Here is a 57,671-nt window from a genome sequence, read left to right on the forward strand (position 1 = left end):
TGCGACCTCTCCGGCTACCTGGGGTACCCACCCGATGGCCGGCCGCGAGCGCTCCGGGCCCCTGGCGGCCTCCGCCGACCTCTTCGAGGGCCGCCCCTGGGTGCTGACCCCGACCCGGGACACCGACACCGAGGTCCTCAACATCGCCCTCGAACTCGTCGCCCCTGTGCCGGGCGGTCCCCGTGGTGATGGACGCCGACGCCCACGACCGGGCCGTCGCCCTCGTCTCGCACACCCCCCAGCTGGTCTCCAGCATGGTCGCCGCCCGGCTGGAGGACGCCGACGAGACGGCCGTGCGCTGTGCGGACAGGGCATCCGCGACGTGACCCGGATCGCCGCGTCCGACCCGCGGATGTGGCTCGACATCCTCTCCGCCAACCCCGGCCCGGTCGCCGACGTCCTCGACGGCCTCGCCACCGACCTCGCCGCCACCGTGCGGGCCCTGCGCGACCTGGACGGCGCGGGCCCGGCCGAGGAGGCGGTCGACGGCCTGGAGGCGGTGCTGCGCCGCGGCAACGCGGGCCGTGCCCGCGTCCCCGGCAAGCACGGCGCGGCACCCGCGGCGTACGAGTCGGTCACCGTCCTCATCGGCGACCAGCCGGGCGAGCTGGCCCGGATCTTCGCGGATGCCGGCCGCGCGGGCGTCACATCGAGGACGTCCGCATCGAACACGCGACCGGCCAGCAGAGCGGCCTGATCCAGCTGATGGTCGAGCCGCAGGCCGCCGCGGTGGTCACCGCGCCCTGCGCGAGCGGGGCTGGGCCCTGCGCCAGTAGGGATCGCGGCGGCGCGATCCGCTCCGGCGAGCCAGTAACCTTGGGGGAAGCCTGAATACGTAGGGCTATTTCGACAAACGTGGCACGGAGGAAGGTGTCCGACACCGTGGAAACCGCGCCAGGACCGCGCCGGCAGCAGTCATCGTCGGCATCGACGGCCCCTCCGGTACACGGGCAAGTCCAGCACCTCCAAGGCCGTGGCCGCCAAGCTCGGGACTGCGCTACCTGGACACGGGCGCGCAGTACCGGGCGATCACCTGGTGGATGCTGACCAACGGCATCGACGTCCACGACGCCGCGGCCGTCGCCGCCGCGGCCGGCAAGCCCGAGATCGTCTCCGGTACGGACCCGTCCGCGCCCACGATCACGGTCGACGGTGCCGACGCCGCGGGCCCGATCCGTACCCAGGAGGTCACCTCCGCGGTCAGCGCCGTCAGCGCCGTCCCCGAGATCCGCACCCGGCTGACCGAGCTCCAGCGTTCGATCGCCGCCGCGGCCCCGCACGGCATCGTCGCGAGGGCCGGGACATCGGCACGACCGTGCTGCCGGACGCCGACCTCAAGATCTTCCTGACCGGCCTCCCCCGGAGGCCCGCGCGCGCCGCGCCGCAACGGCGAGCTGAAGGGCAAGGACACCGCGGACCTGGCCGCCACCCAGGCCGCCCTGGTCAAGCGGGGGACGCCGCCGACTCCGGCCGCAAGACCTCCCGCTCGCCAAGGCCGCGGACGCGGTCGAGGTGGACACCACCGAGCTCACGCTGAGCAGGTCATCGAGTGCGTGGTGACCCTCGTGGAGGAGCGGCGCAGCCGAGACGCAGCGCAGGTTGAGGGCTCCGACCGAGGAACGAGGGCGGAGCACTCGGCCGGAGCGGAGTCGAGGCGGTGAGCGCGACCGAAAGCACAGAGAAGCGGTCCGCGTGACACCCGCCGCCTCCGGTGCGGCCGTCGGCAGACGGATCGGCATCGGCCTGATGTACGGGCTGTGGAAGCCCCGCGTGCTGGGCGCCTGGCGGGTGCCCGCCGCGGGGCCCGGCCATCCTGGCCGTCAACCACTCCACAACATCGACGGCCCGATGCTGATGGGCACCGCGCCCGGCCCGTGCACTTCCTGATCAAGAGGAGGCGTTCGCCGGCCCGCTGGGTCCCTTCCTGCGCGGCATCGGCCAGCTGGAGGTGGACCGCTCGGGCGCCCGACCGCGGCGCCGTCCCCGGCGCGCTGGAGGTCCTGGAGCGGGGGCGGCGTCCTGGGGATCTTCCCCGAGGGCACCCGGGGCGAGGGCGACTTCGCCTGCGCTGCGGGCGGGCCTGGCCTACTTCGCCCTCCGCTCGGGGGCGCCGGTCGTCCCCGTCGCCGTGCTGGGCAGCACCGAGCGCAGGGGACGCCTCGTCCCCGGCCTGCCGCCGCTGCGCGGGCCGGGTCGACGTCGTCTTCGGCGACGCCTCGACGCCGGGGACGGCAGCGGGCGGCGCACCCGTACGGCGCTGGACGAGGCGACCGTACGCATCCAGCGGCGGCTGGGGCGCGCACCTGGCGGAAGCAAGCGCCTCACCGGGCGCTGAACGAGACTTAGTAGCGGACTGCCTGGTCCGCCGACCATACGAACGAGGAACGGACTCCATGAACGACCAGATCCACACCGGCGACGAGCACGGTGAGCTTGGCGACGCCGAGTACGCGGAGTTCATGGAGCTCGCGGCGCTGGAGGGCTTCGACGCCGAGGACGTCGAGAACGAGCTCGCCGCGGCGCGGCCACGGCCCGCTGCCCGTCCTCGCCGTCGTCGGCCGCCCAACGTCGGCAAGTCCACCCTGGTGAACCGCATCATCGCCGCCGCGAGGCGGTCGTCGAGGACCGGCCGGCGTCACCCGGACCGCGTCACCTACGAGGCCGAGTGGGCCGGCCGCCGCTTCAAGGTCGTCGACACCGGCGGCTGGGAGCAGGACGTCCTCGGCATCGACGCCTCCGTCGCCGCCCAGGCCGAGTTCGCCATCGAGGCGCCGACGCGGTCGTCTTCGTCGTGGACTCCTCCGTCGGCGCCACCGACACCGACGAGGCCGTCGTCAAGCTGCTGCGCCGGGCCAACAAGCCGGTCGTGCTGTGCGCCAACAAGGTGGACGGCCCCTCCGCCGAGGCGACGCCGCATGCTCTGGTCGCTGGGCCTGGCGAGCCCCACCCGGTCCTCCCGCCCTGCACGGCCGCGCACCGGCGACATGCTGGACGCGGTCCTGGAGGCGCTGCCCCGAGGGCCCCGGCCCAGACCTTCGGCACCGCCGTCGCGGCCCCGCCGCATCGCCCTCGTCGGCCGCCCGAACGTCGGCAAGTCCTCGCTGCTCAACCAGGTCGCGGGCGAGGAGCGGGTCGTCGTCAACGAGCTGGCCGGCACCACCCGGGACCCGGTCGACGAGCTGATCGAGCTGGGCGGCAGGACCTGGAAGTTCGTGGACACCGCCGGCATCCGCCGCCGCGTCCACCTCCAGGAGGGCGCCGACTACTACGCCTCGCTGCGCACCGCCGCCGCCGTCGAGAAGGCCGAGGTCACCGTCGTCCTCATCGACGCGAGCGAGAGCATCAGCGTCCAGGACCAGCGGATCATCACCATGGCCGTCGAGGGCCGGCCGGGCACTGGTGCTCGCGATCAACAAGTGGGACACCCTCGACGAGGAGCGCCGCTTCTACCTGGAGCGCGAGATCGAGACCGAGCTCGGCCAGATCGCCTGGGCGCCGCGGGTGAACGTGTCGGCGCGGACGGGCCGGCACATGGAGAAGCTCGCTCCCGGCGATCGAGACGGCCCTGGCCGGGTGGGAGACCCGCGTGCCCACGGCCGGCTCAACGCCTTCCTCTCGGCGAGCTCGTCGCGGCCCACCCGCACCCCATCCGGGCGGCAAGCAGCCCGCGCATCCTCTTCGCACGCAGGCGGGCACCAAGCCGCCGCGGTTCGTCCTCTTCGCCTCCGGCTTCCTGGAGGCCGGTTACCGCCGCTTCGTCGAGCGACGGCTGCGCGAGGAGTTCGGCTTCGAGGGGACGCCGATCCACATCTCGGTGCGCGTGCGGGAGAAGCGCGGCCGCAAGAAGTAGTCGGCGGGCGGCTCACGCGCGGCCGGGGGTACGGGGGTTGTCCCCGGGAGGTTGCCGCCGGCTTCGCGGGGACGCCGATCCACATCTCGGTGCGCGTGCCCGTGCGCGAGAAGCGGGCGGCTCACGCGCGGCGGAGCCGCGAGAAGGAGCGGACGGCAGCGCGGCTAGAAGCCGCCGCGCATGCGTCCGTCACGCGAACCGGGCGGCAGCGCGGGCAACTGCCCGCGCTGCCGCCCGTGCGACTGGTATGTGTCCCAGCTCCCCGACCAGCCCGTGTGCCCCGGGTACGGCGAGTGCCCGGTGAGCTGGCCGTAGTACCCCTGGCCCGTGCCCGCGCCCTGCTGCGGGAGGCCGAACCCCTTGAAGCCCAGCTCCTCCTCGCCGCCCGGTCGCCGGGCAGCGTGCGGAAGGAGCGGCGGTACTCGGAGCAGAGGGCGTCGAAGATCGGGGTCACCGAGGCGGGGCGGCTCTGGGCGGCGTCGCGGGGTGGGCGCATGCCGGGGATGTAGTTCTGGTACGAGGTCCGGGAAGCGGGTTCGTAAGAGTACACATCCCAGCCAACGACCCCGCGGGCCATCGGATGCGGCCCGGGGCACGAATCCTTCCCCGGGGCAGGGGGAAACAGGGGTGCGCCGGTTCACCCCGGGGCGCACGCCGTCGATCATGTGCCCGCGAGCGGCATCGCCGCGCCCACCAGCTTCCCCGCGGCCGCGGCCCGGTCCATCGCCTCCCGCAGCAGGTCCTCGCGCGGCTGCTGGCCGATCGTGCCGACCGGGGCCGCGAAGACGAGCACCTGTCCCGACTTGTTGACCTGGGACCGCCACTCGTCGGCCACCTGCATCGCCTGGTGCGCCTGCCACCAGGCCACCGGCGCGCCCCCGTTGGCGTTGGGCTGGAGCACCGCGTGCAGCTTGCCCATCACCAGCAGCACCGACCAGCCCGGGAGCCGCTCGGGCACCTGGTCGAGGGCGGTGATCGTGGGAGAAGCCCTGTTCGCCGAGGAGCTCCAGGAAGACGTCCACCGGGCCGGTCGTGCCCGGGCGGGCGATCGGCACGAGCGGCTCGACGACCAGCGCGGGCTGCACCTCGCCGCCCACCAGCAGCAGGCCGCTGGTGACGCCCAGCTCCGCCTGGAGCGGGAGGTCGGACTCCGGCTGCTGCCCGGCGCCGCCGGTGATGGACCGCACCGCGCCCTGGAGCTGCTCCTCGGAGACCGGGACCACCTGCGAGGGGATGCAGGAGGCGTGCGCGAAGGCGAGCACCGCCGTCTCCTCGCCGACGAACAGCACGGTGCTGGTGCGTTCCCGCTCGCTGTTGCCGGGGGTGCGGCACGAGGTGCAGTCGTAGGTGCCCGGGGCGTTGTCGCCCCCGAGCAGGCGGTCCGCTTCTTCGTCGCCGATCTCGGCGCGTACTTCGTCGCTGACGTCGAGCATGCGAGGCACGGGGGCTCCTCGTACTTCCGGTGCGTGGGCGGGGGCGTCCGGGCGGTTCCCGGCTCGTAACGAAGACAACGGAGGACCCACGGCCGGGGTCACGCCCTCGCGCCAGGGCGCTTCGCGGCATCCCGAACCTGGCGCGAACCCGCCGCCCCGCGTCATGGAATGCTCATCGTTCCGTGATCGAGTCGAGGACCGGGGCCAACCTCCTGATCGTCAGTACGGTCTAATCTTCTGGAGGCGCGCCACCGGGCACGCACACCGGCTGTGGGGACGAATGCACATCTCATTCCTGATTCACAATGCCTACGGCATCGGCGGCACCATCCGCACCACGTACAACTTGGCGAGCACGCTCGCCGAGCACCACGACGTGGAGGTCGTCTCCGTCTTCCGGCACAGGGACGAGCCCGTCCTCGCCCCGTCCGGCAAGGTGCGCCTGCGGCACCTGGTGGACCTGCGCAAGGGCAGCCCGGGGTACGAGGGCGACGACCCGGAGTACGAGCGCCCCGCCACCGTCTTCCCCGCCGCCGAGGGCCGCTACAAGCAGTACAGCGCGCTCACCGACCGGCGCATCGCCGACCACCTCCGGAGCCTGGAGTGCGACGTGGTCGTGGGCACCCGCCCCGGCCTCAACGTCCACATCGCCCAGCAGGCCCGGCGCGGCGTCGCCCGGGTCGGCCAGGAGCACCTGACGCTCAGCACCCACTCCTCCGCCCTGAAGCTGGCGCTGCGCACCCACTACCCCCGGCTCGACGCCGTCACCACCGTGACCGAGGCGGACGCGCGCACCTACCGCAAGCTGATGCGGCTGCCCGGCGTGCGCATCGAGGCCGTGCCCAACAGCGTGCCCGCGCCGGCCGTCGCCCCCGCCGACTCGTCCGGGAAGTGGGTGATCGCCGCCGGCCGGCTCGCCCCCGCCAAGCGCTACGACGTGCTCGTGAAGTCGTTCGCCAAGGTCGTGGCCGAACGGCCGGACTGGCGGCTGCGGATCTACGGCGCCGGCACCGAGAAGGCCAAGCTGCGCGCCCTCGTCGACAAGCTGGGTCTCTACAACCACGTCTTCCTCATGGGCCCCGCCAATCCGCTGGAGGCGGAGTGGGTCAAGGGCTCGATCGGCGCCGTCACCTCCAGCCTGGAGTCGTTCGGCATGACGATCGTCGAGGCGATGCGCTGCGGTCTGCCCGTGGTCTCCACGGACTGTCCGCACGGTCCCCGCGAGATCATCACCGACGGCACCGACGGCCTGCTGGTGCCGGTCGGCAAGACCGACGCCATCGCCGCCGGGCTGCTGAAGCTGATCGAGGACGACGAGCTGCGCCGGCGCATGGGCCGGGCGGCGCTGGAGAGCTCGGCCCGCTTCGACCCCGCCGAGATCGCCGGGCGCTACGAGCGGCTCTTCGGCGACCTCACCGGCCGCGGCGCCCTGCGCGACTCCCTGCACCGCACCCGCGGGGCCCTGCTCAGCGGTGCCCTGAAGACCAAGGATGCGAGCCGGTCCGCCCTGCGACGGGTGCGTGCCGCATGACGCCTTCCCCGACCCCCGCCGGGCCCGCCGACGCGGGCTCCACCGTTCCCGAGGAGTTCACCATCGTGTCTGCCGCGCCGCGCGCCGACTGCATCGCGGATTCCGCGGGCGGACTCACCTTCGACCTCGACGCCCCCGAGGGGGCCGACGCCTCCGGCCACTGGTCGGCGGCGCTGGTGCTGCTCCGCCGGGGCGGAAACGCCGTCGAGAACCCCGACGATGAGGTCCGCCTGCCGCTCACGCCCAACGGCGACGGCCGCCTGCGCGCCGTCCTGCCCAGCACCGTCCCGCTGCCCGAGGGCCGCTGGGACGTATACCTGGGCCGCGGCGACGCGGAGCCGACGCGGCTGCTGCCGGGCCTGGCCGACCTGCGCTCCCTGGTGGACCGGCGGCCCGGCCTCAGCACCTCGCCGCTCGCGGTGCGCATCCCCTACGCCACCAAGCACGGCAACCTCTCGCTGCGCAGCTGGCAGCGGGCCCCGCACGCCGAGGCCGGCGATCTGGGGATCGACGCCAAGGGCATCACCGTGGCCGGCACGCTGCACCGGGTGGGGAACCCGGAGGAGTGGCTCGCCGGTGCCGTCGCCGAGGCGCGCTGCCGCCGCGACGCGCAGCTGGTCCGTACGGCTCCGGTGACCGCGAGCGGGCCCACGACTTCTCGTTCACCTTCGCCCTCCAGGAGCTGTGCGAGTCCTGGGAGGGCGGCCCGGAGGTCTGGGACCTGTGGCTGCGCCCCGCGGACGGGTCGGCCGCGGCCCGCGTCGCCCGGCTGCTGGACGACGTGGCGGAGAAGGGCCAGGTCTTCGTCTACCCGGCCCAGCCGGTGGACGCCCCCTACGCGCCCGCCCAGGCCGGCCCGTACTACACCGCCGACAACGACCTGGCGATCCGCGTCGACGAGCGGCCGCCCGTCCGCTAGCGCGGGGCCGGGGCGCCCGTCGTCGTGGTGGCCTCCGGACCTCTCCGGGCTATCCGGAATTAAATATTCCACAGCCTGCGGGGAACGTTCCGGGGGCTCGTGGAATTCTTTCCGGGCACGACGGAAAAGGATCTCCGCACCGAATTCCGGTGGAACCCGGAAAGGGGTTTACGGGGCGGTGCGGTGGGCCGCGCGTATTCTCAACCGGAGTTCCCTGGGCCGGATAGCGGGGACGAAAGACGACCCGTGGGAGTGATGTGGGCCCCCGTAAACACGGCCGCGGATTTCTGTGACAGAAGTGTGACCCGTGGTGGGTCGGAGGCGGGCGGTGCGCGTCCCGCCGCGGGCTGCCGGGGGCGCTCCCCGGGGGCTACGGTGGCTGCCATGGTGCCCCTGCCGAACCTGCCGACGGACCCACGACCGACGACCCCGACGAGTACGTGGGTCTCGACGCCGAGGGCGCGGCCGCCCGGGCCCGCCGGCCCGGGGCTGGACGACCGTCCGCGCGCTGCCGCGGACACCGTGATCACCCTGGAGTACGTGATCGGACGGCTGAACCTCGAGGTGGCGGACGGCCTCGTGCGGCGCTGCTGGAAGGGCTGACGCCCGGCATGCGAAAGGGCCGCCACCTCGACGAGGTGGCGGCCCTTTCGCGATGCGGTCGCTCAGCCGATTGGCGCGTCCGCGGCCCGTCGCCGGGACCGCCGGCGCCGGTGCGCTGCGGCGGCCGGCGGCTGCCGCCGGGGGTGACCGGCGTCCCGCTCCGAACGGGGCGTGTGCGTCCGGGCCGCGGCCCGGGCCGGTTCTCGGCCTGCCGTACGGCCCGCGAGGCGGCGCCCACCGGCTCGCGCGCCGGGGCCGTGTCGTACGGCCGGGGCGCGCGGCCCCACAGCCCACGATCGGGGGCCGTCGCCACCGCCGGGGCCAGGACACGCGGCGCTCGCGCAGCCGGGCCCAGGACGGCCAGCAGCCAGGACTCGGCCCGCTCCATCAGCGTGTTCGAACCAGGCAGGGCCAGCAGCACCAGCAGGCCGGCGGTCCAGCCCAGCGTGACGTCGCTCATCCAGTGCGTACCGAGGTAGACCGTCGTCATGCCGACGCCCAGGGCCAGCAGGGCCGCGCTCACCGAGGCGATCCGGCGGGCCCGGGGCGTGGTGGCCAGGTAGGCGAGGACGCCCCAGGTGACCACCGCGTTCGCGGTGTGGCCGGAGGGGAATATGTCGCCCCCGGCGAACATCTCGTTGGAGCCGATCTCGGTCGCGTAGTGCGGACCCAATCGGCCCATCCCTATCTTCGCGGCGCCCACGGTAGCGTTGAGCAGCAGCAGTGAGGTGCCCAGCACCAGCAGGGGACGCAGCGTCTTCCGCTGGGTACGCGCACCAGCCCAGCCAGGCGGCGACCGCGACGGCCGTCGGGCCGCGCTGGCCCAGCACGACGAAGTAGTCGAGGAAGGTGTGGATCTCGGGCCACTGCTTGTACGGCCGGAAGAGCATGACCTGCCAGTCGAAACGCACGGGCCAGGACGTGGTCAGCACACCGACCACGATCGCCGCGTAGACCACGGAGGTCGCCACGAAGATCCCCAGGCGGGTCCGGGTCATCCGTGGTCGCGGGGGTTCGCTCGGGCGCTCCTCGGCGGGGGCGGGCTCGTCGTTGGTACGCACCCAATCGACGTTACATTGCGTGATGGGAGGGTCCGGCCGATCGCGCAGTTTTGTGATGACGATGTGATGTGGAATGCGTCTCAAACACGACTTTCGGCGCGTTTGATCCGGTGGCCCCGGAACGCGGTCCGGGGAAATAAGAAACGGCTAAAGAATCCCTGGCCGGGCGGCAGTCGAGCGCCCCGGTGCGTTCTTTCCCGCTTTTTTACGCGGACGTTTATCGGGGATTGGACGGGGTGTTCCGGACCGTTTCCCGCCGCCCGGGGGAGGGCGGGCCGGGGTCCCCGGAGAAAATGATCATGGTGGGCCGGAGCCGTTCAGCCAGAACGCTCCGTAACAGGCCGCGGCCAGCGCCACCGCCCCCGCCACCGGCACGGCCCGTGACGTGCGCAGTCGCGCCAACGCCACCGCGAGCGGCAGCAGCAGCGGGAAGGCCGGCAGCATCAGCCGCGGCTTCGAGCCGAAGTAGCCCTTCGCCGTCAGGGCCAGCAGCAGCACCGTCCCGGAGTAGACGAGCAGCGGCAGCGGCTGTCCCCGCCGCGCCCCCGCCACGTACAGCCACACCACCAGCGCCACTCCCGCCAGCAGCGCCAGCCCCGCCGGGAACGCCGGTCCCGCCAGCCGCTCCCCTATGAACGCGCCGAACGCCAGCCCGCCGTCGAAGCCGTTGCCCCAGCCGCCCTGGACGTCCAGATAGCCGGCCGGGCTCCCCGTCCGCACGCCGACCCACACCACGTACGCCAGCCAGCCCAGCGGGGCCAGCGCCACGCCCAGCAGCATCCGCCACCGCTCGCGGCGGCCGGGGCGGCGGCGGACGAGGACCACCACGGCGGATATCCACACGGCCGCCACCACGGCCGCCCCGACCGGGCGGGTCAGCCCGGCCAGCGCCGCCAGGACGCCGGCCGCCGGCCAGCGGCCGGTCAGCACCGCGTACAGGGACCACGCCGCCAGCGCCGTGAACAGCGACTCCGAATACGCCATCGACTGGACCACGCCCACCGGCAGGGCCGCCCACAGCACCACCAGGGCCACGCCGGCCCGCCGGCCGTGCAGCCGGTCGCCGATCGCGAAGATCCCCGCCGCCGCGAACAGCGAGGAGACCGCGCTCACCAGCAGCCCGGCGTCGGCCGCCGACAGCGGCAGGGCGGACGCCAGCAGCCGCTCCAGCCACGGCAGCAACGGGAAGAAGGCGAGATCGGAGTGGACCTTGCCGCCGCTCAGCGCCAGCGTGTAGCCGTAGCCGTCCTCCGCTATCCGCGCGTACCAGACCGAGTCCCAGCGCCCCGACAGCAGATGGTGCGCGTCCTTGCCCGTCGTCAGACCCCACAGCGCGAGGACCGCGATCCCCAGCGTCCGCACCGCCGCGTAGGCCAGCAGGGCCGGGGCGGCACGCCGCAGCGCTCCCGCCGCCGGGGCGGCGCGGTCCGCGCGTATGCCGGTGCGTATGCCGGAGGGCGAGGCGAGATCGGTCACCGGCCGATTGTCCAGCATCCGACGCCCCCCACCGCGAACGCCCATGGCGGGCTGGCGGCTGTGACCTGCCGCGACTCGCGTAACCTGTCGTATCGCCCGTCCCTCGGCGCCGCGGGCCGGGACCCGACACGGAGGTGCGCATGTCAGGAACGGCGACCGCCCGCACCGGCCGTTCCGTGCGGTCTTCCGCGGCAGCGGCGCGGCGGCCCGTGCCGCCGCGCGCGGCGGGGGGCGAACCGCTGGACGGTGCTCGTCGTCCTCTGCGTCAGCTTGCTCCTCGTCGCCGTCGACGCGACCGTCCTGCACGTCGCCGTCCCGGCCGTCACCGAGGACCTGCGGCCCTCGGCGATCCAGCTGCTCTGGATCGTGGACGTCTACCCGCTGGTCTGCGCCTCCCTGCTGATCCTCTTCGGGACGCTCGGCGACCGGGTCGGCCGGCGGCGCGTGCTGCTCCTCGGCTACGGGATCTTCGGGATCGCCTCGCTGCTCGCCTCGCTCGCCACGGAGCCGGAGGTGCTGATCGCGGCCCGCGCGCTGCTCGGCGCCGGCGGCGCGATGATCATGCCCGCGACGCTCTCCATCCTCCGGCAGGTCTTCCCCGACCGCCGGGAACGGGCCGTGGCCATCGGCGTCTGGAGCGCGGTGGCCGCGGTCGGCGCGGCCGCCGGGCCGCTGCTCGGCGGGCTCCTCCTCGAACACTTCTGGTGGGGCTCGGTCTTCCTCATCAACCTCCCGCTGATGGCCGTCAGCCTCCCCGTCGGCCGCTGGCTGCTGCCCGAGTCCACCGGCGACAAGGACGGGCCGTGGGACGTGCTCGGCGCGCTGATGGCGGCGTTCGGGCTGTTCGGCGTGGTGCTGGGGGGTCAAGCGGATCGGCGGCGCCGAGCCGTTGTCGCTGCTCACGGTGGTGCCGGCCGCGCTCGGGGCCGTCCTGCTCGTCCTGTTCGTCCGCCGGCAGCGGCGGCGCGCGCATCCGCTCGTCGACCTGACGCTGTTCGCCCGGCCGGCGTTCGGGGTCTCCGTCGGGTGCATCGTGCTGGCGATGCTCGCCCTCGTCGGGCTGGAACTGGTCGCCGCGCAGTACCTCCAGCTCGTGCTGGGCCTGAGCCCGCTGCAGACCGGGCTGCGGCTGCTGCCGCTCACCCTCGCCGCGATGGCCGCGGGGCTCGCGGGCTCCCGCGTCCTCGCCCGCTTCGGACCGCGCACCATGGTCTGCTCCGGCTTCGCGCTCACGGCCCTCGCGGTCGTCTCCCTGACCGTGATGGGCCGGGACGACCGGCCGGTCACGCTCGTCTGCTGCTTCGTCCTGCTCGGCCTCGGGCTGGAGACCACGCTCTTCGGGGGCGTACGAATCGATGCTCAGCGAGGCGCCCGAGCGGGAGGCCGGCGGGGCGGCGGCGATTGGCGAGACGTCCTACCAGCTGGGGGCGGGCATCGGCATCGCGCTGCTGGGCAGCGTCATGAACGCCGCCTACGCGCCCGGCGTCACCGGCACGCCCGGCGTGCCGAGCGCGGCGTCGGCCGCGGCGAGTCACTCGCTGGGCGAGGCGTACGAGGTGGGCGGAGCGGCTCGGGGGCGCGGCGGGGGAGGCGTTGCGGGCGGCGGCGCGGGATGCGTTTGTGCACGGTCTGCATGTGACGTTGATGGTGAGCGCGGGGTTGCTGGTGGTGGGGGCGGCGGGGGGCGGCGTTGCGGCTGCCTCGCTCGATGGATTGAGCCCTCCCCTCCGGGGGCGGGGCCGGGGCAAGATCCCCACCCCTGGACGGCCGCGGTTACCGAGCCGTAACGTCGGGGTGCACCCCGAGCCGAGCCCGCGCCCCCGGAGGACCCCATGGCACCCGCCCCGTCCCCGTTCGACCCCCACGACCCCCTCTCCCTCGACGAGCTCCTCGGCCCCGAGGACCGCGCCGTACGCGACACCGTCCGCCGGTGGGCGGCCGACCGCGTCCTGCCGTACGTCGCCGACTGGTACGAGCGCGGCGAGCTGCCGGGGATCCGGGAGCTCGCGCGCGAGCTCGGCGCCCTCGGCGCGCTCGGGATGTCGCTCGACGGCTACGGCTGCGCGGGCGCCACCGCCGTCCAGTACGGCCTGGCCTGCCTGGAGCTGGAGGCCGCCGACTCCGGCATCAGGTCGCTCGTCTCCGTGCAGGGCTCCCTCGCCATGTACGCGATCCACCGCTACGGCTCGGAGGAGCAGAAGCAGCGCTGGCTGCCGTCCATGGCCAAGGGCGAGACCATCGGCTGCTTCGCGCTGACCGAGCCCGACCACGGCTCGGACCCGGCCGGCATGCGGACGTACGCCAAGCGCGACGCCGGCGGCGACTGGCTGCTCACCGGCCGCAAGATGTGGATCACCAACGGATCCGTGGCCGGCGTCGCCGTCGTCTGGGCGGGCACGGAGGACGGCGTCCGCGGCTTCGTCGTCCCCACCGACAGCCCCGGCTTCTCGGCCCCCGAGATCAAGCACAAGTGGTCGCTGCGCGCCTCGGTCACCAGCGAGCTGGTCCTGGACGAGGTCCGGCTGCCCGCGGACGCCGTCCTGCCGGAGGTCACCGGGCTGCGCGGCCCGCTCAGTTGTCTGAGCCACGCCCGGTACGGGATCGTCTGGGGCGCGATGGGCGCCGCCCGCGCCAGCTTCGAGGCGGCCCTCGACTACGCGCGCACCCGCGAGCAGTTCGGCCGGCCCATCGGCGGCTTCCAGCTCACCCAGGCCAAAACTGGCCGACATGGCGGTGGAGCTGCACAAGGGGATCCTGCTCGCCCACCACCTGGGGCGGCGGATGGACGCGGGACGGCTGCGGCCGGAGCAGGTGAGCTTCGGCAAGCTCAACAACGTACGGGAGGCGATCGAGATCTGCCGCACCGCCCGGACGATCCTCGGCGCCAACGGGATCTCGCTGGAGTACCCGGTCATGCGGCACGCGACGAACCTGGAGTCGGTGCTCACCTACGAAGGCACCGTGGAGATGCACCAGTTGGTGCTGGGGAAGGCGCTCACCGGCATCGACGCGTTCCGGTGAACGCCCGCCGACGCCCGGTCGGCTCCGGTTGCCGTGCCGCGCCTGCCCGGGGGCAACAACCCCCCGGGCTCCCGGCCCGGCAACCCCTCGCTGCTCAGCTCTGGTTGCTGTGTCTCCCCGGGGGGCAACCCCCGGACCCCTGGCCCGGCAACCCCTCGCGGCTCAGCTCTGGTTGAAGAAGCCCCCGTTCACGCGCGCCCCGCCTCCCCGCTGACCACCTTGTAGTCGGCGGGCGTGAGGAGGAAGACGCGGTTGGCCCACGCGCTCGATCGAGCCGCGCAGCCCGAAGGTGAGGCCGGCCGCGAAGTCCACGACGCGCTTGGCGTCGCTGGGTTCCATCGCGGTGAGGTTGACGATCACCGGGACGCCCTCGCGGAAGAGTTCGCCGATGCCGCGGGCGTCCCGGAAGCCGTCCGGGGTGACCGTGGCGATACGGGTGCCCTGCTCCTGCGCGACCTCGTCGGCGACGCGCACTCTCGGGTTGGTCACCCAGGAGTCACCGGGCTCGGGCCCCTCGGCGTACTCGTCGTCGTAGTAGCGCTCGTCGTCGCTGTCGTCGACGAGGCCAAGCCAGGCACTCGCCTTACGCACCGAACCCATGGACGCCTCCTCTCACACGCGGTGTGTTCCGCCCGCCCCTCTATGGTCGTCCATGATGCGGATGGTGTGCCAAATGGATAGGGGCCAAGCGAGGATTTCGTGACGCATCTGGTGCAAAGCAGGTGGCGGTGCGTCAGTTGCCCGAAGCGAGCCCCCCGCGCTCGGCCGCGAACGGCCGGGACCGAGCCTATGGCTAGGATGCGCCAGTTGCTCGGCACCACACGGGGGCGGAATTGTTCGGAATCATCAGGCCATGTCAGCACCGCTTGTTCCACGAGCATGCGTGCGGAGTGGATGGCTCATCTGTGTGCGGCCTCTGCCTGGCGTTGAGGTCGGATCACGGGCAAATTGCCCGAATAGCCACGAACTATGATGGATTGGTGATATCCGTCCTTGTCGAGGGCGCAGACACGAGGGGCGGTCCGCGTCGGAGGACCGGCGCACGGCCGGTCCCTGCCGTTGCGGGGGATGCGCACGGCACCGTTGCACGACGGGGGAGGGGCGCGCGGCTGGCCGCGTCCGTCTCGCTCGTCCTCCGCCGTCGGCCAAGCTGCGCGACCACGCGGGCCGACGGCGACGGCATGCTGCCCGGCGTCCGGTGGCCGCCGCCGCCCGCAGGGTGTGGCCGGCGCCTGGGACCGCGGGCCGGTGCCCCGGACCGGCGCGGACCTGGGGTTCGACACCGCGTGCTGGCTGGTCGACGCGGTGGAGCGCGGCAGCCCGGGCCTGGAGGCCCTGGCCGCGTGCCCCGGCACCCGCTGACCGTGCTCACCGAACCCACCGAGACGGCGACCGCCGGCGGCCTTCGCCAGCCACCGCCGTCCTGGCCGGACGGCCGGAGAACCGGGCGCCCCTGGAGGAGGCGGGCCGGCTCTTCGGACGGCTCGCGCATCTGCTGGACGCCGTCGAGGACCTGGCGGACGACGCGGCGGCCGGCGCGTGGAACCCGATCGCCGCGACGGGCGCGGACCTCGCCGAGGTGCGGCGGCTGTGCGACGACGCCGTGCACGGGGTGCGCCTGGCGCTGGACGACGTCGCGTTCGCGAGCAAGGCCCAGGGGGCGCCTGGCGCATCTGCTGCTCGTCCACGAACTGCCGCGCGCGGTCGACCGCGCCTTCGCGACCGGCGGGTGCGCCGTACGCCACGAGCACGGGGCGCACGGGGAGCAGGGGAGCAAGGACGGGAAGGCGCACGGCGCGTTCGGGCTCCGCCGCCCGTGATGCCGCCGCCCGCGCCGCCGGAGCCGCCGCGGCGGGGCCGGCAGCGCGGACCGCTGCTGGGGTGTGCGGTGTGGACCGGGCTCCTGTGCACCTGTCAGTTGTGCTGCCGTGACCCCTTCTACGACCCCTGGTCCGGGGAGCCCAAGGAGGGGTGGTGCCACAAGTGCGACTGCGGTGACGGTGATTGCAGCAATTGTGATTTGCAGTGGTTGTTGTGACTGCTGCAACTGTTGCAGCAACTGCTGTGACGGTGGCTGCGATTGCGGATGTGACTGCTGAGGGGGAAGCCTGGCATGAGGGGAAGGGCCTGGCGCGGTGAAGCACGCGGACGAACGGGCGGGGTCAGCCCGAACAGGACGCCGACCAGACCCGGCAGAAGTCGATGTGGCCCCGTGTGACCAGCCGCTGCCCCAGGTGCATGGGCCAAGTGGAACAGCCGTCCGGTACGGCGTCAACTCCCGTCCGAGGCGCGGTGGGACGCCCTGCCCACAGTGTGGACAAGGTTGACAGCGGGCCGTGATCCCGGCCTAGCCTCGACGTCCGGCCGCGCTGAGGGGCGCGGTCCGGACGTGAAGGCATGTGGCAGTCCCGTGTTCGATCCCGCATCCACGGAGCCCCGACCATGCCCGCGCACCCCGATCTCCCTCCTGCGAACGCCCCGCCCCTGCCGCGCCACTTCGGGTCCGCCGGGAACCTCCCGGCCCGCCCCGCGCGCGCCGTGTGTGCGAGCGCACCGCCTCACCCACCTCAGGGGATCCCATGCCCGCACCCATCCGGCCGCGTGCACCTGGCCGTCGCCCTCGACCGGCCCCGGCACCCACGGGGCGGAGTCCTACGTCCGCGCCGCCCGCCTCGCCGAGCGCGGCAGATTCGACTTCGTCACCATCGGGGACGGCTTCGGGCCGCCGCCCGCAGCGGCAAGGGGCGGCCGGACGCGCTCGCCGTGCTCGCCCGCGTCGCCCCCGCCACCGAACGCATCGGCCTCGTGCCCCACCGTCACCACCACCCACACCGAGCCGTTCCACCTCTCCTGTGCCGTCGCCACCCTGGACTGGGTGAGCCGCGGCCGGGCCGGCTGGGCGGCGGAGGTCTCGGTCTCCGCCGCGGAGGCCCGCGCCTTCGGCCGCCGCGAGGCACCCGCCGAGGAGGAGGCGTGGCGCGAGGCGGACGCCGTCGCCGATGTCGTCGCCCGGCTCTGGGACAGCTGGGAGGACGGCGCCGAGATCCGCGACACGGCCGGCGGCCGCTTCGTCGACCGCGACAAGCTGCACCACGTCGACTTCACGGGCCCCGGCTTCACCGTCCGCGGCCCCTCCGTCGTCCCCCGGCCCCCGCAGGGCCACCCGGTCACCGTCGTCGACGCCACCGCGCCGGCCGCCCGCGACACCGCCGCCCGGCACGCCGACGTCGTCCTGCTGCGGGCCGAACGTGCCCACGACCCGGCCGTGTTCCGGGCCCGGGCCGACGACCTGCGCGAGGCCGCCCGGGCCCACGGCCACGGTCCGGGCCGGCGCCGGCCCGTGGTTCTGGCCTCCGTTCCCGTCGCCCTGCACACCGCCGCGGACGCCGTCGCCCTCGCCGACCAGATCACCCACTGGTACGCCACCGGCGCGGCCGACGGCTTCCACTTCCGGCCCGAGGACCCCGACCGGGACCTGTCCCTCCTGGCCGACGGCACCGCCGCCGTCCTCCAGCACCGCGGCCTGCTGCGCCCGCTTCTACCCGGGCGCCACCCTCCGGGAGCACCTCGTCCTGGCCCGCCCGGCCAACCGCTACGCACCCGCGAGGGGGACCGCGTGACCGCCCGTACCGCCCGCACCGGCCGGCGGACGATGCATCTCGCCGCGCACTTCCCCGGCGCCGGCGGCACCACGGTGTGGTCCGACCCGCGCTCCGGCAGCCGGACCGACTTCTCCTCCTTCGCGCACCTGGCGCGCACCACCGAACGCGGGCTGTTCGACTTCCTCCTCCTCGCCGAGGGGCTGCGGCTGGGCGAGCACAAGGGCCGCATCCACGACCTGGACGCCGTCGGCAGCCCGGACCCGGTCACCGTGCTCAGCGCCCTGGCCGCGGTCACCGAACGGCTCGGCCTCGCCGCCGCCGTCAGCGCCGGCTTCCACGAGCCGTACGAGCTCGCCCGCCGCCTCGCCTCCCTCGACCACCTCAGCGACGGGCGCGCGGCCTGGAACGTGGTCGCCGCCTCCGACGCCTTCGCCGGGGAGAACTTCCGGCGCGGCGGCCGCCCGGACGGCGGCCATGCCCGTGCCGTCGAATTCCTGCAACTGGCACGGGAGTTATGGCGCTCGCAGGGCCGCCCGTTCGCCCATGCCGGGCGGCACTTCGACGTCGCGGGGGCCCGTCGTCATCGGGACCGGGGGACTCCGACGAGGGCCGGGAGTTCGCCGCCTCCGCCGCCGACATCGTCCTCACCCGGTACGACACGGTGGACTCCGGCCGGGACTTCCGTACCGGCCTCGAACGGCGGTCGGCCGCTCACGGCCGGACGACCGGGCGGCCTAAGGTCATGCCGTACGTGACTTTCGTCCTCGGCGACACCGCGGCCGAGGCGCAGGAGCGCGCCGCGGAGGTCCGCCGGCAGCAGGTCTCGCCGCGGAGCGCCCTCGTCGCCCTGGAGCGGGTCTGGGGCCGGGACCTGTCCGGGTACGACCCCCGACGGCCCGCTGCCGGACCTCGATCCGGTCCCCGGTCCGGTCCCCGGTCCGGTCCCCGGTCCGGTCCCCGGTCCGGTCCCCGGTCCGGTCCCGGACGGGCAGTTCGGCGACCGGGTCGCCCTCGCCCGTTCCTGGGCGCGAGCTGGCCGCGGCGAAGGGGCTCTCCATCCGGCAGACGGTCGTCGAGGGCGGGCGGCCGGGCGTCGTTCGTCGGCACCCCGCGGGCGGTCGCCGAGGAGATGGCCGCGTTCCTCGCCGCGGACGCCGCCGACGGCTTCGTCCTCGTCCCCCATCTGGTCCCCGGAGGGCTGGACGAGTTCGTCGACCGGGTGGTGCCGCTGCTCCAGGAGCGCGGGCGCCTTCCGCACGGAGTACACCGGGCGGACCCTCCGCGACCACCTGGGGATCTAGGGTGACCGCCATGAGCACCACCACGACCTCCGGGGCATCCGGCGACGCACGGGATGCGCGACAGCTGTGGAAGGAGTGGCGCGAGCGGCGCCACGCGAAGGTTTCCGCCCCCTACGGGCCGCTCGCCCTGACCGGCACGCACTGGCTGGCCGACCATCCCGACGGCCGGCTCCCCGGGATCCCCGGCCACTGGACCGAGTCGCCCTCCGGCGGGGGCGTCCTCCTCACCGCCGTCGAGGAGGACGGCCTCCGCCTGGACGGCGAACCCCGGCCGCTGGCCGGGCGGGCCGTCCTCGGCGCGGACGGCACCCCCGCGACGGCCCGGGTCGCGCTCGGCGACCGGCGGCTGCTCGTCATGCGGCGCGAAGGGCTGTGGGCGGTCCGCGACTTCGACCCCCGTTCGGCGGGGCGGCGGGCGTTCGCCGGGATCGACGCCTTCGACTACGACGCGCGGTGGGTGCGGGAGGGGCGGTTCCGCCCGTACGACCGGGGGACGCGGACCGTGACCGTCGAGAACGCGGACGGGAGGGAGCGGGGGCTGAGCGTCGCCGGTGAACTCTCCTTCACGCTGGGCGGCGAGTCGCACGTGCTGCGGGCGGGGGCGGAGGGGGACGGGTCGTTGTGGGTCGTCTTCGCGGACGCGACGAGCGGGGTGTCGAGTTATCGGTTCCGGTTTCTGTATCCGGCGGCGCCGGATGCGGAGGGGAGGGTGGTGGTGGACTTCAACCGTGCGTCGCTGCCGCCGTGCGCGTTCGCGGACCACTTCATCTGTCCGTTTCCGCCGGCGGGGAACGGGTTGCCGGTGGGGGTGGAGGCGGGGGAGCGGTTTGCGCTGACGCGCTGAGTCCGCCCCCGGCCCGCCCTTTCACCGTTTCCCCGGGGCAAGTCCCCGGACCCGTACCGCGCTCCGCGCGGTGGGCGGGGGCTCCGCCCCCTGCACCCCGGCCGGGGCTCCGCCCCTGGACCCCGCTGGGCGCTTCGCCCCCTGGGCCCCGCAACCGCGCTCTGCCCCTGGGCCCCGCAGGGGGCTCCGCCCGTGAATCCCGGCCTGGGCTCCGCCCTGCACCCTGCCGGGGGCTGCGCCCTCTGGTCCCCGGCCTGGGCTCCGCTCCTGGACTCCGCCGGGGGCTTCGCCCCTTGGACCCCGCAACCGTGCTCCGCCCGTGGGCCCTGCGGAGGGCTCCGCCTCTGGGCCCCGGCCTGGGCTCCGCTCCCGGGCCCCGCTGGGGGCTTCGCCCCCTGCACCCCGCAGCCGTGCTCTGCCCCTGGGCCCCGCCGAGGGCTCCGCCCGTGAACCCCGGCCTGGGCTCCGCCCCGCACCCCGCCGGGGGCTGCGCCCTCTGGACCCCGGCCGGGGCTTCGCCCGTGAACCCCGCCGGGGGCTTCGCCCCGGACCCCCGCAACCGCGCTCCGCGCGGTTGTCCTCGAACGCCGGACCGGCTGTTCGTGCGCCCGCGCCGGAATGCGGCGCCGGGACGCCCCCTCGGAGCGGCTTGAGGGCGAACGCGGCGCAGCCGCATCGCGGGGCTCGGGGTGCAGTCCGGGCGGGCAGGCGCACAACTCCCCGGCTGAAAAAGGCCCTTGCGCCCCCACCGCCCACCCCCGAATACTCCCGGAAAACCGGAAAACGCTTGTCAGGGGCACGCCCAAAACGGAACGCGCGCCGCCCCTTCCCCCCACCACCCTCCGAGAGGACCTCGCGTGAGGATCAAGCGACGCACCCACCTCGCCGCCCTCGTCTCCACCCTCCTCGCCGCCACCGCCGCCCTCGGCACCGGGCAGGCCGCCCACGCCTCCGGCGGTTCCGCGAGCGCGGCGACGCTCGCCGCCGCGAGCACCGCCGTGGAGAACGCCGACGTCCCCGGCACGGCCTGGGTCGTGGACGAACGCGCCCACACCCTCGTCGTCACCGCCGACCGGACCGTCGACGCCGCCGGCATCGAGAAGATCAGACGCGTCGCCGGCGAGGACGCGGACGCGATACGCATCGAGCGCACCCCCGGCACCCTCCGCCCGCTCATCTCCGGCGGCGACGCGGTCTACGCCCCCAACTGGCGCTGCTCCGCGGGGTTCAACGTCCGCAAGGGCAACACCTACTACTTCGTGACCGCCGGCCACTGCACCCAGGGCAAGCCGCCGTACTACGCCAACTCCGGCCACACCACGTCCATCGGCCCCACCACGGGCACCAACTTCCCCGGCTCCGACTACGGCATCGTCCAGTACACCAACGGCTCGCTGCCCCACCCCAGCGCCGTCGACCTCTACAACGGCAGCTCCCAGCGCATCACCTCCGCGGGCACGCCCTCCGTCGGGCAGAGCGTCCAGCGCAGCGGCTCGACGACCAAGGTGCACGGCGGCAAGGTCACCGGCCTCAACGCCACGGTCAACTACGGCAGCGGCCAGATCGTCCGCGGGCTGATCCAGACCGACGTCTGCGCCGAGCCCGGTGACAGCGGGGGCGCGCTCTTCACCGGTTCCACGGCCCTCGGCCTCACCTCCGGCGGCAGCGGCAACTGCCGTACCGGCGGGACGACCTTCTTCCAGCCCGTCGTCCCGGCGCTCAAGGCGTACGGCGTCAGCGTCTTCTAGGTCTTCCGGAGGTCCTCCGGGACCCGGCAGAGGGCTCGACCCGGTGCCCGCGGAGGCATACCGTGGACATATCACCTGTCGTGGGACACAGGGGGCCGTGATGGTCGAAGACCTCGTGGTGGCGGCCGTGGCCGCGGCGTCCGCCGGTGCGATGTACCTGATGGCGGCGGCCCGGGTGGTCAAGCAGTACGAACGTGGCGTGGTGCTGCGGTTGGGACGACTGCGTCCCGAGGTGCGCCAGCCGGGATTCACCATGATCATTCCGGGCGTCGACCGGCTCCGCAAGGTGAACATGCAGATCGTCACCATGCCGGTGCCGGCGCAGGAAGGCATAACCCGCGACAACGTCACCGTGCGCGTGGACGCGGTCGTCTACTTCAAGGTCGTCAACGCACCCGAGGCGATCATCGCGGTCGAGGACTACCGCTTCGCGGTCTCGCAGATGGCCCAGACGTCGCTGCGTTCGATCATCGGCAAGAGTGATCTGGACGACCTGCTGTCCAACCGGGAGAAGCTCAACCAGGGCCTGGAGCTGATGCTCGACAGCCCGGCCATCGGGTGGGGCGTCCAGATCGACCGCGTCGAGATCAAGGACGTCTCGCTGCCGGAGACGATGAAGCGGTCGATGTCGCGACAGGCGGAGGCGGAGCGGGAGCGCCGGGCGCGGGTGATCAACGCGGATGCGGAGCTGCTGGCGTCGAAGAAGCTGGCGGAGGCGGCGGCGACGATGTCGGAGCAGCCGTCCGCGCTGCAACTGCGGCTGCTCCAGACGATTGTCGCCGTCGCGGCGGAGAAGAACTCGACGTTGGTGCTGCCGTTCCCGGTGGAGCTGTTGCGCTTCCTGGAGCGGGCGGAGGCGGGGCGGCCGCCGGAGCGGCCGTCGTCGGAGTGAGTTCGCCCCGGTCAGGGGGGGGCAGGGGCGGAGCCCCGCCTCACCGCGCGGAGCGCGGTGCCGGGCCCCGGGGCGGAGCCCCGGAAGAAATGGTGAAAGGGCGGGGCCGGGGCACAACCCCCACCTGACGGAGCGTCAGGCCACACGAACAACCCCCGCGCAAGCGGCCCGCGCACGCATGCCCATGCGCGCGACCGGAAGTCGCCCTTGTGCACTCCCTCCCCGGACAGGAACACTCGGAACTCACGGCTTGGCATGGACGCGACCCTCCCACAGGAGCGCGCGCCGGTGCCGGGTCCGTCCTCCGGACCCGGCCGGCCGTCTGCGGTCGGGGCCAACCCCCCACCTGGAGGTGCCGAGTTTGAAGACCTTCCGGTTGTCCCTCCGTGCGCTGCCGGCCCTCGCCGCGACCGCCGCGCTCGTGGCCGTGACGCTCCCCCCGCAACAGGCGGCGGGAGCCGCCTCCGGCGCGGCCCGCCTCGCCGTGGCGCGGCAGACGCTCGACGCCCGCGCCGCGATCCCGGGCACCGCCTGGGTGACGGATTCCAGAGCCGGCCGGGTCGTCGTCACCGCCGACCCCACCGTCACGGGGGCGCGGTTGACGCGGCTCACCGAGGTCGCCGACAGCCTGGGGGACGCGGTGGTGGTGCGGAGAACGACCGCGCGCCTCACCCGATTCGCCACGGCCGCCGGCGGCGACGGCGTCTGGGGCGGCGCGGCCCGCTGTTCGCTCGGCTTCAACGTCAGCCGCGGCGGCCGGCCGGCCTTCCTGACCGCCGGCCACTGCGGGAACGCCGCCCCCGAGTGGTCCGGGACCAGGGGCGGCCCCCGGATCGCGGTCACCGAGACGTCGGTCTTCCCCGGCCAGGACTACGCCCTCGCCCGGTACACCGACAGCGCCGCCCGCCCGAGCGCGGTCGACCTCCACGACGGCGGCTCCCGGACCATCACCCGCGCCGGCGAGGCCCACCCCGGCGAGCGGGTCCAGCGCAGCGGCTCCACCACCGGAGTGCGCAGCGGCACCGTGACGGGGGTCGACGCCACGGTCAACTACCAGGAGGGCCGGGTGGACGGGCTGATCGAGACGGACGTCTGCGCCGAGCCGGGGGACAGCGGCGGGCCGCTCTTCGACCGTGGCACCGCGCTGGGCATCACCTCCGGAGGCACGGGCAACTGCCGCACGGGCGGGAAGACTTACTACCAGCCGGTGCCCCAGGTGCTGCGGGCGCTGGGCGCGTCCATCGGCTGACGCCGGCCGGCACGGCTCCCGAGGGAGCACACAGGCCGCGGCCCCCGGACACACCTCCACGGTGTCCGGGGGCCGCTTCACGTGCCGGATCCCCACGGGTTCGCGACCCGGTCGGAACTCTCGGGGCTCTCAGAGCCTTCAGAACTCGAAGACGAGGCCCTTGCCCGCCTTCAGCTCACAGGTGTTGCCGAAGACGTGCTCGAACTTGACGCGCTGGCCTTCCCAGACCCCCTCCGCGGTGACGACGTAGGGGTTCCACTCCTTGGTGCAGGCCGTGCCGGCCTTCACCTTGGTGATGTCCTCGAACTTGCCGCCCACGGCGCGCAGTTCGTTGCAGGCACCGCGGGCGTCGGGGTGGGTACCGCTCGCCTTCGGCATGCAGGTGAGGGTCACGGCGCGCTGTACGCCGGAGTTGGTCGAGCTGTCGCCCTGGGCGACGGTCAGTACGAGCGCTGAGGGCGCGTACAGACTCTGCTGGGCAGCGGGTGCGGGCGCGGGGGCCGCGGTCGCACTCGTCCCGGCGCCCACCAGGCTGCCCAGGATCAACGCTGACCCTAGGGCGATCCCCCCAGTGATGTACCGCATTCCGAACACTCCCTTGTTCGTGGATTCCGATAACGAGCCGCAGTCTGGCCCAACCCGTGCACGAATGCACGTGGATCGATCACTTCCAGTCGTCATGTGAAAACAGTGGGTAGTGGCCGGATCCGACTGACCGCCGGAGCGGCTCCGGGGTTCCGTATGCGATCCGGGGCGCGGTGGACGCCCGGTCTGGGAGGGAAGGGGCGAATTGATGTTTCAGGAGTATTGACCTGCGGTGATTCCTTGCCATCGTTGACCGCGTCGTGTTCATGGCTGCGAAACACAGGATTAACGCCCGGAAAATCAAGGGATTGGGCGGTGGGCGGCCGCGGTCGGGTTGCGGGGGAGGCCCGGCCGAAAAGAGGGGCTCCAGGGGTCCGGGGAGGGATTCCGGACGCCCCGGGGGCGGCCCAGCAATGTCCGAAGAGCTGTCATCCCGACCGTCTGGTATGCCGGTTCAGGTCAACTCACGGGACTCTTCGGCCTCTTGCGCTCGCGGAACACCGCGCACCCCAGGGCCACCAACGCCCCGGCCACCGCCCACGCGGACAGCACCAGCAGCGGCCCGGTCAGCGCGTTCCCGTCGAAGTAGGCCAGGGAGCGGGCGGACCAGGTGCCCGCCCCGGGCGGGAGGGCCGGGCCGATCGCCCGCCAGAAGGGCGGCAGCAGGGGGTAGGGGTAGGCGCCGCCCGCGCTCGGATTGCCCAGGACGACGACGATCGCGATCGCCAGCCCGATGCCGACGACGCCGGCCAGCCCCTGGAGGGCGAGGGTCAGCGCCGCGACGGCGAAGACGACCAGCGTGCCCAGCCCCCACAGCGGGGCGATGCCGGCGGGCAGCGCGTCCAGGACCGGTCCGGTGATGACCGCGCCGAGCAGGCCCGCGGCGGCCGCGTAGACCGCGAGGGCGCCCAGCCGGATCACGGCCCGGCGGGGGTTCGCGGGCCGGGCGCCGGCGCTGATGGCGATGATCGCGGCGCACAGATAGCCGCCCACGCACCAGCCCACCACCAGGTAGAACGAGGTCAGCCCGCGGGCGTCCCCGGCGGCCGCGGGAGCGATGTCGCTGATCCGCACCTTCCGGTGCTCCGCTGCCTCGGCCCGGCCGACGACCGCCTCCGCGGCCTGGGCCAGGGAAGCGCCCGCGCCGCCCGCCACCAGCAGGGTGTCGGTGGTGCCGCGCGGATCGACCACCAGCGCCGCGTCGAGCTCGCGCGCGCGGATCCGGAGCGCGGCCCGTTCGGCGTCGTCCTCGGCGCTCGGGTCCAGCGGCCCGCCCGGCAGGGCGCCGAGCCGCTCCACCAGGCTCGCCCGGGCCTGCTGCGGCGCGACCACGCCCAGCCGGATGTCCGTCGGCTCGGGGTGGTGGAAGGCGCCGACGTAGGAGGCGATGAACGCGAGCTGGAGCAGCAGCACGCCGATGACCAGGAGGGCGGCATGGCCGGTCACCGCGGTGCGCACCTCCCGGGCGAACGATCTCATGTCCCGAGCCTGCGGGGTCCGGCGGGCCGGTGCAGGCGGGCCGGGCCGTTCGAGTGGCACACCCGCGCGTTCGTACGAATGTTCGATACGTGGTCTATGGTGGAGAACGAAGGGCGGAAATCAGCCAAGGGGGCGAGGACGGCAGCGACGGTACGGCGGCGAAGGAGGTGCGATGACCGGTCCCGTGTTTCCCGCGTTCACGCACCTGCGCGCCGCGTCGGGCTTCTCGGCGCGGTACGGCGCCTCGCACCCGGAACGGCTGGCCGAACGGGCCGCCGAACGCGGCATGGACGCGCTCGCCCTCACCGACCGCGACACCCTCGCCGGCGCCGTCCGGTTCGCCCGCGCGGCGGCCGCGGCCGGGGTGCGCCCGCTGTTCGGCGTCGACCTGGCGGTGGCGACCACCGACGCCGGAGAGGCCCCGGCCGCACGTCGGCGCACCCCCGCGCGCGGCGGCGCCTTCGTCGACGAGTCCGCGCCCCGCGCGGTCTTCCTCGCCCGCGACGGCGCGCTCGGCTGGGCCGCGCTGTGCGGGCTGGTCACCGCCGCCCATGCCCGCGCGGGCCGCTCTCCCGTCCTGCCCCGCCCGGACCTCGCGGCCGCCGCGGCCGGGCCGCGCCCCCCGGTGACCGTGCTGCTCGGCCCCGACTCCGAGGTCGGCCGCGCGCTCGCCGCCGGCCGCCCCGACCGGGCCGCGGAGCTGCTCGCGTCCTGGCGCGAACTGTTCGGTGACGCCCTGCGCCTGGAGGCCGTCTGGCACGGTCGCACCGGCACCGGCCCCGGCTCGCTGCGGCTCGCCGCCCGCACCCTCGGCCTCGCCGCCGACCAGGGCGTACCGGCCGTCCTCAGCAACGCCGCGCGCTACGCCGACCCCGGCCAGGGCCCCGTCGCCGACGTGCTCGACGCCGCCCGGCGGCTGGTGCCCGTCGACTTCCGCACGCCCGGCGCCCTGGACTCCGGCGAGCGCTGGCTCAAGGGGGCCGACGCCATGGCCGTCGCCGCCGACCGGATCGCCGTCGCCGCCGGCCTCGGCCCCGCCGGGGCCCGCCGGCTGCTGGCCACCACCGAGGAGACCGCCGCCGCCTGCCGCGTCGACCCCGGGGCCCATCTCGGCCTCGGCTCCGTCCACTTCCCCGAACCGCACCTGGTCGGGGCCGGCCGGCGCACCGCCGACCGGGTGCTGCGCTCCCGCTGCGACGCCGCCATGGTGCTGCGCGGGTACGCTCCCCTGCGCCGCTACCGGGAACGGCTGGCGGAAGAGCTGGACATCGTCCGGCACCACGGCTTCGCCTCGTACTTCCTCACCGTCGCCCAAGTCGTCGACGACACCCGGGCGTTGGGCATCCGCGTCGCCGCCCGGGGCTCCGGCGCCGGGTCGCTCGTCAACCACCTGCTGGGCATCGCCCACGCCGACCCCGTCGCCAACGGCCTGCTGATGGAGCGCTTCCTCTCCCGCGGCCGCCGCGTGCTGCCCGACATCGACATCGACGTCGAGTCCGCGCGCCGCCTGGAGGTCTACCGCGCGATCCTCGGCCGCTTCGGCGCGGAGCGGGTGGCGACCGTCGCCATGCCCGAGACCTACCGGGTACGGCACGCGGTCCGGGACGTCGGCGCGGCCCTGGGCCTGCCGCCGGCCGAAGTGGACCGGCTGGCCAAGGCGTTCCCGCACATCCGGGCCCGCGACGCGCGCGCCGCCCTGGCCGAACTGCCCGAACTGCGCGGCGTGGCCGCGGAGGAGCACGGCCGGCTGTGGGAGCTGGTCGAGGCGCTCGACGCGCTGCCGCGCGGCGTCGCCATGCACCCCTGCGGCGTGCTGCTCTCGGACGCGACCCTGCGCGGCCGCACCCCCACCGTGCCCACCAGCGGCGAGGGCCTCCCCATGTCCCAGTTCGACAAGGACGACGTCGAACACCTCGGACTGCTCAAGCTCGACGTGCTCGGCGTGCGCATGCAGTCCGCGATGGCGCACGCGGTGGCCGAGCTCGAACGGGCCGGCGGGCGGCGGATCGACCTGGACGACCCCGCGCAGGTCCGGCCCGGCGACCCGAGGACCTACGCCCTCATCCGCTCCACCGAGACGCTCGGCTGCTTCCAGATCGAGTCGCCCGGCCAGCGGGACCTGGTCGGCCGGCTCCAGCCGGAGACCTTCCACGACCTCGTCGTCGACATCTCGCTCTTCCGGCCCGGCCCCGTCGCCGCCGACATGGTGCGTCCGTTCATCGCCGCCCGGCACGGCCGCGCCCCGGTCCGATATCCGCACCCCGACCTCGCGGAGGTGCTGGCGGAGACCTGCGGCGTGGTCGTCTTCCACGAGCAGATCATCGAGATCCTGCGGATCATGACCGGCTGCGACCGGGGGTACGCGGACGAGACGCGCCGCGCGCTGTCGGACCCCGAGCGGGTGGCCGGGGTACGCGCCTGGTTCGCGGCGCGGACCGCCGAGCGCGGGTACGCGCCCGAAGTCGCCCGCCGCACCTGGGAGATCGTCGAGGCGTTCGGCTCGTACGGCTTCTGCAAGGCGCACGCGGTGGCGTTCGCGGTGCCGACGTACCAGTCCGCCTGGCTGAAGGCGCACCACCCGGCCGCCTTCTACGCCGGGCTGCTCGCCCACGACCCCGGGATGTACCCGAAGCGGCTGCTGCTGGCGGACGCGCGGCGGCGCGGGGTGCCGATCCTGCCGCTGGACGTCAACCGCTCGGACACCACCTGTCGGATCGAACCGGTGCCCGGCGACGGGTACGGGGTGCGGCTCGCCCTCTCGGACGTGCACGGCATGTCCGAGGCGGAGGCGGCGCGCATCGCCGCCGGACGCCCCTACACCTCCCTGCCCGACCTGTGGCGGCGCGCCCGCCCCGGGCGGCCGGTCGCCGAACGGCTGGCGCGGGTCGGGGCGTTGGACGCCTTCGGGACCAACCGGCGGGACCTGCTGCTGCACATCGCGTCGCTGCACCGCCAGGGGCACGGCGCCGGCCAGCCCGTGCTGGTCGACGAGGCGCGGGCCGAGCCGCTCGGGCTGCCCGACCTCGACGCGGCGGAGCGGCTGGGGGCCGAGCTGAGCGTCCTCGGCATGGACACCTCGCGCCATCTGATGACCGATCACCGGGAGTTCCTGGGGGAGTTGGGCGTACTCCCCGCGAACCGGCTGTGCGACGCGCGGCACGGCGAGACGGTCCTGGTCGCCGGTGCCAAGGCCGCCACCCAGACCCCGCCGGTCCGCTCCGGCCGCCGCGTCGTCTTCGCGACCCTGGACGACGGGACGGGCCTGGCCGACTGCGCTTTCTTCGACGACTCCCACGCGGCCTGCGCCCACACGGTCTTCCACTCCTGGCTGCTCCTGGTCCGCGGCGTCGTCCAGCGCCGGGGACCGCGGAGCGTGAGCGTGGTGGGCGCGCGGGTGTGGGACCTGGCGCGGCTGGCGGAGCTCCGCGCGGAGGGCGGGCTGGGGGCGGTGGCGGAGGTGCTGGCGGCTCCGCCGGTGGGGGACGGCTCCCCGGAGCCGGAGCCGGATCGCCGGATCCGGCTGTCCACGGGGTACGCCCTGCATCCGTGGGCGGATCTGCGGCCTGCGGGTGAAGGGGCCGCGACCGGGCGGAAGTTGTGGCACGCGAGCCAGGGGAGTGCGGGATGAGTGCGCGTACGCGGAGGGAGTTCTCCCCGGCCCCGCAACGCGGCTCCGCCGCGCCGGCCGGGGGCTCCGCCCCTGTTCCCCGAAGCCCCCTGCGGGCGCTGCCCTCGAACGCCGGGCCGAGGGGCGGAGCCCCGGAAGTGGGGGCACCCCCTCTGGGGGAGGTGAAAGGGCGGGGCGGGGGCATCCAGCCCGTCCGGCGCTTGAGGACAACCGCGCGCAGCGCGGTTGCCGCGGACGGCGCGGTTGCCGCGGACGGCGCGGTTGCCGCGGACGGCGCGGTTGCCGCGGACGGCGCGGTTGCCGCGGACGGCGCGGTTGCCGCGGACGGCGCAGCCACAGCCCCCAACCCCCGTCCTCCACCTCCGCTTTCGGCGGACCCCCCCCTCCCCGAGGACACCTACGACGCCCTCCTCGCCCTCCTCACCGAGGTGACGCCCGTCGTCCGCCCGCTGCCCCCGGACTCCGCCCTGCTCGACGTCCGCGGCGCCACCCGCTGCTTCGGCCGTACCCCGGCCGAGCTCGCGGAGCTGATCCGCGTGCGGGCCCTCGCCCGCTACGGCGTCGACTGCACGGTGGGCATCGCCGCCAACCCGCTCCTGGCACGGGCGGCCGCGCAGGACGGACCGCCGGGCGCGACGACATGCGTGACGGACGCCGCGTTCCTCGCCCACCGCCCCGCCACCGCCCTCCCCGGCGTCGGCCCGGCCACCGCCCGCACCCTCGCCGCGTACGGGCTCGACACCGTCGGCCGGATCGCCGCCGCGCCGCTCCCCGCGCTCCAGCGCATCCTGGGTGCGGCCGCCGGGCGCACCCTGCACGAGCGGGCGCACGGCATCGACCCCACGCCGGTCACCCCGGACGCCCGGACCCGCTCCACGGCGGCCGAGCACCGCTTCGCCGCCGACGAGTTGGACCCGGCGCGCCGCCGCCGCGCGCTGCTCGCGCTCGCCGACCGGCTGGGGGCCCGGCTGCGTGGGGACGGGCGGGTCGCGGGCGGCCTCACCCTCACCGTCCGGTACGCGGACGGCTCCGCGACGACCCGTACCCGCACCCTCGCCGAACCGACCGCGCACACCCCGGCGTTGACCGCCGTGGCGTACGCCCTGCACGACGCGCTCGGCCTCCAGCGCGCCCGGGTCCGGGCCGTGGCGCTGCGCGCGCCGAGGAGCTCGGCGACGCCGAATCGGCCCCGCACCAGCTGACGTTCGACGCCGCGGACGACAAGGCGCGCCGGATCGAGGCGGCCGTCGACCGGGCGCGGGCCCGCTTCGGGCCCGACGGCGGTGGGGCCCGGCGGCCGCGCTGCGCGTGGCGTGAGGACACGGCCCATGGCGGAGTGTCAAACGTCTTGACGAAAGCATGACCTTCGTCCAACCTACTCGCAAGTAAGTTGCTGTCCCCTTCAGCACGCGGCAAGCACAGGGCCGTTGTGCCGCTGTCGTGCACCCTCTTTCCTTCTCCACCCCCCTCAGCTCTCGACCCCCACCTCGAGGAGACCTCGTGTCCGGAATCCGAAGAATGTTCCGCACTCTGTGCGCCTCCCTGGCCGCCCTCGCCCTCGTCCTGACCGGTGGAGCCGTCGCCTCGGCGGCCCCGGCCGGTGAGCGGACGGTCAGCAGCGGCTGGAACGACTACTCCTGCAAGCCGTCGTCCGCCCACCCCCGCCCCGTCGTCCTCATCCACGGCACCTACGAGAACGCGGCCCAGAACTGGGCCTTCATGGCCCCCTATCTGACCAACCGCGGCTACTGCGTCTTCTCCTTCGACTACGGCAAGCTGCCCGGCGTGCCGTTCGTCCACGGTCTCGGCCCGATCGCCAAGTCCGCCGAGGAGCTCTCGGCGTTCGTGGACAAGGTCCGTGCGGCGACCGGGACGGAGAAGGTGGACCTCGTCGGCCACTCCCAGGGCGGCGGCGCCATGCCCCGCTACTACCTCAACTTCCTGGACGGGGCGGGCAAGGTGGACAAGCTCGTCGGCCTGGCCCCCAGTAACCACGGCACGACGCTCTCGGGCCTGCAGCGCCTGCTGGACGCCATCCCCGGCGGGCGCAGGATCCTCGGCTCCGTGTCGGCGGGCTCCGAGGACCAGCTCATCGGCTCGGCGTTCATCCGGCGCCTCAACTCCGTTCCCGACACGGTGCCCGGCGTCGGCTACACCACGATCGTGACCCGGTACGACGAGGTGGTCACGCCGTACCGCACCCAGTTCCTGTCGGGGCCGAAGGTGCGCAACGTCCTGATCCAGGACCTCTGCGCGGTGGACCTCTCCGAGCACCTCACCATCGGCACGATCGACCGCATCGCCTTCCACGAGGTGGCCAACGCGCTCGACCCGGCCAACGCGACGCCGACGACGTGCGCTTCGGCGGTCACCGGCTGAACGTCCCCGCAGGGAGGGGGAGTCGGCCGAAACCGTTCGCACGAATGTGTGTCGCGCTCATTGACTCCCGAGTAATAAGCCCGCAGCCTACTCGCACGTAGGTTACTGACGGTTCAGTACGCGGGAGCCGCGCGACCGCCGTGCTGATGCCGCATGCCCGCTCCCCCTCCCCACCTGCGAGGTGTCCCTGTGCCCGGATCCGGGAAAGCCCTTCGCTTCCGCAGATTCCTCCGCGTCCTCTGCGCCGTCCTCCCCGCTCTGGCCCTGGTCCTGGCGGCCGGCGCCGCCGCCCCGGCATCCGCCCCGGCGTCCACTGCCGCGGCGAGGGTGGTCAGCAGCGGCTGGAACGACTACTCCTGCAAGCCATCGTCCGCCCACCCCCGCCCCGTCGTCCTGGTCCACGGCACCCTCGGCAACTCCGTGGACAACTGGCTCTTCCTGGCTCCCTACCTGGTGAACCGGGGCTACTGCGTCTTCTCCCTCGACTACGGCCAACTGCCGGGCGTACCGCCGGTCTTCAACGGCCTGGGCCCGGTGGCCAAGTCGGCCGAGCAGCTCTCCGCATACGTGGACCGGGTCCGCGCGGCGACCGGCGCGGGCAAGGTGGACCTCGTCGGCCATTCCCAGGGCGGCATGATGCCGCGCTACTACCTCGACTTCCTCGGCGGCGGCCCCAAGGTCAACTCGCTCACCGGCCTGGCGCCCTCCAGCCACGGCACGACCCTCTCCGGCCTGACGAAGCTGATGGACAAGATCCCCGGCGCCCGCGAGGCGATCCACGGGGTCACGCCCGGCCTCACCGACCAGGCGCTCGGCTCCGCCTTCCTCAAGAAGCTCAACTCCCGCCCCGACACGGTCCCGGCGTCCGCTACACCGTCATCGCCACCCGGTACGACGAGGTCGTCACGCCGTGGCGGACCGCGTTCCTCTCGGGTCCGAACGTCCGCAACATCCTGCTCCAGGAGCGCTGCGGCGCCGACGTCTCCGAGCACCTGGCGATCGGCACGGTGGACCGCGTGGCCTTCCACGAGGTCGCCAACGCCCTCGACCCGGCCAACGCCACGCCGTCCGGCTGCGCTTCGGCCGTCACCGGCTGACCCGGCGCGCGTGCCCGCCCCCGGGAGGGGGCGGGCGGTTCAGGCCTCGGGGCCCTCGGCCGGGAACTCGTACTGCGCCCTCGTACAGGTGCCCCGGCCTTCGCCGCGACCGAGACCTCGACGGGGCGCTGCCCGTCGCTGTACACCACCCGGAACGTCCGCAGACACCGGCAGGTCGGTCGGCAGGGCCAGGGCCGTGTACTGCTCCTGCGTGGGCACGCGGGCGGACACCCGGTCCACGCAGTGGCGCGGCGGGTAGCCCAGTTCGGCCAGGAGCGTCGGAGTGCCGCCGCGGATCCTGCGGCGCTCCGGACATCGGGGTGCCGTGCGCGATGTCCAGCGGGTAGAAGGACTTGACCAGTTCCACCGGTTCGTCGTCGAACAGCAGGATCTGCGAGCGCATGAGGACGGTGTCGTTCCGGGCGATGCCGAACGCCGCGGCGACATCGGCGGGTGCCGCCACCTCGGCGACGTCGAGGAGCCTGCTGCGGGCTCGTACGCCACGCGTTCCGGCCTCCGTGATCCAGCGGTAGGGCTGTCCCGGCGGGGCGGGAGCCACGGACGCGGCGGGACGCATGGTCCCGTTGGCGGTGCGCGCGAACCGTGACCGCGGCACCCGCCCGCCCGACGACGAGTCCCTCCGCCTTGAGCGCCTGAAGCGCCTTCTGCACCGTCGTGTTCGACGCGCCGAACCTGTCCTTGAGCTGCTGGGTGGAGGGCACCTTGTCGCCCGGCGGGAGGTCGCCGGACATGATCTCGTCCCGCAGGTCCGCGGCGATGCGCTCGTGGAACGGCCGGCCGTCGGTCATCGCATCCTCAACTCGTAGTGCGGGCCCTTCTCGTTGCGGCGCCGGACAGGGCATGGACGTGCCGATCCACTCGCTCTCGTGGACGGCGGCCCCCTGCCGGGTCGCGGACCCGACCTTACTGCTTTTCCGCGGCGGACGGCCTTGCCGCGTATCGCGAACACCGATATGGTCACGCATCCCGGAACGCCTTCCAGCTCAGGGAGTTGAGACATGCCCGGTCCTCGCATGCCCCTCCTCGGAACACCGATCGCCGGCAGATCGCCGTGGTGACGGGTCACGGGGGACGGCGTCCGCGTCGGCGACGTCGTCGCGATCGGCGGGATTCCGCACCGGGTGCGGGACGTGCGGTGCGTCCTTCCGGCGCGCACCCGGCTGGAGTTCGAGGACGGGAACGCGTACGTGGTGGGCCGGTCGCACCCCATCGAGGTCTCGCGGGCCTACCCCCTTCCCGGGCGGGCGCTGCCCGCGCGCCACCGCTGATCCCCCGCGGCCGTCGCCGCCCGCGCCATCTCGAACTCCCGGGCGTCCTCGCCCTCCCGGACCGGCTGCACCGCTCCCGTCCTGGTGAACCCGTGCCGGACGTACAGCCGTTCCGCCGGGTCGTTGCCCTCGGTGACCCACAGCCGCAGCCCGGTGAGTCCGAGTTCGTCCGCCCGGCTGAGGGCCGCGCCGACGAGGAGGTCCGCCGCGCCGCGGCTCCGGGCGGCGGGCGCCACCCCACATCGAGACGAGCATGCCGGTGCCGGGTCCCTGTGGATCCTCCGGCCCCTCCGGTACGACGGAGACCAGGCCGCACGGCTGCCCACCGTCCTCGGCGAGGAAAGTGTTTGCGCCGGGCCAGGCGCTCCCGCCACTTCTCCTCGGGGAACGCGATCTCCCCGGACCAGGTGGAACCGAAGGCGTAGGGCGCGTCGGCCAGGGCGGCGAGCCGGACCTCTCGGTAGAGGCGCCAGTCCCCGGGGGTCAGGGGGCGCACGGTGATGTCTGCCATGGGCGGACCATGCCATCCCGGAGGGTGTCGCACCAAGGGATTTCCGGTGGGTCGAGCGGGTGGGCATATCGGGGCGTAAGCCCCGTACGGAACAAGCGAATTGACATATTAAGGGTTGCCTAACCTAATCTCTCGATCGATGGGAGATCTCATGACCGAACGCAGCTCCGAAGACCCCGCCCACGCCGCCCACCCCGGCATACGCCCCCACGAACTCCCCGATACCGCCGAGCGCGAGCTCCTCGCCGGGTCCTCGACGCCCTGCTGCGCGAGGACGCCTACCGGCTGCGCAGCACCGCCCACCGGCACCGCCGTCCGGACGGCGACTGGCTGGCCCTGCGCGCGGGGGAGCGGACCGTCTGCGTCCCGGTCGACGGTGACGGGCGTCCGGCGCGAAGTCCGGGCGCGGCGGCCCTTGCTGGAGGCCGCGGCGCGACCGTCACCCGCCTCGCGCCGGCCCTGGCGGTGCTGCGTGCCGTCGCCGGACCCCCGTGAACGGTCCGGATTCGACGCGTTCGCCGCCGAGTGCGCCGAGGAACTGGCCGCCCTGCGGCTGCAGGAGCGGCTGCGCGGCGACGTCACCGAACGGCTCGCCGCCGCCTACGGACCCGGCGCCGCGACCTGGACGGGGGCCGCGCGGCGCCCTCGCCTTCGACGCCCTCGCCGCCTTCCGCCCCCACCACCCTCCACCCGGCCGGCCATGCCGCACCGGCCTCGCCACCGCCGAACTGCCCGGCCACGCACCGCAGTTCCACCCCTGTTCGGGCTGCGCTGGCTCGTCCTGCCGCCCGCCGCCGTGCGCGGCCGGCCCACGGCCCTGCCCGCCTGGTGCCCACACCCGGCGAACTCGGGCTGCCCGCCGTCGAGGGCACCGCCCTGCCGGTGCACCCGCTGACCGCGGGGGAGCCGCTCGCCCGGGCGCTGCGCGCCACCGGCCTGGCGGGCGAGGCCCGACTCGCCGTCAAACCCTGGCCGGACGTCGTGCCGACGCTGTCGGCGCGCACCGTCGCCCTGGCCGACGACCCGGCCACCCACCTCGAACTGCCCCTGGCCGGCGCCGGGATCGTGCCCAGTTCGCTGCTGGACGGCGCGGTCGCCCAGCACCTGCTGGAGGAGATCCTGGGCGCGCGAGCCGCGCCTCTCCCGGGCCGTCCTGCTCGCCGACGGGCGCACCCGTCTCGACGCGGGACACCCGCTCCTCGCCGCCCGGGTCCGCCGCCTGCCGGACGGGCTCGCCGACGCCCACGTCGTACCCGTCGCCGGCGCTGGCCGCCCGTACGCCCGACGGCGTCCCGGTGGCCGACGCGCTCGCCGCCCGCTACTACGGGGGGTCGCCGCACGCCTTCCTCGACGCCTACTTCACCCTGCTCCTCGACTGGCACACCACCCTCTTCTCCTACGGCGTGGCCCTGGAGGCGGACGGGCGGAACGTCTCGGTGGTGCTCGACGCACCCGGCGGCCGCACCCGGCTGCGGCTGCTGTACAAGGACCACGGCGGCCCCCGGGTCAACGCGGTCCGGCTCGCCGCCCGGCTCGGCGGCCAGGCCGCCGACCTCCTCGGCTTCGCCGACCGCCGCATCCTCGCCGGGCACGACGGACCGGTCGCCGATCTCTTCGCCGCCGTCACCGTGCACCTGTGCGCGGGAACCCCGCCCTGGAGCTCGGGGGCGAGCCCCTGCTGCGGCCGCTGCGCGACCGCCTCGCCGAGGCCGTGGACCGCCTCGCCCCCGGCCCCGCCGGCGTGCTGCGCACTCCGCGTCCTGGAGGCCGGGCTGCTCCCCGTCCAGGCCCCGGTGACGGCGGTGCGCTCCGGCGCGGCCGACGCCGGCAAGCACTATGTGAACGGCCCGAACTACCTTCGCCGCGCGGCGCCGTAGGGCGCCCCGCTCCTCGGTCACTCCGGACGTGCTGCTCGGGCGGTGCCTTTTCGGCCTCCCGGCGGGCCGGTTCGGGCGTGGTGGCGGGGAACCGCTGTGCGGCGCGGCGGACTTCGGCGACGCTGGGGGCGTCGGCCGGTTCCCAAGGTTTTTACCAGGCATGGTTGGTACATACATCTATAAGGGCGTAGCGTCGCCACCGCCGAACCGACGGGGGCCCCACCACACCGCCACGAAAGGGGACGCCGCTCCATGTGCGGAATCACCGGATGGATCGCCTATGACCAGGACCTCACCGCCGACCCCGCCGCCCGCCCCACACTGGAGGCGATGACGCGGACCATGGCGCTGCGCGGCCCGGACGCGGAGGGCGAGTGGGTGGACACCCACGCCGCCCTCGGCCACCGCCGCCTCGCCGTCATCGACATCGAGGGCGGCCGCCAGCCCATGCTCGTCCAGCGCGACGGCCGCACCCAGGCCGTCATCACCTACAGCGGCGAGGTCTACAACTACCGCGAGCTGCGCTCCGAACTCGCCTCCCGCGGGCACACGTTCCGCACCAGCAGCGACACCGAGGTCGTGCTGCACGCCTACCTGGAGTGGGGCGAGTCCTTCGCCGAGCGCCTCAACGGCATGTACGCCTTCGCCGTCTGGGACGCCCGTACCGAGGAACTCCTCCTCGTCCGCGACCGGATGGGCATCAAGCCGCTCTACTACGCGCCGACCCCCGACGGCGTCGTCTTCGGTTCCGAGCAGAAGGCCGTGCTCGCCCACCCCGCCGTGCGCTCCGTCGTGGACGCCGAGGGGCTCGCCGAGGTCCTCGCCTTCGTCAAGACGCCCGGCCACGCGGTCTACAAGGGCCTGCACGAGGTCCGCCCGGGCCACACCATCCGCTTCCGCCGCGGAGCGTCCCCCGCCGTCCGCCGTTACTGGGCCCTGGAGGCCCACGAGCACACCGACGACACCGCCACCACCGTCGCGCACATACGCGAGCTCCTCGACGACATCGTCGCCCGCCAGCTCGTCGCCGACGTGCCGCTGTGCACCCTGCTCTCCGGCGGCCTGGACTCCTCCGCCATCACCGCCCTCGCCGCCAAGGGCCTCGGCGAGGCCGGCCGCGGCCCGGTGCGCTCCTTCTCCGTGGACTTCACCGGCCAGACCGAGAACTTCGTCCCGGACGACCTGCGCTCGACGCCCGACGGCCCGTACGCCCACGCCCTCGCCGAGCACGTGCGCTCCGACCACCGCGACATCGTCCTCGACACCGCCACCCTGATGGACCGCGGCCACCGCGCCGCCGTCCTCACCGCCCGCGACATGCCGCTCGGCTTCGGCGACGGCGACACCTCGCTCTACCTTCTCTTCAAGGCCATCCGCGAGCAGTCCACGGTCGCCCTCTCCGGGGAGTCCGCGGACGAGGTCTTCGGCGGCTACAAGTGGTTCCACGACCCGGCCTCGGTCAACGCCGACACCTTCCCCTGGATCGCCGCGGGCGTGGCCGACACCTTCGGCGGCGGCAAGAGCGGCGGCTACGCGGCCCTCCTCGGCAAGGACGTCCTCGACGCCCTCGACCTCCCCGGCTACACCGACGCCCGCTACCGCGAGGCCCTCGCCGAGGTCCCCCGCCTCCCCGGCGAGACCGGCCACCAGGCCCGCATGCGCGAGGTCAGCCACCTCCACCTCACCCGCTTCGTCCAGATCCTCCTCGACCGCAAGGACCGGGCCAGCATGGCCACCGGCCTGGAGGTCCGCGTCCCCTTCTGCGACCACCGCCTCGTCTCGTACGTCTTCAACACCCCCTGGGCGATGAAGACCTTCGACGGCCGCGAGAAGTCCCTGCTGCGCGCCGCCACCCGCGACGTCCTCCCCGACGTCGTCGCCGACCGCGTCAAGAGCCCCTACCCCTCCACCCAGGACCCCCGCTACGCCGAGGCCCTCCGCACCGAACTCCGCCAGCTGACCGCCGACAGGAACGCCCCGGTCCGCGAACTCCTCGACGAGGACTCCCTCGCCACCGCCCTCTCCCCGGACGCCGGCAGCCGGTACCGCGGCGCGACGGAATTCGTCCTCGGCCTGGACACGTGGCTGCGCGGCGGCGGCACCGAGCTGAAGCTGTGACGGTACGGCCCGTGGGGGTACGACGCCCCACGGGCCGTACCCGTACGTCAGCGGCTGCGGGCGGCCCGTCGCGGGTGCCCGCAGCCGCAGGCGCAGCGGGTGCGGACGACGGACGGTTCACCGGGCGAGCTTCCGGGCCGCGGCGTCGAGCGCTTCCCCGAGGTCGTCGGCATCGGTGAGGACGTCCCACCGCTCGCTCTGCGGGATGACCCAGACCCGGTCGCCCGGATACTTGCCCGGCGGTGGCACGAAGAGCTCCGATCCCCTATCTCCACAACCGCAAGAGGCGTTGCTATCTGGTAGCAGTAATGGTCTGGCGAGTCGTGACGGTCACCGCACCGTACTCAGGCCGCAGTCCTGTTTCGACATACAACGGGGTTGCACGCATCCGGCCTTCGGTAATCGTTGTGGACAAGGGCAGCCTCTTTACGTCAGCCACCGCAGCTCGTACGCATCGAGGCTCACTGTCCGTCCCTCCACCCGCGCGTTCACACCCGTGGTCTTGAGTGTTCACTACCAGCGTCCCGCCATGCGCCGAGGTGAGGGCTCGCACTCCTTCCCCTTCGATTGCCGGAACCCGAAGCCCAGTTGCTCCCGGGGGGAATGCCTTGCCGAAATGGGACAGCAAGTCCATCATCGGCAGCCTTGTTCCCCCGTCGCTCAACTCCGTGCTGCTCCAAAGGCATCCGGGGCAGGCGCCCGTGTCCTCTTCCGGATTCCAGTAGAAGGCGCCCGCCACCCCGGCCCGGGCCATCTGCATCATCGCCGTCGCCTGGACGGCGATCCGGCGCGGTTCGGTCCAGCCGGCCCGGTTGTCCTGGGCGTCGGGGGGCTCGACGTACCACTCGGCCCACCACACCGGCAGGCCGGTCGCGTTCTTCAGCCAGGCCGTGACGTCGGCGAACTTCTGCGTGGCGCGGAACTCGTCGGGGAGGAGCAGGCTGCCGTCCCGGGTGTAGCTGGAGCCGTCGACGACGACGAAGTCGGCACCGGCCTTGTGCCGGTTCCAGTAGGTGAGCGCGTCGAGGGCGCGCTGGTCGACCACTCCCCAAGGGCCCTGCAGGGACGACGCGTTGGACGCGGACCCCGGCGAGTTGCTGTCCATGACGACGTACGGCCCGCCGATGAGAATGTCGTCGCGCTGTCTGTGGAGCTCCTCGTAGACGAGGTTGTAGAGCTCGGTGTACCCCTCGTAGTCCCACCGCTTGCGCGAATCGTCGTAGAAACCCTTGAGTTCGTTCCAGACGATGAAGTGGTGGACGTCCGGGTAGCGTTTGGCGACGACGCCGGCAAGGCGGGCGAAGTCCTTGTAGTGCGCCCGCTGCGGGGCCTTCTCCAGCGACTTCTGGGACCAGTCGGTCCGCTCCCCGCCGCCCTTCATCCAGTCGGGGGCGCAGCAGAGCGTGAGGACGGGAGCGGCGCCGGTGCGGCGCATGAGGGCGACGCGGCGGTCGAGGTCGGTGAAGTTGTAACTGCCGGGTCTGGGCTCCGGGTTGTCCGCTCCCCAGCCCATGATGTGCTGGTTCTGCGGCATCGGGTCGGCGGAGAGCAGCCCGGCGGCCGTGCGCCGTGCACCGTCCTCGCCGCGGTCGGCGCTGTACTTGGTGTGGGTGAAGCCCCAGCCCACCGCGGCCCGCCGGTCGTGCGCGGACCCGCCGCGGGACCGCCCGCCGCCGCCGAGGTCGACGGTGAACAGCAGGCCCAGCGCGCACGCGAGGACCGCGAGCAGCGCCGTCAAGCGCCACCGCCCCCGTTTCGACAACCACGGCCCCCCGGCATGACGTCCCATCATGGCCAAGGGTATCGGCGGGCCGTACGGTTTGGTCGGCTTCCGCCCGAACTCAGGCGCCGTAGACGGCGCGTACCGCTTCCTCCGCCGCCGCGAGGGCCGCCGCCCGGTCCAGACCGAGCCGCCGGGCCCGCTCGGCGTAGCCGCGGGCGGCCGCGGCGGCCTCCCGTTCGGCGGTGTCGCCCGGGGCGGCGATGAACGTGCCGTTCCGCCCACGCGTCTCGATCACCCCGTCCGTCTCCAACGCCCGGTACGCCTTGGCCACGGTGTTGGCGGCGAGCCCGAGCTGCTCGGCGAAGCCGCGGACCGTCGGCAGCCGGTAGCCGACGGGGAGCTCGCCGGAGCGGGCCTGGTCGGCGATGCTGGCCCGGATCTGCTCGTAGGGCGGTTCGGGGGCGTCCTGGTCGACGGTCACGTGCAAGGTCACGGCGGCTGTGCTCCTGGATGACGGATCGGTGTGCGGCCCCCATTGTGCGTCAGCGCCGGCGGGGACGCGGGCGCCGGCGGCGGCTGCCACGGCGTGTCCGTACTGCGGCCCGGCTGGGCGGAATCGTGACCAGGCCCCCCGGGACCGCGTTACAGGAAACGTACTTCCCGGAAATACACTTCCCCAAGTGCGAGGTGCTCGGTGCCCCGGAAACCCTCCCATCCGTCCAAGCCCGGCGACATGTTCGACCGTGACGGGGAGTGGAGCGAGCTGACCGCCTTCGCGAGCGATGCGAGACCGGACGCGACCGTGGGGGTCGTCTCGGGCCGTCGCCGTCAGGGCAAGTCGTTCCTGCTCGACTCCCTGGCCCGGGCCTCCGGGGGCTTCTACTTCTGCGCGTACGAGGCGACGGAGTCGGAGTCGCTGCACCGCTTCGGCGAGGAACTCGGCCAGTACACCGGGGCCGTCGCCCCCATGCGCTTCGACCGCTGGGAGCAGGCGGTGGACGCCCTGCTCGCCCTCGGGCGCGAACAGCCGCTCGTCGTGGTCCTCGACGAGTTCCCCTATCTCGCCCGGGCGACCCCGTCGCTGCCGTCCATCGTTCAGGTCGCCTACGGCCCCCGGCGCCCCGAACGCCTGGAGTCGCGCACGCGGCTGCTCCTCTGCGGCAGTTCCCTGGCCTTCATGGGGAAGCTGCTGGCGGGCACGTCACCGCTGCGGGGCCGGGCGAGCCTCGAATTGATCGTGCACCCGCTCGACTACCGCCAGGCGGCCGCCTTCTGGCAGCTCGACGATCCGCGTCTCGCGCTTCTCGTCCACAGCGTCGTCGGCGGAACGCCCGCCTACCGCAAGGAATTCGTCGGCGACGACGTACCCGACGGCATGGCCGACTTCGACTCCTGGGTCTGCCGCACGGCGCTCTCCCCCAGCTCGCCGCTCTACCGCGAGGCACGCTACCTCCTGGCCGACGAATCGGACCTCAGGGACCGCGCCCTCTACCACTCCGTCCTCGCGGCCCTCGCCACCGGCAACGCGACCGCAGGACGGATCGCCGGCTTCCTGGAGCGTCCCATCAGCGACATCACGCACCCGCTCACCGTCCTCCAGGACTGCGGCCTGGTACGCCGCGAGGAGGACGCCTTCCGCCGCAACCGCAGCACCTACCGCGTCGCCGAACCGCTCATCGCCTTCGACCACGCCATCTCCCGCCCGAAACGGCCCCTGCTCGACCGGAGGCTGGCCCACCAGGTCTGGACGACCGCCCGGCCCCGATTCCTCTCGGCCGTGGTCGGACCGCACTTCGAACAGGTCTGCCGCGACTGGGTGGCCAACTTCGCCTCCCCGGAGACCTTCGGCGGCATGCCGATCGACGTGACGTACGGAACCGTCGCCGACCCGGCCGCCCGCACCGGCATGGAACTCGACGTGGTGGTCCGCGGAGCCGTCGGCCAGGACAAACGGCGTCCTCCTCTCCGTCGGCGAGGCCAAGTGGGACCGCACGATGGGCATGTCCCACCTCGACCGCCTCCGCCACGCCCTGATTCTCCTCGCCGCCCGGGGCGTCGACACCACCGCGACCCGGCCGGCGTGCTACAGCGGGGCGGGCTTCACCCCGGAGCTGAGGGCGGCGGAGGCGCGGGGTGAAGTGGTCCTGGTGGATCTGCGGCGGCTGTACGAGGGGGAGTAGACGCAGGGCCGACGGCTACGACATCGTCGCCAGCCGCCACACCAGCACCGCGCCCAATACCGCCAGCAGCGGCATCGCGAACCAGAACGACCCCTGCATCCAGCGCAGTTGACGCACCCCGGCCCGCATCCCCACCCGCGTCAGCTCCCGCACCGTCAGCAGTACCAGCAGCAGCACCGCCGCCAGGCCGCCGACCACGGAGACCGGGTTCCAGGTCACCCGTGGCCCGGCCGGGCCCGGGCGGGGGGCCGGGGCGGGGCCGGGGGGCTTGGATTTCAGTTCGTAGAGGACCGCGTCGTCGTTCGTCAGGACCGGGCGCAGGTCCGGGCTCGTGGACAGGGAGCGGCGCATGCGGGCGTCCCAGCCCGTCGGGTAGCCGGCGGACAGTTCCAGGTAGGTGGACTGGCCGCGGTTGACGAGGAGGTACGCGTTGGGGCCGGCGGCGCGCAGGGACTTCACCAGGTCCGGTACGCCGGCGGCGTCGCGCGGCGCGAGCGTCGGCTCGTAGAGGACGCGCTCCATGTCCCGCGCCTCCCATGGCAGGGCCGGCGTCACGTTGTTGAGCGTGTCGCTGCTCATCCAGAGGAGTTTCACCGTCGGGCGGTCGTGGGCGTAGACGTAGTCCATGGCCGTCACTTCGCCGGCCCGCACCCGCTCGAAGTCCTCGTTGCCCCAGCGGGCCACCAGGAAGCCGAAGGCGAGGAGGAGGCCGGCGGTCAGGGCGGCCAGGGGGGGCGGCCAGGGTACGGCGGCGGCGGGCCGCGGCCGGGAAGAGGGCCAGGGCGGCGAGGACGCACGCGCCGGGGACGGCGAACAGGAAGACGCGCAGGGCCACTTCGCCGCCGTACGACTGCATGCCGAAGGCGAGGAAGGGGACGCAGGTGAGGACCACGAGCGAGACGTCCGTGACGCCGGCGCGGCGGCGGCGCCACCAGCCCAGGGCGGCGAAGGCGAGCACCCCGCCGGCCAGGGCGACGCGCACGTACAGGACGAACTTGTGGACCGGGTTGCCGCCCTCGATGCGGCCGGAGACCGAGGACGAGACGTTGCCGCCGAGCGAGCCGAGTCCGCCGAAGAGCTCGTTGAAGTGGCCGGACCAGTACGGCTCGGCCAGGAAGCCGATCCAGACCGCCAGCATCACCCCGCACAGCAGCGGGAGTCCGCGGAGCGTCGAGCGGCGTACCAGGACGAGGACGGTGAGGACGCCCAGCATCACGAACGGGGTCAGCTGGTGGGACGCGACGGAGGCGGCGAAGAGGGCGATCAGCAGGGCCAGGAGTACGGTCAGTTGGGCGCGGCCGACCGGCTCCACGCGGCGCTCGCCCGCTACGCGCCGCCCCGGCAGCTGGCCGGGCCAGCGGAACCAGACCAGCAGCACGGCCACGAAGAGCAGGTAGAAGAGGTAGTTGAGGGCCTGCGGGGAGAAGTAGTCCTGGCCGACCCAGCCGCAGAGGGCGAACAGCCATAGTGCCGTCCACTTGGCGCGCCACCCGGCCCGGACCGCGCGCAGGAGCAGGGCCAGCGGGGCCAGGCAGGCCAGTTGGACGGCGAGCGGCCACCAGCGCAGGAGCTCGGTGAGGTCGTGCACGCCGCACGCCCGCGCGGCGAGCGCGGCGAGCGCGAAGAAGCCGGGCCAGCTCCAGCGGGCGTCCAGGTCGGGCGCCGCGGTGCCGGTCCGGTCGATGTAGTCCAGGAAGCCCAGGTGCTGCCAGGCCGTGGCGAAGCGCGGGCGGTCCTCCAGTACGGCGGGCAGCGCGTGCAGGGACACGACCGTCGCCAGCAGCACGGCGGCCAGCAGCCAGGTGCGCGGCCGGGCGGGGACCAGGGCGGCGGCGAACGCCGCGACCAGCACGGCGGTGCCCCACCAGGGTCGCGGTGGGCAGGACGGAGACCAGGCCGAGCCCGCCCATCCCGTCCAGGTTGACCTCGCCGAGGGCCTTCAACGGCGCCCAGTAGAGGGCCAGTCCGGCCAGGAGGAGCAGCCCGATCGCGGTCTCGGGGCGCCACCACGCGGGGCGCCGGGGCGGCGCCTTCGCGGGGGCGGGCGACGGTGGCGGCGCCTCCGTGCGCAGCACCAGCGTGTCCGGGGACGGCCGGACGTCCGGCCGTCGCTCCAGGTGGTCGAAGTCCAGCCGGACGCCCAGCGGCAGCGTGTCCGCGTCGAGCGCGGCGCGCAGCGCCCAGCGCGTGCCGTGGGCGGGCGCCGGCTGCGGGGCCTCCCGCCGTGGAGCCTCGCGCTGCGGGGCCTCCCGCTCCTCGCGTCGTTCGCCGTGGGCCGGCAGGTCCGCCAGGTCGCCGTCGGGCGCCGTCGCGTCGGACCTCCCCGCGGGGGCGGCGGCCGCCGCCCTGAGGACGCCCCGGAGCTTCACCGCGGCGATCGAGACGATCACCGTGAGGCTGGAGATTTCCGCCACCCCCGCACCCGTCAGCCCCATGCGCGGCAGGAGCAGCAACGTCAGCCCCATCACCAGCAGGCACAACAACCCCTGGAGATAGGCGAGTCCGGCCGTACGGCTCTGCGCCCGCAGCACCGCGAAGTACGTCTCCATCACCACGCGCAGCGCCGCCCCCGACCGCGAACCACCGCAGCAGCGGCGTCGCCTCGGTGTAACCGGGCCCGAAGACCGCGAGGATGTACGGTGCGAGGAGGAACAGGCCCCCGCACACCGGAACCATGATCTTCGCCATCCGGCGCAGCGCGGCCCGGCAGTTCTCCGCCAGCCGTTCCGGGTCGTGCGACCCCTCGACGGTGAGCGAGGCGCCCATGTTGATCGCGAGCAGGTTGACCGTGCCCCCGATGGTGGACGCGATGTAGAAGTACGCGTTCTCGCTGGAGCTGATCTGCGCGGCGACGAGCACCGGCACCAGATAGACCACGGCCAGGGAGAAGAGGGAGCCGGTGTAGTCGCCGGCCAGGAAGCGGCCGATCTCCCGGGCGCTCGCCGGGCGCGCGGTCCGCTCCGTGGCCCGGACGTGCGCGGGCACCAGCCGCCGGAACACCAGCCAGCCCAGCGGCAGGACGGACGCGCCGATCGAGACCACCCACGAGACGAACACCCCGGACGCCGGCAGCACCGTCGCCAGGGCGATCAGGAGGGCCAGCTTCACGGCGGAGAAGACCGTGTTGCCCACCGGCACCCACATCGCGCTGCGCAGCCCGGTCAGCACCCCGTCCTGGAGGGTGAGCACCGACCAGGCGATCACCGCGGCGGCGAACCCCAGCCCGTGCGAGAGCCCGCCGAGCGCCCGGTAGGACGGTCCCCACCAGCCCAGGGTGAGCAGGAAGACGCCCGCCGCGGCGGCGACGATCACCGAACTGCCCGCGTAGGTGCGCAGCACCAGCCGGCCCGTGGTCCGGCCGGCGACCGGGATGAAGCGGGCCAGCGCCCCGGTCAGGGTGACCGCCGTGAGCCCGGCGAGCAGCTTCATGGCGGCTATGGCCGCGGAGCCCCGGCCGACCGACTCCTCGCTGTAGTAGCGGGCGGCGACGAGCCAGAAGCCCACCCCGAGGACCGCGCTGATGCCGGTGTTGAGCATCAGCGCGAAGGCGTTGCGGAACAGCGGGCTCCCGTCGCTCCCGCCGCCCTTGCCGCGCCCCGGCAGCCGAAGCCTGCGGCCCGCCGGTTCCACCGCCCGCTCCTCGGTCCGTGCGGACAGCCCCGGTTCGGAGGTGTCCTGTGTGGACGTGTCAGCCACGCGTCTCTCTGGCCCTTCGCGTCTCTCTGGCCTTTCCGGCGCTTGTCCGTCCGGCGCCCGCCGCTCCGGCGCTCGCCGTTCCGATCAGCCGGCGGCCGCCGCGGACGATCGCGTACCCCTTGGTCAGGGCCGGTCGGCCGCGAACAGCCGGCCGACCGCCCGGCCGTGCACCATCCGCTCGAACTCGGCGACCGACGTCGTGCGGCGCACGGTCACCCGCCGCAGGGCGTACGGGCCCTGTGCGCGCGTCGCCAGGCCGTTCCCCACCGCGAGCGAGATCCCGAAGCCGGCCGCCCGTACCGCCCGCCGCCACCCGGCGGCTGGAGTAGCCGTAGGGGTAGGCGAAGGATACCGGCGGCCGGCCGAGTTCCCCGGTGAGTATGTCGCGGCACCGCTCGATCTCGAACGCCAGCCTGTCGTCGGCGAGTTGATCGAGCTGCGGATGTGTGTGGCTGTGCCCGCCGGCCTCGGCGCCGGCCTCGGTGAGCTCGCGCAGCTGGTGCCAGGTGAGCATGAGGTCCAGGGCGCCGCCGGTCTCGTGCTCCCCGCGCAGCCAGCCGGTGGAGACGAAGACGGTCGACGGGAAGCCCCGGGCGGCCAGCACGGGGAGGGCGTGCCGGTGCACGCCCTCGTAGCCGTCGTCGAAGGTGATCAGCACCGGTTTCGGCGGCAGCGGCCGGCCGTCGCGCCAGGCGGCGGCCAGCTCCCGGGTGGTCAGCGGGACGAAGCCGGCCGCGTCCAGCACCGCCATCTGCTCGGCGAACGCGTCCGGCCGGACGGAGAGTCCGTGGGCGGCGCGGGACGGCGCGTGGGCGACGGAGTGGTACATCAGGATCGGCACCGGGCCGCCGGCGGCCGTCACGGGACCACCTCCTCACCGGAGCCTGTGCCGTCGGCGCTCGTGCCGTTCCCGCCCGGGACGGCCGGGACGCCCGACGGGCCCGGTGCGGCGTCCGGCACGGCCGCCACCGCGAACCGGCCGGCGCCGCGGCGGGCGCGGGCCAGACCGACGGCGTAACCGCCGGTCGTCACGGCCAGTCCCGCCACGATCGCCCCGGCCCGTGCCGCGCCGCCGGGCCGCCCGAGCAGCGCGTCGCGCAGCCCGCGCGCCACGCCGGCCGGGAGGACGCGGGTGGTGTAACGGCGCTCGCTCGCCAGCCCGTCGCGCGTGCCCACGCTGTGCGCCACCAGGGCCTTCGACAAGCCCTCGGCGTACGCCCGCGTGCGGAAGTAGCCGAAGCGCTCCCGCTCGGGCGGCACCCGGTGGTGGATCACGGAGCGGTCGTCGATGAGCAGACACCGCGCCGGGCACGGCCCGGCGCAGCCGGATGCACAGCTCGGTCTCCTCGCAGCCCAGCGGCAGCCGGTGCCCGTCGCGTCCGATGCCGCTGGCGAACCCGCCGACGGCGAGCAGCCCCGATCTGCGGAACGACGCGTTCCCGCCGAGGACGTTGCGCACCTCCACCCGGCCGGGCGGCAGGCCGCGATAGGTGCAGCCCACCACCCAGTCGAACTCCTCGGGGAACCAGTCGGGGACGGCTCCGCGAGGCCCACACCGGCTCGGTCCGGCCGCCCACCGCCATCACCCGCGGGTCCGCGTAGCACGCCGCGAAGTGCCGCAGCCAGTCGCGCTCGGCCACCGCGTCGTCGTCGAGGAAGGCGATCACCTCCCCGGAGGAGGCGGCGACTCCGGTGTTGCGCCCGGCGGACAGCCCGCGCGGTCCGGCGTTGGCGAGCACCCGGACGGAGCTCTCGGTGCCCCCGCCGTCATCCCCGTAGTGCTTGGCGAGCCGGCGCAGCAGCGCCGGGTTGTGGTCCACCACGACCAGGGTTTCCAGCGCCGGGTGGGACTGCGCGGCCACCGAGGCCACCGCGGCGAGGATGTCGCCCCAGCGGTCCTCGGTGTAGACGCAGATGACCACCGAGACGTCCGGCGCGGTGGTCCGTTCCGCTCCTGTGTTCAAGAGACTTCCCCGCGGCTCGCGGCCGGTGCGATCGCCAGGCCGGGCGCCCGGGCCGCTTGCGCCGCCGGGAGCCGCGCTCGTGCAGGATCACCTTGAGGACCCGCAGCCCGTCGCGCACGGCGCGCAGATTGCTGGTGCCGTGGATGCGCACGAACTCGTGGCTGGGGATCTCCTGCACCTTCAGACCGGCCTTGACGACTCTGATGTTCATCAGGGTCTCCACCTCGAAGCCGGCGCAGTCCAGGGCGATGTCGTCCAGGACGCGCTTCCAGAAGGCGTTGTAGCCGTAGCACAGATCGGTGTAGCGGGCCCCGAACTTCTGGTTGACGAGCGAGCACAGGACGCGGTTGCCCAGCTTGCGGACGGGCGTCATGTCGTCCGTGCCGCCGCCGTTGGCGAAGCGGGAGCCCTTGGCGAAGTCCGCCCCGCCCACCAGGGCGGAGACGTAGCTGACGATCTCGTTGCCGTCGGCGGAGCCGTCGGCGTCGACCATGACGATGATCTCGCCCGTGCAGGCGGCGAAGCCGGTGATCAGGGCGTCGCCCTTGCCCTTGCCGCGCTGCCCGACGACCTTGACCGAGGGCCACAGCTCGCGGGCCACCTTGACGGTGTCGTCGGTGGAGTTGCCGTCCACCAGGACCACTTCGTGGATCCAGGAGGGCAGGGTCTTGAAGACGTACGGCAGGTTCTCCGCCCTCGTTCATCGCCGGGATCACCACGCTGACCGGAGGCGCTATCGCGAACTGCGCGGTCACCGGGCGGTATTGGGCGGGTGGTTCGAGCGGCTGGCCGGAATCGCTCCGGCCTTCGGATCCCAGGGCCTGGTCAGGAACCTGACCGGCCGCCGGGCGCAGGAACGAGCTCATGAGTCTCTGTTTCCCTCTCGTCGGTGGACCGCCCGCCCCCGAGCGGTCCTTTGGTGTGTCCGGTTCGAAAAGGGGGTCTCGCCCTGTCGCGTACGGAGTACGGAAACCACCGTGCGCTCAGGGCGAGTTGGCAAGTAGCACAGGCCGCGCGGCACGCGACCCGGACCGGCTGGGCCGGCCGGGCGCGGCACCCCCTGCCGCGCCCCGCCCCGGACCCATCGCGCGGCGACTGGAGCCCCTCTCCCGGAGCCGCATGAACTGATGGACCGATGCGGGTAGATGTACGACGGTATTGAAGCTTGAGACTGTATGGCAAGAGGTGAGGCGGACTCTCCTCCTTTGGTGTCCTTTGTTCCTGACGCGCTGTCCGCTGTGCGAACGCACACGCCGGAGCGGGGAGTTGGGCGTACCCCTGACGCCTGCCCGTGAACCCCCCTCACGTGCTCCGCCGGAGCCGGCCCACCTGTTTGAGGAGCCGGTCGGCGGGCTCGAAGAGCTGGGGCGCGCGAGCACGGCGTTGCGCAGCGCGCGCACGGCGCACGCCGCGCCAGATGCCCCATCGCGACGGGGTGACGCTCGTCACCCACCCTTCGACACGCTGAGTTCGCGTGTCTTCAGGGAATCCTTGTACGCCTTGCCGCCCCGCCCGAGGTCCAGATACGCCAGCCCCGCCGCGGCCGCCCCCTCCGCCATGCGTATGTGCAGCACCAGGCCGGGGGAGTACTTCGCGAACTCCGGGTCGTACGCCGGGAACCAGCACGCCAGCACCGTCGGCGACCGCAGCCCGAAGTGCGCCGCCACCGGCCGGCCGTCCGCGTAGAGCACGGACAGCAGCCCTCCGAACGTCGCGGCCCGGGTGTGGAACAGCTGCTCGACGAGATGGGATATCCAGGGACGGGAGAAGCGGTCGCTGCGCCCTGTTCTTCGGTACTGCGCCGACTTCCAGGCGATCAGCCGGTCCAGCACGGCCGGATCGCGCTCGTCGTGCACGTACCGCACGTCGCCGACGTCGCGGCCGAGCCGGCGCTCCTTGGCGAGCGTGGTCCGGGTGAACTTGGGCGACTGCTTGCGCAGCGCCGCCAGATAGGACTCGAAGCCCTGCTCCACGTCGATCACCGGCGAGGCGAACGCGCCGGAGGCGCCCACCTCGAAGGGCTTCTGGCCCTCCACGAGATGGTCGAACTCCCACAGCGACAGCCCGCACGCGTGGAGCAGTTCCCGGGCGTCCCACTGGAAGCCGGGCCGGTGCACCAGGCCCTGGGCGTCCGAGACGCCCAGCCCGACCGCCCGGCCCACCCCCAGCGGGGTGCGCTGGTAGGGGAAGAAGGCCGCGGGCGCGCCCTCCTCCCGTACGACGGCTATCCGGGTCCCGCGGCGGCAGCGGCCCACCGCCAGCGTGAACTCCGGTGCGAGGAAAGGATTCGCGAGCTGTGGAGAGCCGTCCTCCACCGCCCGGGTCTGCATGGCCGACCACGCCGCCCGGTCCGCGGCGGTCAGCTCGCCGGGGCGGCGCACGCTGATGTCCACGTCAGGACGTCCGGCTTCCCGTGGAGCGGCTCCGGTGGCGCCACCCGTGGGCGAGCAGGAAGAACAGCAGGCTGAAGGCCCCCACGGCGACGACGCCGCCGCGCACCGACCAGTTGTGCAGCGCGAGCATGGTCTGGGCGACCAGCAGGTCGACCGCCAGCGCCCCGCCGCCCGCGACCACGGCCCGGCTCAGCGGGTCGAGCCCGCGCAGCGCGGCCGCGATCCCGCAGCCGGGCGCGACGAGCAGGAAGAAGAGGGTGAACGGCGCCCGCAGCGGCGAGCCGATGTCCGCGAGCGCCAGCGCCGCCCCCACGCCCGCCATCGCGACGGCGGCTCCCGCGACCACCGGGAGCGAGTCCGCGGCCGGCGGCCTTCTCCCCGGGCGGCCGGGCGGACGGGTGGTGCCGGGCGGATCGCCGGTGACCGAATGATCGTCGATGGTGTCGATTTTGCTGCCGTCGAGTCCGACGGGATCGCTGAAGCTCTGCATTGGCGACTTAGCCCCCCGAAGCGCCGGATGCCGGGCTTCAATGTCGCGCAATGGGCGAAGGCCGTCAAGATGTGAAGGGCGTGCGAACGACCTTTGGCCGATGCCTTCGGGCACAACCGGAAGCTTTCCGTCGGATGAACACCAGGGGAACCTGTCATACCGTCAGTTCACCGTCGTACAAAGGGTTCCGGCCGCCGCACGGGTGAGCACCGACACCCCCGGGCGAGTGCCGGTGTTGACGCGGCCGTGAAGGCGCGGCAGGGACGGACTTCACCAAATGGCCATACGGCCAAGGGGGCGGCGAGGGATCGGCGTGACTTTTGACATGGACACTTCCAGCGACTCCGGGTCGCTGCTACCACAGGGGTGGCAGAGAACCCTGCTAGGGAGGCTCCATGAACTCGCACCGCATCACGGGTGCCGCATCGGCCGTGGCCCTCACCCTCCTGATCGCCCTCACCGGAACCGGTACGGCGCACCCCGCGCCCAGACCGGCCGGACCGGCCTACGTGGCGCTGGGCGACTCCTACTCCTCGGGCGTGGGCGCCGGTTCGTACCAGGGCGGCGACTGCAAACGCAGCTCCAAGGCGTACCCGGCCCTGTGGGCCGCCGCGCACGCCCCCACGTCGTTCGCCTTCACCGCCTGCTCGGGCGCGCGCACCGGTGACGTCCTCGGCAAGCAGCTCACCCCGCTCACCGCGGCGACGGGCCTGGTGAGCATCAGCATCGGCGGCAACGACGCCGGCTTCTCCGACACCATGACCGCCTGCGTCCTCAACGACGACCGCACGTGTCTCGACAGGATCGCCACGGCGAGCGCCTTCATCCGCGGCCAACTGCCCGCCAAACTCGACGCGGTCTACGACGCCATCGACTCCAAGGCCCCCCACGCGCACGTCGTGGTCCTCGGCTACCCCCGCTTCTACAAGCCGGCCGCCACCGACTGCGCCGGCCTGAGCGAGACCAAGCGGACGGCCATCAACAAGGCCGCGGACCTGCTCGACTCCGTCGTCGCCGACCGGGCGAGGAGCCACGGTTTCGCCTACGGCGACGTCAACACCACCTTTAAGGGCCACGAACTGTGCTCCGGCAGCCCCTGGCTGCGCAGCGTGACGCTGCCCGTCGACGAGTCGTACCACCCCACCGCCGGCGGCCAGTCCGGCGGCTACCTGCCGGTGCTCACCTCAGCGGCCCGGGTCGCGGGTCGCGCTGCCGCCGGGTGACGCGGACGACGACTCCGGCCGGCAGACGACCGTGAACGGCACGTGCGCCGACGTCACCTTGCGCGGCGCGGAGACCTCCACGGCGATCCAGTCCCGCTCCGGATCACCGGCCCGGTGGGCGGTCTCCGCGTGCGGCACGCTCACCGTCGGCGACGCGCCGGGCGAGACCGTGTGCCAGCCCCCCGTCCGTCACCCGCCCGCTGCCGGTGACCCACCGGTAGACCACCCGCGCGGGCACGCGGTCCACGGTGAGCAGCGCGTGGAAGGCGGGCGCGCGCTGCTCCGGGGCCGGGCAGGGGCCGGAGTAGCGGTCGCGGTCGGCGGTGACGGTGACCCCGACCGCGGAACCGGGCGCATCGGGAGAGGGAGAAGAAGAGGAGGAGGAAGGGGAGGAAGGGGAAGCAGAGGGAGGAGAAGAGGAAGAGGAAGGGGAGCGGGACGGGGAGGGCGCGGCGGACGACGACGGGGCCGGCGCGCCCCGGGGCCGGTCCGGCACTGCTGTCACTGCCGTCGCCGCCGTCCCCTCCGGCGCTCCCGCCGCCCGTGTCCCGGCCCACCAGGGCCCACACCAGGCCGCCCACCACGAGCGCGGCCACGACCAGGGCGGCTATCAGCCCGTTCCGCGTCCGGCGCGCCCGCCGCGCACCGGGTGCTCCGTCCGGGCCGTGGGCGCCCGCGCCGCCGGGACCGCCCGCGCCGCCGGGATCGCCCGCGCCGCCGGGATCGCCCGCGCCGCCGGGATCGCCCGGGCCGAGGGGCGCCGAGCGTCCGCCGGGCCCGTACGGATCGCTCCGGTCGCCCGAGCCGTACGACCCGGGCGAACCGACCGGGTCCCCGGGGCTGTAGGGACTCGCCGTCTCGCCCGGCGGGGCACCACGACCGTCGGGGCGGACGACGGGCGGGATGCCGCGCGCGGCATCCCGCCCGCGGAGACGGTCCGCAGCAGCCGCTCGGCCTCCGCCGCGCCCAACCGCCGCTCCGGGTCCTTGCGCAGCAGCCCTTCCAGCACGGGCGCGAGCGGGCCCGCCCGCAGGGGCGGGCGGCAACTCCTCGTCCACGGCGGCCCGTACGGTGGTCAGCGGGGTGTCCCGGCGGAACGGCGAGTGGCCCTCCACCGCCGCGTACAGCGTGACGCCGAGCGACCACAGGTCGGACGCCGGGCCGGGCGGGCGCCCCAGCGCCTTTCCGGGCCAGGAATTCGGGCGAACCCATCAACTGCCCGGTGGCCGTGAGCGCGGAGGTTCCCTCGATCACGGCGATGCCGAAGTCGCCGAGGACGACCCGCCCGTCGTTGCCGAGCAGAATGTTGGCCGGTTTCACATCCCGGTGCAGCACGCCGACGGAGTGCGCCGCCCGCAGCGCCGCGAGCACCTCGGCGCCGATCCGCGCGGCCCGCGCCGGCGCCATCGGCCCCTCGGCGTCCAGGACCTCCGCGAGCGACAGACCGGGCACCAGCTCCATGACGATCCACGGCCGTCCGTCCGCCACGACCACGTCGTACACCGTGACGACGTTGCGGTGCGCGATCCGGGCCGCCGCGCGCCCCTCGCGCTCCAGCCGCTCGTACAGCCCGCGCACCTCGTCCGCCGGGAGCCCGGCGGGCGCGCGGACCTCCTTGACGGCCACCGCGCGGCCCAGCACCTCGTCGCGGGCCCGCCGCACGACGCCCATCCCGCCACGCCCGAGCTCGTCCTCCAGCCGGTAACGGCCCGCCAGCACGCGCCCGTCGGCGTCCCCGGAGTCCCCGGTCATCGCGCATCCCTCCCCCGGGAGAGCAATTGGGGGTGAATGTACCGCAACAGAGGGTGATTTCCGCCCGGTCGGGGACGTTCCGGGGGCCCCTGGGGAGACCGGATTGCGTCAGGTTCACGCCAGGGGCGTCAACCCCCTTGACGGGGTGGTGAATCCGTTTGCGGATGCGCGGGTGACGCGATGGGGCGATAGGGTTACCCTGCCTTGGCCGGGTGCCTCGTACGGGTGGGGAGTCTCATGGACCAGATAGCTATGCGCAGCAGGCCGCGTGTGCCTGCCATCAATTGCGGGAGCGGTGCGTCCAGCGCACGCCTCGACCGCCATCTCGCGGTGCTGGGCGGTCCCGCCCTGCCCCAGCGCGAGGTCGAGGGCGCGACCCTGCTGATGCGCGAGCTGACGGCGCGTGACCACGCGCCGGCGGCCGGACCGAGCCGGACGGCGCGGGTGTCCCTGTTCGCGCCGCTGCGACGGCTGCGCCGTTCGCTGTTCGGCAGCCGCCCCTGACGCTCCCTCCGGTCCCGCACCAGGCACCCCTGTTCCCCGTCCCCGGCCCGTTCCCGCGCCGCCGGCCGGCCACCCGACCCGTCCCACGGCCAGGCGGCGCGGCCGCTCCCTGCGCGCCGGCCCCGTATTGAGTCGGCCCAGTACGCGACGGCTCAGTGCGCGACGGCTCAGTGCGCGTCGACGGTCACGGTGAACGAGAAGCGGTCACCGCGGTAGTGGATCCGCGCCACGTCCACGACGCGGCCGTCGTCGTCGTACGTGACGCCCGTGTAATGCAGGATCGGGCTGAGCAGCGGCACCCGGAGCAGCCCGGCCGTCTCCGGATCGGCCAGCCGCGCCTCCACGGTGTCCGTGATGCGGCTGATGCGGACCCCGAGCGCGTCGCGCAGCACCTTGGTCATCGGCCAGCGCGCCAGGTCGTCCAGGTCGAGCCGCTCGGCGAGTTCAGGATGCACCAGGTTCTCCGCCCAGTTCACCGGCTCGTCCGTGTCCCCGTCCCGGCGCAACCGGCGGAAGGCGACGGCCTCGGGCAGCCCGGGGAAGTGCTCGGCCAGGTCGCCGGGTACGGGGACCGGGCCGTGGCCCAGTACGGTGGTGCGCTCGCCGGACTGCTGGGCGACGATCGTGTCCACCGAGCCGAGCAGCCGCACCGGCGAACCCCGGCGGGCGCTCGGCTCGATGAACGTCCCGCGCCGCCGGTGCCGGCTGATGAGCCCCTCCGCCTCCAGCTCCTTGAGCGCCTGCCGCATCGTCAGCACGCTCACGCCGTAGTGCGCGGCGAGCGCGTCCTCGGTGGGCAGCCGCAGCGGGTCCTCGGGGCGGCGCCCGAGTATGGAGGCGCGCAACGACTGCGACACCTGGTACCACAGCGGCAGTTTGCGGTTGAGCGCGAGGGAGTCGGGGGCGAAGACGGTCACGGGAACTCCGGCTCTGCGGACGACGGGACGGGTCAGCGGCGGTAGTGCCGTTCCAGACCCTGCCACACGCCGTCGTACCCCGTCTGGAGGTGCCCGGCGCCCGCGGCCTGCTCGGTCAGGGTCACCGGCCAGCGGGTCTCGAACATGAACGCCAGCCCGTCGTCGATCTTCTGCGGCTTGAGCTCCGCCGCGCTGGCCTTGTCGAACGTCGCCCGGTCCGGCCCGTGCGCGGACATCATGTTGTGCAGCGAACCGCCGCCCGGCACGAAACCCCCTTCTCCGGCCGTCTTGGCGTCGTAGGCGCCCTCGATCAGGCCCATGTACTCGCTCATCACGTTGCGGTGGAACCACGGCGGCCGGAAGGTGTCCTCGCCCACCAGCCAGCGCGGCGCGAAGACCACGAGTCCACGCCGGCCAGGCCCGGGGTGTCGGACGGCGAGGTGAGCACCGTGAAGATCGACGGGTCCGGGTGGTCGTAGCTGATCGTCCCGATGACGTTGAACCGGCGCAGGTCGTAGACGTACGGGACGTGGTTGCCGTGCCAGGCGACGACGTCCAGCGGCGAGTGGTCGTACGTCGCGGCCCACAGGTTGCCGCAGAACTTGTTGACCACCCGCACCGGTCCCTCGACGTCCTCGTACGCGGCCACCGGCGCGAGGAAGTCCCGTGCGTTGGCGAGGCCGTTGGAGCCGATGGGGCCGAGGTCGGGCAGGGTGAAGGGCTGCCCGTAGTTCTCGCAGACGTAGCCGCGGGCGGTGGCGTCGAGGAGCTCGACGCGGAAGCGGACGCCGCGCGGGATCAGCGCCACGTGCCCGGCTCGGCGCGCAGCAGGCCGAACTCGGTGCGCAGCAGCAGGCCCGCCGCGCTCGGGCACGATCAGCAGCTCGCCGTCCGCGTCGCTGAACACCCGGTCCGTCATGGAGGAGTTGGCGGCGTAGAGGTGGACCGCCATGCCGGTGCGCTGGCGGCGTCGCCGTTGCCGCCCAGGGTCCACAGCCCGGCGAGGAAGTCGGTGCCCTCGGGGGGCTCGGGGAGCGGGTTCCAGCGCAGCCGGTTGGGGTCGGGCACGGTCTCCGCGAAGGGGGCGCCGCGCAGGCCGCCGTTGTCGACGCGGGAGAACGGCGGGTGGGCGGCCGACGGCCGGATGCGGTACAGCCACGACCGGCGGTTGTGCTCCGCGGTTCGGTGAAGGCGGAGCCGCTCAGCTGCTCGGCGTAGAGTCCGAGGGGTGCGCGCTGGGGCGAGTTGCGCCCCTGCGGCCAGGGCCCCGGGAACGGCCTCGCTGCTGTGCTCGTTGCCGAAGCCGGGCTGGTAGGCCAGCCCCTCGGCGGTCTTCCGCGCCTGTTCGTTGTCCGTGCCGGTCATCGTGTGCTCCCACTGCCGGAGGAATCCTATGGACGACCGTAGGATTCCGGTGCGGGGCGCGTCAATGGATCAGACGCCGCGTGGCCGACGGACACCCTTGTGCGGCTGGGCATCGACGGTTTAGGTTGGGGCCGTACCGACCGGCGAGACCGTGGGGAGACGGCCATGACCGTGCACGAGGGGCTGTTCATCGACGGCGGCTGGCGCGACCCGGCCGGACGGACGTCATCGAGGTGATCAACCCGGCGACCGAGGAGGTCCTCGCGACCGTCCCGGCCGGCACCGCGGCGGACGTCGACGCGGCCGTCCGCGCGGCGCGCGCCGCCCTGCCCGCCTGGTCCGCGACGCCGCCGAAGGAGCGCGCCCGCCTCCTCACCGCCCTCGCCTCGGTCCTGGACACCCGCCGCGAGGAGATCGCCGCGACCGTCACCGCCGAACTCGGCGCGCCCATCGGCTTCTCCCGGCGCGTCCACGCCGGCCTGCCGGTCGCGGTCACCGCCTCGTACGCCGAACTCGCCGCCTCCCACGCCTTCGAGGAGCGCATCGGCAGTTCGCTCGTCCTCCACGAACCGGTCGGCGTCGTCGGCGCGATCACGCCCTGGAACTACCCGCTGCACCAGATCGTCACCAAGGTCGCCCCCCGCGCTCGCCCGCGGGCTGCACCGTGGTGCTCAAGCCCGCCGAGAACACCCCGCTCACCGCGCGCCTCTTCGCCGCGTGCACGGCGGAAGCGGGGCTGCCCGCCGGGGTGTTCAACCTCGTCACCGGCCTCGGCCCGGAGGCCGGGGAGGCGCTGGCCCGGCACCCCGGCGTGGACCTGGTCTCCTTCACCGGCTCCACCGCCGTCGGGCGGCGCGTCGGCGCCCTCGCGGGGGAGGGCGTCAAGCGCGTCGCCCTCGAACTCGGCGGGAAATCGGCCAACGTGATCCTCCCCGGCGCCGATCTGGAGCGCGCGCTGCGGGCCAACGTCG

Annotated in this window: 34 protein-coding genes and 18 pseudogenes (1 of these 52 running past the window's edge); 30 read left to right on the forward strand and 22 right to left on the reverse strand. The window is 73.8% G+C overall.

Annotated elements, in window-relative coordinates:
* From ABD794_RS00125 to ABD794_RS18385, 6 genes and pseudogenes are all read left to right on the forward strand, one after another.
* Nucleotides 1-776 (forward strand): annotated as a pseudogene (locus tag ABD794_RS00125) (prephenate dehydrogenase); the annotation flags it as partial.
* Between the two features lie 150 nt (nucleotides 777-926).
* Nucleotides 927-1,349 carry a (d)CMP kinase gene (locus tag ABD794_RS00130; protein ID WP_344960308.1) on the forward strand — a complete coding sequence of 141 codons (423 nt, stop codon included), beginning with the start codon at nucleotides 927-929 and terminating at the stop codon, nucleotides 1,347-1,349.
* Complete coding sequence (locus ABD794_RS00135; RefSeq protein ID WP_344960269.1) at nucleotides 1,316-1,537, forward strand: hypothetical protein; 222 nt, start codon at nucleotides 1,316-1,318, stop codon at nucleotides 1,535-1,537. The genes ABD794_RS00130 and ABD794_RS00135 overlap by 34 nt, the downstream gene beginning before the upstream one ends.
* 209 nt (nucleotides 1,538-1,746) lie before the next feature.
* Nucleotides 1,747-2,335, forward strand: a pseudogene (locus ABD794_RS00140) (lysophospholipid acyltransferase family protein).
* A 58-nt stretch (nucleotides 2,336-2,393) separates the two neighbouring features.
* The gene (locus tag ABD794_RS18380; RefSeq protein WP_425585883.1) at nucleotides 2,394-4,154 is read left to right on the forward strand and encodes a GTPase; all 1,761 of its coding nucleotides are present in this window, start codon (nucleotides 2,394-2,396) and stop codon (nucleotides 4,152-4,154) included.
* Nucleotides 4,144-4,359 carry a hypothetical protein gene (locus ABD794_RS18385; protein WP_425585884.1) on the forward strand — a complete coding sequence of 72 codons (216 nt, stop codon included), beginning with the start codon at nucleotides 4,144-4,146 and terminating at the stop codon, nucleotides 4,357-4,359. Before ABD794_RS18380 ends, ABD794_RS18385 begins: the two co-directional genes overlap by 11 nt.
* 152 nt (nucleotides 4,360-4,511) lie before the next feature.
* On the opposite strand, the pseudogene ABD794_RS00160 reads toward ABD794_RS18385, so the two are convergent.
* Nucleotides 4,512-5,292: pseudogene (locus ABD794_RS00160) on the reverse strand (hypothetical protein).
* A gap of 271 nt (nucleotides 5,293-5,563) precedes the next feature.
* Between ABD794_RS00160 and ABD794_RS00165 the strand changes: the two are divergent.
* The 3 genes and pseudogenes from ABD794_RS00165 (at nucleotide 5,564) to ABD794_RS00175 (ending at nucleotide 8,336) form a co-directional block, all read left to right on the forward strand.
* The gene (locus tag ABD794_RS00165) at nucleotides 5,564-6,814 is read left to right on the forward strand and encodes a glycosyltransferase family 4 protein (RefSeq protein WP_344960270.1); all 1,251 of its coding nucleotides are present in this window, start codon (nucleotides 5,564-5,566) and stop codon (nucleotides 6,812-6,814) included.
* Nucleotides 6,815-7,379: 565 nt separating this feature from the next.
* Nucleotides 7,380-7,733, forward strand: a complete 354-nt coding sequence (locus ABD794_RS18390; protein ID WP_425585885.1) for a hypothetical protein — start codon at nucleotides 7,380-7,382, stop codon at nucleotides 7,731-7,733.
* 384 nt (nucleotides 7,734-8,117) lie between these two features.
* Nucleotides 8,118-8,336, forward strand: a pseudogene (locus ABD794_RS00175) (proteinase inhibitor I78).
* Here ABD794_RS00175 and ABD794_RS00180 read toward each other — a convergent pair.
* Together ABD794_RS00180 and ABD794_RS00185 are read right to left on the reverse strand one after the other, a co-directional pair.
* Nucleotides 8,260-9,334 (reverse strand): annotated as a pseudogene (locus ABD794_RS00180) (phosphatase PAP2 family protein). The pseudogenes ABD794_RS00175 and ABD794_RS00180 sit on opposite strands and share 77 nt — an antisense overlap.
* Before the next feature lie 360 nt (nucleotides 9,335-9,694).
* On the reverse strand, nucleotides 9,695-10,891 hold the full coding sequence (locus tag ABD794_RS00185) for a hypothetical protein (RefSeq protein WP_344960271.1): 1,197 nt from the start codon (nucleotides 10,889-10,891) through the stop codon (nucleotides 9,695-9,697).
* Between the two features lie 228 nt (nucleotides 10,892-11,119).
* On the opposite strand from ABD794_RS00185, the pseudogene ABD794_RS00190 reads away from it, so the two are divergent.
* Together ABD794_RS00190 and ABD794_RS00195 are read left to right on the forward strand one after the other, a co-directional pair.
* Nucleotides 11,120-12,550, forward strand: a pseudogene (locus tag ABD794_RS00190) (MFS transporter); the annotation flags it as partial.
* Between the two features lie 155 nt (nucleotides 12,551-12,705).
* Nucleotides 12,706-13,894, forward strand: a pseudogene (locus tag ABD794_RS00195) (acyl-CoA dehydrogenase family protein).
* A 162-nt stretch (nucleotides 13,895-14,056) separates the two neighbouring features.
* On the opposite strand, the pseudogene ABD794_RS00200 reads toward ABD794_RS00195, so the two are convergent.
* A pseudogene (locus ABD794_RS00200) lies at nucleotides 14,057-14,494 on the reverse strand (cell division protein SepF).
* Between the two features lie 483 nt (nucleotides 14,495-14,977).
* Here ABD794_RS00200 and ABD794_RS18395 point away from each other — a divergent pair.
* From ABD794_RS18395 to ABD794_RS00235, 8 genes are all read left to right on the forward strand, one after another.
* The gene (locus ABD794_RS18395) at nucleotides 14,978-15,256 is read left to right on the forward strand and encodes a hypothetical protein (RefSeq protein WP_425585886.1); all 279 of its coding nucleotides are present in this window, start codon (nucleotides 14,978-14,980) and stop codon (nucleotides 15,254-15,256) included.
* Entirely contained in the window at nucleotides 15,238-15,714 is a 477-nt protein-coding gene (locus tag ABD794_RS18400; protein ID WP_425585887.1) for a hypothetical protein, read from the forward strand. The genes ABD794_RS18395 and ABD794_RS18400 overlap by 19 nt, the downstream gene beginning before the upstream one ends.
* A 722-nt stretch (nucleotides 15,715-16,436) precedes the next feature.
* A complete protein-coding gene (locus tag ABD794_RS19245; protein ID WP_344960272.1) occupies nucleotides 16,437-18,251 on the forward strand; it encodes an LLM class flavin-dependent oxidoreductase in 1,815 nt (604 codons plus the stop codon).
* Nucleotides 18,239-18,802, forward strand: coding sequence for a hypothetical protein (locus tag ABD794_RS19250; RefSeq protein ID WP_486389107.1), 564 nt, complete (start codon nucleotides 18,239-18,241; stop codon nucleotides 18,800-18,802). The genes ABD794_RS19245 and ABD794_RS19250 overlap by 13 nt, the downstream gene beginning before the upstream one ends.
* A 5-nt stretch (nucleotides 18,803-18,807) precedes the next feature.
* On the forward strand, nucleotides 18,808-19,641 hold the full coding sequence (locus ABD794_RS00220) for a DUF1684 domain-containing protein (RefSeq protein WP_344960273.1): 834 nt from the start codon (nucleotides 18,808-18,810) through the stop codon (nucleotides 19,639-19,641).
* Nucleotides 19,642-20,498: 857 nt separating this feature from the next.
* A complete protein-coding gene (locus tag ABD794_RS00225; RefSeq protein WP_344960274.1) occupies nucleotides 20,499-21,389 on the forward strand; it encodes a S1 family peptidase in 891 nt (296 codons plus the stop codon).
* Between the two features lie 100 nt (nucleotides 21,390-21,489).
* Nucleotides 21,490-22,281 (forward strand): slipin family protein, encoded by a 792-nt coding sequence (locus ABD794_RS00230; protein ID WP_344960275.1) that lies wholly within the window; start codon nucleotides 21,490-21,492, stop codon nucleotides 22,279-22,281.
* Between the two features lie 376 nt (nucleotides 22,282-22,657).
* Nucleotides 22,658-23,530 (forward strand): S1 family peptidase, encoded by an 873-nt coding sequence (locus ABD794_RS00235; RefSeq protein ID WP_344960276.1) that lies wholly within the window; start codon nucleotides 22,658-22,660, stop codon nucleotides 23,528-23,530.
* 138 nt (nucleotides 23,531-23,668) lie between these two features.
* Here ABD794_RS00235 and ABD794_RS00240 read toward each other — a convergent pair whose 3' ends face one another.
* Nucleotides 23,669-24,115: a subtilase-type protease inhibitor gene (locus ABD794_RS00240; RefSeq protein WP_344960277.1), complete on the reverse strand. Its 447-nt coding sequence runs from the start codon at nucleotides 24,113-24,115 to the stop codon at nucleotides 23,669-23,671.
* Between the two features lie 459 nt (nucleotides 24,116-24,574).
* Nucleotides 24,575-25,594: a DUF3533 domain-containing protein gene (locus tag ABD794_RS00245; RefSeq protein ID WP_344960278.1), complete on the reverse strand. Its 1,020-nt coding sequence runs from the start codon at nucleotides 25,592-25,594 to the stop codon at nucleotides 24,575-24,577.
* Between the two features lie 172 nt (nucleotides 25,595-25,766).
* On the opposite strand from ABD794_RS00245, the gene ABD794_RS00250 reads away from it, so the two are divergent.
* The 4 genes and pseudogenes from ABD794_RS00250 (at nucleotide 25,767) to ABD794_RS00265 (ending at nucleotide 32,698) form a co-directional block, all read left to right on the forward strand.
* Nucleotides 25,767-29,222 carry a DNA polymerase III subunit alpha gene (locus ABD794_RS00250; protein ID WP_344960279.1) on the forward strand — a complete coding sequence of 1,152 codons (3,456 nt, stop codon included), beginning with the start codon at nucleotides 25,767-25,769 and terminating at the stop codon, nucleotides 29,220-29,222.
* A 200-nt stretch (nucleotides 29,223-29,422) separates the two neighbouring features.
* On the forward strand, nucleotides 29,423-30,424 hold the full coding sequence (locus ABD794_RS00255; protein WP_425585888.1) for a DNA polymerase Y family protein: 1,002 nt from the start codon (nucleotides 29,423-29,425) through the stop codon (nucleotides 30,422-30,424).
* Between the two features lie 316 nt (nucleotides 30,425-30,740).
* Nucleotides 30,741-31,601, forward strand: coding sequence for an esterase/lipase family protein (locus ABD794_RS00260; RefSeq protein WP_344960280.1), 861 nt, complete (start codon nucleotides 30,741-30,743; stop codon nucleotides 31,599-31,601).
* Nucleotides 31,602-31,754: 153 nt separating this feature from the next.
* Nucleotides 31,755-32,698, forward strand: a pseudogene (locus tag ABD794_RS00265) (esterase/lipase family protein).
* 39 nt (nucleotides 32,699-32,737) lie between these two features.
* Here the strand turns inward: ABD794_RS00265 and ABD794_RS00270 are convergent.
* Nucleotides 32,738-33,507, reverse strand: a pseudogene (locus ABD794_RS00270) (GntR family transcriptional regulator).
* A gap of 437 nt (nucleotides 33,508-33,944) precedes the next feature.
* Nucleotides 33,945-34,223, reverse strand: coding sequence for a GNAT family N-acetyltransferase (locus tag ABD794_RS00275; RefSeq protein ID WP_344960281.1), 279 nt, complete (start codon nucleotides 34,221-34,223; stop codon nucleotides 33,945-33,947).
* 426 nt (nucleotides 34,224-34,649) lie between these two features.
* Here ABD794_RS00275 and ABD794_RS00280 point away from each other — a divergent pair, with 426 nt between their 5' ends.
* From ABD794_RS00280 to asnB, 3 genes are all read left to right on the forward strand, one after another.
* On the forward strand, nucleotides 34,650-35,393 hold the full coding sequence (locus ABD794_RS00280; protein WP_344960282.1) for a hypothetical protein: 744 nt from the start codon (nucleotides 34,650-34,652) through the stop codon (nucleotides 35,391-35,393).
* Nucleotides 35,394-35,793: 400 nt separating this feature from the next.
* Nucleotides 35,794-36,375, forward strand: coding sequence for an IucA/IucC family C-terminal-domain containing protein (locus ABD794_RS00285; RefSeq protein WP_344960283.1), 582 nt, complete (start codon nucleotides 35,794-35,796; stop codon nucleotides 36,373-36,375).
* Nucleotides 36,376-36,627: 252 nt separating this feature from the next.
* On the forward strand, nucleotides 36,628-38,493 hold the full coding sequence (asnB, locus tag ABD794_RS00290) for an asparagine synthase (glutamine-hydrolyzing) (RefSeq protein ID WP_344960284.1): 1,866 nt from the start codon (nucleotides 36,628-36,630) through the stop codon (nucleotides 38,491-38,493).
* Nucleotides 38,494-38,610: 117 nt separating this feature from the next.
* Here asnB and ABD794_RS00295 read toward each other — a convergent pair whose 3' ends face one another.
* The 3 genes from ABD794_RS00295 to ABD794_RS00305 all read right to left on the reverse strand — a co-directional run bounded on the left by ABD794_RS00295 (nucleotide 38,611) and on the right by ABD794_RS00305 (nucleotide 40,709).
* Nucleotides 38,611-38,742, reverse strand: a complete 132-nt coding sequence (locus ABD794_RS00295) for a hypothetical protein (protein ID WP_344960285.1) — start codon at nucleotides 38,740-38,742, stop codon at nucleotides 38,611-38,613.
* A 43-nt stretch (nucleotides 38,743-38,785) separates the two neighbouring features.
* The gene (locus tag ABD794_RS00300) at nucleotides 38,786-40,231 is read right to left on the reverse strand and encodes a glycoside hydrolase family protein (RefSeq protein ID WP_344960286.1); all 1,446 of its coding nucleotides are present in this window, start codon (nucleotides 40,229-40,231) and stop codon (nucleotides 38,786-38,788) included.
* Between the two features lie 103 nt (nucleotides 40,232-40,334).
* Nucleotides 40,335-40,709 (reverse strand): GntR family transcriptional regulator, encoded by a 375-nt coding sequence (locus ABD794_RS00305; RefSeq protein ID WP_344960287.1) that lies wholly within the window; start codon nucleotides 40,707-40,709, stop codon nucleotides 40,335-40,337.
* A 240-nt stretch (nucleotides 40,710-40,949) separates the two neighbouring features.
* Here ABD794_RS00305 and ABD794_RS00310 point away from each other — a divergent pair, with 240 nt between their 5' ends.
* Nucleotides 40,950-42,353, forward strand: coding sequence for an AAA family ATPase (locus tag ABD794_RS00310; protein ID WP_344960288.1), 1,404 nt, complete (start codon nucleotides 40,950-40,952; stop codon nucleotides 42,351-42,353).
* Nucleotides 42,354-42,411: 58 nt separating this feature from the next.
* On the opposite strand, the pseudogene ABD794_RS00315 reads toward ABD794_RS00310, so the two are convergent.
* The 6 genes and pseudogenes from ABD794_RS00315 to ABD794_RS00340 form a co-directional block, all read right to left on the reverse strand.
* Nucleotides 42,412-46,092, reverse strand: a pseudogene (locus ABD794_RS00315) (lipopolysaccharide biosynthesis protein).
* Nucleotides 46,093-46,177: 85 nt separating this feature from the next.
* Nucleotides 46,178-46,921 (reverse strand): annotated as a pseudogene (locus ABD794_RS00320) (polysaccharide deacetylase family protein); the annotation flags it as partial.
* 29 nt (nucleotides 46,922-46,950) lie between these two features.
* Nucleotides 46,951-48,056, reverse strand: a pseudogene (locus tag ABD794_RS00325) (glycosyltransferase family 2 protein).
* Nucleotides 48,053-48,922, reverse strand: a pseudogene (locus ABD794_RS00330) (glycosyltransferase family 2 protein). The pseudogenes ABD794_RS00325 and ABD794_RS00330 overlap by 4 nt, the downstream one beginning before the upstream one ends.
* Before the next feature lie 436 nt (nucleotides 48,923-49,358).
* Nucleotides 49,359-50,449: pseudogene (locus ABD794_RS00335) on the reverse strand (GNAT family N-acetyltransferase).
* 1 nt (nucleotide 50,450) lies between these two features.
* The gene (locus ABD794_RS00340) at nucleotides 50,451-50,939 is read right to left on the reverse strand and encodes a hypothetical protein (RefSeq protein WP_344960289.1); all 489 of its coding nucleotides are present in this window, start codon (nucleotides 50,937-50,939) and stop codon (nucleotides 50,451-50,453) included.
* Nucleotides 50,940-51,334: 395 nt separating this feature from the next.
* Between ABD794_RS00340 and ABD794_RS00345 the strand changes: the two genes are divergently transcribed.
* Entirely contained in the window at nucleotides 51,335-52,162 is an 828-nt protein-coding gene (locus tag ABD794_RS00345) for an SGNH/GDSL hydrolase family protein (protein ID WP_344960290.1), read from the forward strand.
* Here ABD794_RS00345 and ABD794_RS00350 read toward each other — a convergent pair.
* The 3 genes and pseudogenes from ABD794_RS00350 to ABD794_RS00360 form a co-directional block, all read right to left on the reverse strand.
* Complete coding sequence (locus tag ABD794_RS00350) at nucleotides 52,124-52,306, reverse strand: hypothetical protein (protein ID WP_344960291.1); 183 nt, start codon at nucleotides 52,304-52,306, stop codon at nucleotides 52,124-52,126. The two genes, ABD794_RS00345 and ABD794_RS00350, sit on opposite strands and share 39 nt — an antisense overlap.
* A complete protein-coding gene (locus ABD794_RS00355) occupies nucleotides 52,266-52,667 on the reverse strand; it encodes a hypothetical protein (RefSeq protein WP_344960292.1) in 402 nt (133 codons plus the stop codon). The genes ABD794_RS00350 and ABD794_RS00355 overlap by 41 nt, the downstream gene beginning before the upstream one ends.
* Nucleotides 52,642-53,914, reverse strand: a pseudogene (locus ABD794_RS00360) (serine/threonine-protein kinase); the annotation flags it as partial. The pseudogene ABD794_RS00360 and the gene ABD794_RS00355, both read right to left, overlap by 26 nt.
* A 237-nt stretch (nucleotides 53,915-54,151) precedes the next feature.
* Here ABD794_RS00360 and ABD794_RS00365 point away from each other — a divergent pair.
* On the forward strand, nucleotides 54,152-54,418 hold the full coding sequence (locus tag ABD794_RS00365; protein ID WP_344960293.1) for a hypothetical protein: 267 nt from the start codon (nucleotides 54,152-54,154) through the stop codon (nucleotides 54,416-54,418).
* A gap of 167 nt (nucleotides 54,419-54,585) precedes the next feature.
* On the opposite strand, the gene ABD794_RS00370 is transcribed toward ABD794_RS00365, so the two are convergent.
* Entirely contained in the window at nucleotides 54,586-55,335 is a 750-nt protein-coding gene (locus tag ABD794_RS00370) for a GntR family transcriptional regulator (RefSeq protein WP_344960294.1), read from the reverse strand.
* A 32-nt stretch (nucleotides 55,336-55,367) separates the two neighbouring features.
* Nucleotides 55,368-56,700: pseudogene (gene hmgA, locus ABD794_RS18415) on the reverse strand (homogentisate 1,2-dioxygenase).
* Between the two features lie 165 nt (nucleotides 56,701-56,865).
* On the opposite strand from hmgA, the pseudogene ABD794_RS00390 reads away from it, so the two are divergent.
* A pseudogene (locus tag ABD794_RS00390) lies at nucleotides 56,866-57,671 on the forward strand (aldehyde dehydrogenase family protein); it runs 614 nt beyond the window's last position.

Source organism: Streptomyces thioluteus, assembly GCF_039535865.1.

Excerpts from the sequence above, each read along its gene's own strand:
- ABD794_RS00245 (WP_344960278.1), bottom strand. The coding sequence starts at position 25,594 with ATGAGATCGTTCGCCCGGGAGGTGCGCACCGCGGTGACCGGCCATGCC.
- ABD794_RS18380 (WP_425585883.1), top strand. The coding sequence starts at position 2,394 with ATGAACGACCAGATCCACACCGGCGACGAGCACGGTGAGCTTGGCGAC.
- ABD794_RS00345 (WP_344960290.1), top strand. The coding sequence starts at position 51,335 with ATGAACTCGCACCGCATCACGGGTGCCGCATCGGCCGTGGCCCTCACC.
- ABD794_RS00310 (WP_344960288.1), top strand. The coding sequence starts at position 40,950 with ATGTTCGACCGTGACGGGGAGTGGAGCGAGCTGACCGCCTTCGCGAGC.
- ABD794_RS00340 (WP_344960289.1), bottom strand. The coding sequence starts at position 50,939 with ATGCAGAGCTTCAGCGATCCCGTCGGACTCGACGGCAGCAAAATCGAC.
- asnB (WP_344960284.1), top strand. The coding sequence starts at position 36,628 with ATGTGCGGAATCACCGGATGGATCGCCTATGACCAGGACCTCACCGCC.
- ABD794_RS00220 (WP_344960273.1), top strand. The coding sequence starts at position 18,808 with ATGAGCACCACCACGACCTCCGGGGCATCCGGCGACGCACGGGATGCG.
- ABD794_RS00260 (WP_344960280.1), top strand. The coding sequence starts at position 30,741 with ATGTTCCGCACTCTGTGCGCCTCCCTGGCCGCCCTCGCCCTCGTCCTG.
- ABD794_RS00280 (WP_344960282.1), top strand. The coding sequence starts at position 34,650 with ATGACCGAACGCAGCTCCGAAGACCCCGCCCACGCCGCCCACCCCGGC.
- ABD794_RS00365 (WP_344960293.1), top strand. The coding sequence starts at position 54,152 with ATGGACCAGATAGCTATGCGCAGCAGGCCGCGTGTGCCTGCCATCAAT.
- ABD794_RS00250 (WP_344960279.1), top strand. The coding sequence starts at position 25,767 with ATGACCGGTCCCGTGTTTCCCGCGTTCACGCACCTGCGCGCCGCGTCG.
- ABD794_RS00185 (WP_344960271.1), bottom strand. The coding sequence starts at position 10,891 with ATGCTGGACAATCGGCCGGTGACCGATCTCGCCTCGCCCTCCGGCATA.
- ABD794_RS00240 (WP_344960277.1), bottom strand. The coding sequence starts at position 24,115 with ATGCGGTACATCACTGGGGGGATCGCCCTAGGGTCAGCGTTGATCCTG.
- ABD794_RS00165 (WP_344960270.1), top strand. The coding sequence starts at position 5,564 with ATGCACATCTCATTCCTGATTCACAATGCCTACGGCATCGGCGGCACC.
- ABD794_RS00230 (WP_344960275.1), top strand. The coding sequence starts at position 21,490 with ATGGTCGAAGACCTCGTGGTGGCGGCCGTGGCCGCGGCGTCCGCCGGT.
- ABD794_RS19250 (WP_486389107.1), top strand. The coding sequence starts at position 18,239 with ATGCCGTACGTGACTTTCGTCCTCGGCGACACCGCGGCCGAGGCGCAG.